The organism is Nocardia araoensis NBRC 100135 (assembly GCF_000308435.1).
In the GTDB taxonomy this organism is placed as follows: domain Bacteria; phylum Actinomycetota; class Actinomycetes; order Mycobacteriales; family Mycobacteriaceae; genus Nocardia; species Nocardia araoensis.
The window spans coordinates 1-57671 of record NZ_BAFR01000218.1 but is presented as its reverse complement, the minus strand read 5'-3'; the positions used below and the strand labels follow the sequence as shown (position 1 = coordinate 57671).

53 protein-coding genes (1 of these 53 running past the window's edge) are annotated in these 57671 nt (G+C 67.7%); 23 read left to right on the top strand and 30 right to left on the bottom strand.

Annotated features, from left to right (window positions below; translation table 11 throughout):
* A protein-coding gene (locus ON21_RS29465) for an MBL fold metallo-hydrolase (protein WP_174372225.1) crosses the window boundary here: on the top strand, positions 1–350 show its final stretch. 622 nt of this gene lie to the left of the window's left edge; the window shows 350 of its 972 coding nt (coding positions 623–972); its start codon lies beyond the left edge, outside the window; its stop codon occupies positions 348–350.
* 6 nt (positions 351–356) lie between these two features.
* On the opposite strand, the gene ON21_RS29460 is transcribed toward ON21_RS29465, so the two are convergent.
* A complete protein-coding gene (locus ON21_RS29460; protein ID WP_174372224.1) occupies positions 357–1334 on the bottom strand; it encodes an NAD(P)H-dependent flavin oxidoreductase in 978 nt (325 codons plus the stop codon).
* 342 nt (positions 1335–1676) lie between these two features.
* Here ON21_RS29460 and fadD5 point away from each other — a divergent pair, with 342 nt between their 5' ends.
* Both fadD5 and ON21_RS29450 read left to right on the top strand, forming a co-directional pair.
* Positions 1677–3248 (top strand): fatty-acid--CoA ligase FadD5, encoded by a 1572-nt coding sequence (fadD5, locus tag ON21_RS29455; RefSeq protein WP_039803285.1) that lies wholly within the window; start codon positions 1677–1679, stop codon positions 3246–3248.
* Between the two features lie 68 nt (positions 3249–3316).
* Positions 3317–3919: a cysteine hydrolase family protein gene (locus tag ON21_RS29450; RefSeq protein WP_039803232.1), complete on the top strand. Its 603-nt coding sequence runs from the start codon at positions 3317–3319 to the stop codon at positions 3917–3919.
* A 46-nt stretch (positions 3920–3965) separates the two neighbouring features.
* Here the strand turns inward: ON21_RS29450 and ON21_RS36115 are convergent, their stop codons facing one another.
* Positions 3966–4541, bottom strand: coding sequence for a TetR/AcrR family transcriptional regulator (locus ON21_RS36115; RefSeq protein ID WP_063821151.1), 576 nt, complete (start codon positions 4539–4541; stop codon positions 3966–3968).
* A 98-nt stretch (positions 4542–4639) separates the two neighbouring features.
* Here ON21_RS36115 and ON21_RS36110 point away from each other — a divergent pair, with 98 nt between their 5' ends.
* On the top strand, positions 4640–5323 hold the full coding sequence (locus ON21_RS36110) for a class I SAM-dependent methyltransferase (RefSeq protein ID WP_051021464.1): 684 nt from the start codon (positions 4640–4642) through the stop codon (positions 5321–5323).
* Between the two features lie 16 nt (positions 5324–5339).
* Here the strand turns inward: ON21_RS36110 and ON21_RS29435 are convergent, their stop codons facing one another.
* Complete coding sequence (locus tag ON21_RS29435; protein WP_039803230.1) at positions 5340–7712, bottom strand: lysylphosphatidylglycerol synthase transmembrane domain-containing protein; 2373 nt, start codon at positions 7710–7712, stop codon at positions 5340–5342.
* Positions 7713–7965: 253 nt separating this feature from the next.
* Here ON21_RS29435 and ON21_RS29430 point away from each other — a divergent pair, with 253 nt between their 5' ends.
* Both ON21_RS29430 and ON21_RS29425 read left to right on the top strand, forming a co-directional pair.
* The gene (locus ON21_RS29430) at positions 7966–8865 is read left to right on the top strand and encodes a polysaccharide deacetylase family protein (protein ID WP_039803228.1); all 900 of its coding nucleotides are present in this window, start codon (positions 7966–7968) and stop codon (positions 8863–8865) included.
* 21 nt (positions 8866–8886) lie between these two features.
* Entirely contained in the window at positions 8887–9756 is an 870-nt protein-coding gene (locus ON21_RS29425) for an SDR family NAD(P)-dependent oxidoreductase (RefSeq protein WP_039803227.1), read from the top strand.
* 8 nt (positions 9757–9764) lie between these two features.
* Here the strand turns inward: ON21_RS29425 and ON21_RS36105 are convergent, their stop codons facing one another.
* Complete coding sequence (locus ON21_RS36105; protein WP_051021463.1) at positions 9765–10529, bottom strand: SDR family NAD(P)-dependent oxidoreductase; 765 nt, start codon at positions 10527–10529, stop codon at positions 9765–9767.
* On the bottom strand, positions 10516–11310 hold the full coding sequence (locus tag ON21_RS29415) for a 2OG-Fe(II) oxygenase family protein (protein WP_051021462.1): 795 nt from the start codon (positions 11308–11310) through the stop codon (positions 10516–10518). Before ON21_RS29415 ends, ON21_RS36105 begins: the two co-directional genes overlap by 14 nt.
* A gap of 85 nt (positions 11311–11395) precedes the next feature.
* Here ON21_RS29415 and ON21_RS29410 point away from each other — a divergent pair, with 85 nt between their 5' ends.
* Positions 11396–11998: a DUF459 domain-containing protein gene (locus tag ON21_RS29410; RefSeq protein ID WP_039803225.1), complete on the top strand. Its 603-nt coding sequence runs from the start codon at positions 11396–11398 to the stop codon at positions 11996–11998.
* Between the two features lie 94 nt (positions 11999–12092).
* Here the strand turns inward: ON21_RS29410 and ON21_RS29405 are convergent, their stop codons facing one another.
* On the bottom strand, positions 12093–13583 hold the full coding sequence (locus tag ON21_RS29405) for an ABC1 kinase family protein (RefSeq protein ID WP_245562783.1): 1491 nt from the start codon (positions 13581–13583) through the stop codon (positions 12093–12095).
* Positions 13584–13688: 105 nt separating this feature from the next.
* Here ON21_RS29405 and ON21_RS29400 point away from each other — a divergent pair, with 105 nt between their 5' ends.
* The gene (locus ON21_RS29400; protein WP_039803223.1) at positions 13689–14465 is read left to right on the top strand and encodes a GntR family transcriptional regulator; all 777 of its coding nucleotides are present in this window, start codon (positions 13689–13691) and stop codon (positions 14463–14465) included.
* A gap of 379 nt (positions 14466–14844) precedes the next feature.
* On the opposite strand, the gene ON21_RS29395 is transcribed toward ON21_RS29400, so the two are convergent.
* From ON21_RS29395 to ON21_RS29380, 4 genes are all read right to left on the bottom strand, one after another.
* Positions 14845–15969: an NAD(P)H-dependent flavin oxidoreductase gene (locus tag ON21_RS29395; protein ID WP_039803221.1), complete on the bottom strand. Its 1125-nt coding sequence runs from the start codon at positions 15967–15969 to the stop codon at positions 14845–14847.
* 219 nt (positions 15970–16188) lie between these two features.
* A complete protein-coding gene (locus ON21_RS29390; RefSeq protein ID WP_039803219.1) occupies positions 16189–17532 on the bottom strand; it encodes a WS/DGAT/MGAT family O-acyltransferase in 1344 nt (447 codons plus the stop codon).
* A 134-nt stretch (positions 17533–17666) separates the two neighbouring features.
* Positions 17667–18332 (bottom strand): class I SAM-dependent DNA methyltransferase, encoded by a 666-nt coding sequence (locus ON21_RS29385; RefSeq protein ID WP_245562782.1) that lies wholly within the window; start codon positions 18330–18332, stop codon positions 17667–17669.
* A gap of 199 nt (positions 18333–18531) precedes the next feature.
* Positions 18532–19446, bottom strand: a complete 915-nt coding sequence (locus ON21_RS29380; protein ID WP_039803218.1) for a DMT family transporter — start codon at positions 19444–19446, stop codon at positions 18532–18534.
* Between the two features lie 232 nt (positions 19447–19678).
* Between ON21_RS29380 and ON21_RS29375 the strand changes: the two genes are divergently transcribed.
* Positions 19679–20899, top strand: coding sequence for a phthiocerol/phthiodiolone dimycocerosyl transferase family protein (locus ON21_RS29375; RefSeq protein WP_051021461.1), 1221 nt, complete (start codon positions 19679–19681; stop codon positions 20897–20899).
* A gap of 128 nt (positions 20900–21027) precedes the next feature.
* On the opposite strand, the gene ON21_RS29370 is transcribed toward ON21_RS29375, so the two are convergent.
* Entirely contained in the window at positions 21028–22704 is a 1677-nt protein-coding gene (locus tag ON21_RS29370) for a cutinase family protein (RefSeq protein WP_039803216.1), read from the bottom strand.
* Positions 22705–23054: 350 nt separating this feature from the next.
* Here ON21_RS29370 and sigJ point away from each other — a divergent pair, with 350 nt between their 5' ends.
* Both sigJ and ON21_RS29360 read left to right on the top strand, forming a co-directional pair.
* Positions 23055–23999, top strand: coding sequence for an RNA polymerase sigma factor SigJ (gene sigJ, locus ON21_RS29365; protein WP_039803214.1), 945 nt, complete (start codon positions 23055–23057; stop codon positions 23997–23999).
* A gap of 82 nt (positions 24000–24081) precedes the next feature.
* On the top strand, positions 24082–25260 hold the full coding sequence (locus tag ON21_RS29360) for an NAD(P)/FAD-dependent oxidoreductase (RefSeq protein ID WP_039803212.1): 1179 nt from the start codon (positions 24082–24084) through the stop codon (positions 25258–25260).
* A gap of 61 nt (positions 25261–25321) precedes the next feature.
* Here ON21_RS29360 and ON21_RS29355 read toward each other — a convergent pair whose 3' ends face one another.
* The 5 genes from ON21_RS29355 to rpsF form a co-directional block, all read right to left on the bottom strand.
* Positions 25322–29191: a replicative DNA helicase gene (locus tag ON21_RS29355; protein WP_039803210.1), complete on the bottom strand. Its 3870-nt coding sequence runs from the start codon at positions 29189–29191 to the stop codon at positions 25322–25324.
* Between the two features lie 628 nt (positions 29192–29819).
* Positions 29820–30272, bottom strand: coding sequence for a 50S ribosomal protein L9 (gene rplI / locus ON21_RS29350; protein ID WP_039803208.1), 453 nt, complete (start codon positions 30270–30272; stop codon positions 29820–29822).
* A 17-nt stretch (positions 30273–30289) separates the two neighbouring features.
* Entirely contained in the window at positions 30290–30541 is a 252-nt protein-coding gene (gene rpsR, locus ON21_RS29345) for a 30S ribosomal protein S18 (RefSeq protein WP_039803271.1), read from the bottom strand.
* 58 nt (positions 30542–30599) lie between these two features.
* Positions 30600–31136: a single-stranded DNA-binding protein gene (locus ON21_RS29340; RefSeq protein ID WP_039803206.1), complete on the bottom strand. Its 537-nt coding sequence runs from the start codon at positions 31134–31136 to the stop codon at positions 30600–30602.
* A gap of 88 nt (positions 31137–31224) precedes the next feature.
* Positions 31225–31512 carry a 30S ribosomal protein S6 gene (gene rpsF, locus ON21_RS29335; RefSeq protein WP_039803204.1) on the bottom strand — a complete coding sequence of 96 codons (288 nt, stop codon included), beginning with the start codon at positions 31510–31512 and terminating at the stop codon, positions 31225–31227.
* A 203-nt stretch (positions 31513–31715) separates the two neighbouring features.
* Here rpsF and ON21_RS29330 point away from each other — a divergent pair, with 203 nt between their 5' ends.
* Positions 31716–33107, top strand: a complete 1392-nt coding sequence (locus ON21_RS29330; RefSeq protein WP_051021460.1) for a glycosyltransferase family protein — start codon at positions 31716–31718, stop codon at positions 33105–33107.
* On the opposite strand, the gene ON21_RS29325 is transcribed toward ON21_RS29330, so the two are convergent.
* Entirely contained in the window at positions 33104–33637 is a 534-nt protein-coding gene (locus tag ON21_RS29325; RefSeq protein WP_051021459.1) for a CGNR zinc finger domain-containing protein, read from the bottom strand. The two genes, ON21_RS29330 and ON21_RS29325, sit on opposite strands and share 4 nt — an antisense overlap.
* Before the next feature lie 84 nt (positions 33638–33721).
* Here ON21_RS29325 and ON21_RS29320 point away from each other — a divergent pair, with 84 nt between their 5' ends.
* Positions 33722–34624 (top strand): DMT family transporter, encoded by a 903-nt coding sequence (locus ON21_RS29320; RefSeq protein WP_245562781.1) that lies wholly within the window; start codon positions 33722–33724, stop codon positions 34622–34624.
* A 1-nt stretch (position 34625) separates the two neighbouring features.
* Here ON21_RS29320 and ON21_RS29315 read toward each other — a convergent pair whose 3' ends face one another.
* The 3 genes from ON21_RS29315 to ON21_RS29305 form a co-directional block, all read right to left on the bottom strand.
* Positions 34626–35249 (bottom strand): TerD family protein, encoded by a 624-nt coding sequence (locus ON21_RS29315; protein WP_039803202.1) that lies wholly within the window; start codon positions 35247–35249, stop codon positions 34626–34628.
* Positions 35250–35343: 94 nt separating this feature from the next.
* Positions 35344–36441 (bottom strand): DUF475 domain-containing protein, encoded by a 1098-nt coding sequence (locus tag ON21_RS29310; protein ID WP_039803200.1) that lies wholly within the window; start codon positions 36439–36441, stop codon positions 35344–35346.
* 159 nt (positions 36442–36600) lie between these two features.
* The gene (locus ON21_RS29305) at positions 36601–37176 is read right to left on the bottom strand and encodes a TerD family protein (RefSeq protein WP_039803198.1); all 576 of its coding nucleotides are present in this window, start codon (positions 37174–37176) and stop codon (positions 36601–36603) included.
* A gap of 144 nt (positions 37177–37320) precedes the next feature.
* Here ON21_RS29305 and ON21_RS29300 point away from each other — a divergent pair, with 144 nt between their 5' ends.
* From ON21_RS29300 to ON21_RS29280, 5 genes are read left to right on the top strand one after another with little or no spacing between them, the layout of a single operon-like run.
* Positions 37321–38538: a hypothetical protein gene (locus ON21_RS29300; RefSeq protein WP_083880955.1), complete on the top strand. Its 1218-nt coding sequence runs from the start codon at positions 37321–37323 to the stop codon at positions 38536–38538.
* A 13-nt stretch (positions 38539–38551) separates the two neighbouring features.
* Positions 38552–39766: an HpcH/HpaI aldolase/citrate lyase family protein gene (locus ON21_RS29295; protein WP_174372223.1), complete on the top strand. Its 1215-nt coding sequence runs from the start codon at positions 38552–38554 to the stop codon at positions 39764–39766.
* The gene (locus ON21_RS29290; protein WP_051021458.1) at positions 39763–41217 is read left to right on the top strand and encodes a phosphoribosyltransferase domain-containing protein; all 1455 of its coding nucleotides are present in this window, start codon (positions 39763–39765) and stop codon (positions 41215–41217) included. Before ON21_RS29295 ends, ON21_RS29290 begins: the two co-directional genes overlap by 4 nt.
* Positions 41214–42353 (top strand): cysteine protease StiP family protein, encoded by a 1140-nt coding sequence (locus ON21_RS29285; RefSeq protein ID WP_051021457.1) that lies wholly within the window; start codon positions 41214–41216, stop codon positions 42351–42353. Before ON21_RS29290 ends, ON21_RS29285 begins: the two co-directional genes overlap by 4 nt.
* A gap of 59 nt (positions 42354–42412) precedes the next feature.
* Positions 42413–43201: an HAD family hydrolase gene (locus ON21_RS29280; protein ID WP_051021467.1), complete on the top strand. Its 789-nt coding sequence runs from the start codon at positions 42413–42415 to the stop codon at positions 43199–43201.
* Here ON21_RS29280 and ON21_RS29275 read toward each other — a convergent pair.
* Positions 43173–43742, bottom strand: coding sequence for a class IV adenylate cyclase (locus ON21_RS29275; protein WP_039803196.1), 570 nt, complete (start codon positions 43740–43742; stop codon positions 43173–43175). The two genes, ON21_RS29280 and ON21_RS29275, sit on opposite strands and share 29 nt — an antisense overlap.
* Positions 43739–44584, bottom strand: a complete 846-nt coding sequence (locus ON21_RS29270) for a hypothetical protein (protein WP_039803194.1) — start codon at positions 44582–44584, stop codon at positions 43739–43741. The genes ON21_RS29275 and ON21_RS29270 overlap by 4 nt, the downstream gene beginning before the upstream one ends.
* A gap of 149 nt (positions 44585–44733) precedes the next feature.
* Here ON21_RS29270 and ON21_RS38755 point away from each other — a divergent pair, with 149 nt between their 5' ends.
* Both ON21_RS38755 and ON21_RS29265 read left to right on the top strand, forming a co-directional pair.
* Entirely contained in the window at positions 44734–44901 is a 168-nt protein-coding gene (locus ON21_RS38755; protein WP_157171005.1) for a hypothetical protein, read from the top strand.
* A complete protein-coding gene (locus ON21_RS29265) occupies positions 44898–45080 on the top strand; it encodes a hypothetical protein (RefSeq protein WP_039803192.1) in 183 nt (60 codons plus the stop codon). Before ON21_RS38755 ends, ON21_RS29265 begins: the two co-directional genes overlap by 4 nt.
* 197 nt (positions 45081–45277) lie before the next feature.
* Here ON21_RS29265 and ON21_RS29260 read toward each other — a convergent pair whose 3' ends face one another.
* Positions 45278–45679: a MerR family transcriptional regulator gene (locus ON21_RS29260; protein WP_039803190.1), complete on the bottom strand. Its 402-nt coding sequence runs from the start codon at positions 45677–45679 to the stop codon at positions 45278–45280.
* 47 nt (positions 45680–45726) lie between these two features.
* On the opposite strand from ON21_RS29260, the gene ON21_RS29255 reads away from it, so the two are divergent.
* Positions 45727–46524, top strand: coding sequence for an MBL fold metallo-hydrolase (locus tag ON21_RS29255; RefSeq protein ID WP_039803188.1), 798 nt, complete (start codon positions 45727–45729; stop codon positions 46522–46524).
* A 4-nt stretch (positions 46525–46528) separates the two neighbouring features.
* On the opposite strand, the gene ON21_RS29250 is transcribed toward ON21_RS29255, so the two are convergent.
* From ON21_RS29250 to ON21_RS29230, 5 genes are all read right to left on the bottom strand, one after another.
* Positions 46529–47374, bottom strand: a complete 846-nt coding sequence (locus tag ON21_RS29250) for a hypothetical protein (protein WP_039803187.1) — start codon at positions 47372–47374, stop codon at positions 46529–46531.
* A 137-nt stretch (positions 47375–47511) separates the two neighbouring features.
* A complete protein-coding gene (locus tag ON21_RS29245; protein WP_039803185.1) occupies positions 47512–47901 on the bottom strand; it encodes a hypothetical protein in 390 nt (129 codons plus the stop codon).
* A 58-nt stretch (positions 47902–47959) separates the two neighbouring features.
* The gene (locus tag ON21_RS29240; protein ID WP_039803183.1) at positions 47960–48724 is read right to left on the bottom strand and encodes an AIM24 family protein; all 765 of its coding nucleotides are present in this window, start codon (positions 48722–48724) and stop codon (positions 47960–47962) included.
* A 2-nt stretch (positions 48725–48726) separates the two neighbouring features.
* Entirely contained in the window at positions 48727–49422 is a 696-nt protein-coding gene (locus tag ON21_RS29235) for an AIM24 family protein (protein WP_039803181.1), read from the bottom strand.
* A gap of 6 nt (positions 49423–49428) precedes the next feature.
* Entirely contained in the window at positions 49429–50052 is a 624-nt protein-coding gene (locus tag ON21_RS29230) for an AIM24 family protein (protein ID WP_039803249.1), read from the bottom strand.
* A 181-nt stretch (positions 50053–50233) separates the two neighbouring features.
* Here ON21_RS29230 and ON21_RS29225 point away from each other — a divergent pair, with 181 nt between their 5' ends.
* On the top strand, positions 50234–51634 hold the full coding sequence (locus ON21_RS29225; protein ID WP_039803179.1) for a TerD family protein: 1401 nt from the start codon (positions 50234–50236) through the stop codon (positions 51632–51634).
* A 27-nt stretch (positions 51635–51661) separates the two neighbouring features.
* Positions 51662–53236, top strand: coding sequence for a TerD family protein (locus tag ON21_RS29220; protein WP_039803177.1), 1575 nt, complete (start codon positions 51662–51664; stop codon positions 53234–53236).
* A gap of 22 nt (positions 53237–53258) precedes the next feature.
* Here ON21_RS29220 and ON21_RS29215 read toward each other — a convergent pair whose 3' ends face one another.
* A complete protein-coding gene (locus ON21_RS29215; protein ID WP_039803175.1) occupies positions 53259–54929 on the bottom strand; it encodes a glycosyltransferase family 87 protein in 1671 nt (556 codons plus the stop codon).
* 227 nt (positions 54930–55156) lie between these two features.
* On the bottom strand, positions 55157–57671 hold a 2515-nt coding region (locus ON21_RS29210; RefSeq protein WP_051021456.1), incomplete at its 5' end, for a transglycosylase domain-containing protein.

Here is a 57671-nt window from a genome sequence, read left to right as displayed (position 1 = left end):
TCGACCGCTTCGAGCTGGACGGACCGCCGGTGCTGACCTTCCCGCGCAGCAAAGACCTCTTCGGCGACGGCTCCGTGCTGCTGGTCGATCTCGCGGGCCACACGCCGGGCAGCATCGGCGTGCTGCTCGCGGTGGACGACGGCAGCCGCGTACTTTTCGCGGGCGACGCCGTCTGGAGCAAGTTGCAGGTGGAGCTGCTGCGGGAGAAGGCGCCGATGCCCGGCAAGCTGTTCGACGCCGACCGGGACGCCGCCTTCACCACGATCCACCGCCTGCACGCGCTGCCCGACGGCATCGAACTCGTCGCGAGCCACGACTACGCGGCCGTCACCGCCCGCGCGGCCAAGTAGCCCGGATCAGCCGACCACGACGGTTTCGGCCAGCCGGGCCGTGATCAGCTGCTCGGCCTCGGTGACCATCCGGCCGATCAACTCGGCGCAGGTCGGGATGTCGTGGATGAGGCCCTGGCACAGTCCGACCGACCAGATGCCCGCGTCCAGATCGCCTTCCTCGAACACCCGGCGGCCGCGCGCGCCCGCCACCAGATCCCGCACGTCGTCGAAGGTGCCGCCGGCCTTCTCGATCTCGACGACCTTGCGGCTGATCTCGTTGTCCGCAACCCGCGCCGTATTGCGCATGGTGCGGAAGATGAGCTGGGTGTCGCGCTCGGAGTTCGCGACGATCTTCTCCTTGACCTTCTGATCGATCGAGGACTCTCGCGTGCACAGGAACCGGGTGCCCATGTTGACGCCGTCCGCGCCGAGGGCCAGCGCGGCGACCAAGCCGCGCGCGTCGGCGATGCCGCCGGAGGCGATCATCGGGATGCTGAGTTCGCGTGCCGCGGCCGGGATGAGAACCAGGCCAGGAACGTCGTCCTCACCGGGATGGCCCGCGCATTCGAAGCCGTCGATGCTCACCCCGTCGACGCCGATCCGCTCGGCCTTCAGCGCATGCCGCACGCTGGTGCACTTGTGCAGCACCTTGATGCCCGCGTCCTTGTAGTAGGGCAGGAAGGGCTCCGGGTTGCTGCCCGCCGTTTCGACGATCTCGACGCCGCTGTCGATGATCGCCTGCACGTATTCCGCGTACGGCGGCGGGTTGATCGACGGCAGGATGGTGACGTTCACGCCGAACGGCTTGTCGGTGAGCTCCCTGGTGCGCGCGATCTCGCGGCGCAGGTCGTCCGGGGTCGGCTGGGTCAGGGCCGTGATGAAGCCGAGCCCGCCCGCGTTGGCGACGGCGGCGACGAGCTCGGCCCGCCCGACCCACATCATGCCGCCCTGCACGATCGGGTGCTCCACCCCGAACTTCTCGGTGAACCTGGTCCGCAGCATTGCGCTTCTCCTGTATCTCGCGCGGGCGTGCCGGTTCGCCCGTTGGGGTCGATGGTGACACGAGAATCGCCCTGCCTTCAACTCACAAGTGAGCCGAGGTTCGCATGTTCGACGATCTTCTTCGATCCCGTTTCCGCAGTCGCTCAGGTCGGTGCGAGATCAAATAGCCAGCTAGAAGACTTCCGAGCGGCCAAGGGGGCTGACCGGGACTGATTAACCCGGATTCATTCCGCAATCTCTTGCCGGGCATTTAAGTTAGTTGCTATTCTGCACGCGATTCAGCCCGTCGCCGCCGTCGGACAACCCGGCGGGCCGATGGCGGTCCGAGAGGAGTTCGTGGCAATGACCACCGGGGCAGCAGCGCTCGACGAGCCGATCAGGTCGCGGCGCAATCACTGGAACAACCAGATCGCCGTGCACGCGCAGATGCGCCCGGACGCGGTCGCGATCCGGTTCCGCGGCGTGGACACGACCTGGCGGCAGTTGCACGAGCGCTCGCTGAAGTTCGCCGACGGACTGGCGCGGCGGGGCGTCGGCTTCGGCGACCGGGTGTTGATCCTGGCGCTGAACTACCCGGAATACCTCGAGGCCGTGTTCGGCATCAACGCGCTGGGCGCGATCGCGGTCCCGGTCAACTTCCGGCTCACGCCGCCGGAGGTCGCCTACATCGTCGGTGACAGCGGAGCCAAGGCGGTCGTCACCGACACCGTGCTGCAGCCGCTGGCCGCCGCCGTGCGGGCGCAGGCGCCGGCCCTGGAGACCCTCGTCGTGATCGGCGGCGCGTCGGCCGACGGCGCGGTTGGCTACGACGACCTGATCGCCGAAACAGGCGAGCCGCACACCCCGCTCGACATCCCCGAGGACACCCCCAGCCTCATCATGTACACCTCGGGCACCACCGGCAGCCCGAAGGGCGCGGTCCTGACCTACGCGAACATGAACGCTCAGGCGCTGACCTGCATCCGGGCGCTGGCGCTTGAACCGGACTCGATCGGACTGTGCACCTCGCCCCTGTTCCACATCGCCGGCCTCGGCAGCCTCGCACCGGCCTTCATGCTCGGCTCGAAGACGGTGCTGCATCCGCTCGGCGCCTTCGACGCCGGTGAGTTCCTGGACGCGCTGGAGGCCGAGCAGGCGACCTCTGCGTTCTGCGTGCCCGCGCAGTGGCAGCTGGTGTGCGACCACCCGACGGTGAAGGATCGCAAGCTCGCGCTGGAGGTACTCAGCTGGGGCGCCGCGCCCGCCTCCGACACCGTGCTGCGCGCGATGGCCGAGTGCTTCCCGAATTCCTTCAACGTCGCGGTGTTCGGGCAGACGGAGATGTCGCCGATCACCTGCGTGCTGGAAGGCAAGGACGCCATCCGCAAGCTCGGCTCGGTCGGCAAGGTGATCCCCACCATCCAGGCGCGCATCGTCGACGACGAGATGAACGACGTCGCGCCCGGCGAGGTGGGCGAGATCGTCTATCGCGGCCCGACGCTCATGCAGGGCTACTGGAACAAGCCGGAGGCCACCGCTGAGGCGTTCGCGGGCGGCTGGTTCCACTCCGGCGACCTGGTCCGCCAGGACGAAGAGGGCTTCATCTACGTGGTAGACCGCAAGAAGGACATGATCATCTCCGGCGGCGAGAACATCTACTGCGCCGAGGTGGAGAACGTCCTGTTCGCGCACCCGAAGATCCGGGAGGCCGCGGTGGTGGGTCGCGCTCACGAGAAGTGGGGCGAGGTGCCGGTCGCGGTGGTCGCCCTGCACAACGCGGACGACGAATTGACCTTGGAAGAGCTGGAACCGTTCCTCAACGAGAACCTGGCGCGCTACAAGCACCCCAAGGAGCTGGTGCTGCTGCCCGAGCTGCCGCGCAACGCGAGCGGCAAGGTGGTCAAAGTCCAGTTGCGCAAGGATTATTCGTCCTGAGCGCACGGTGCGTTCGGTTTCACGTGAATCGGACAATGCACGCGCGCGTGGATGCGTAAGGTCGTCGCATGGCGATCCGACGCATCCGCGCCGCCGTGCTGGCGCTGCACTGGCAAGTGAATGTCATTCGGCCGGAGGGCTTCTTCGGTCCCATGCTGGCCGAACCGGTGGCAGCTTCGGGCGTGGTGGCGCGGGCGACCGAGTTCCACGCCGCGGCACTCGCGGCACGACTGCCGGTGGTCTTCACCCGGTTCACCATTCCGCTCGGCGAGGGGGAGCTGGTGCGCAACACCGGATTCATGCGTTCGGTCGGCGCGGCGCAGACCGAGTTCCGGCCGGATGCACCAGGCGCCGCGCTCATTCCGGAGATGGCGGCACAGCCGACGGAAGTCTTCGACAACCAGAAACTCTCCGGCCTGGCGGGCAGCAAGCTGCCGGAGTGGTTGGCCGATCAAGGGATCGAGACGCTCTTCCTCACGGGCGTCGCCACCAATCTGACCGTCGAGCAGACCGCACGGCACGGCACGGATCTCGGTTTCACCGTGCACCCGGTAGCCGACTGCGTGGCCGCCGCCATTCAGGAAGCGCACGAGGCCGCGCTGGCCAACCTCGAACTCGTCACGGCGGGCAGCGTGCGCGCCGCGGATGCGCTGGAACTGATCAGCGGCTGACCGCCCTTCGCCGGAGAATCGCCAACGCACCGGCCGGCTCGGAGAGTCAGTCGCGCGCCCGTCCGGTCAACCCGGGACCGATCAAGCGGATCACCTGCTGGTACGCCGCTTCGGCCGAGAGCGGTGGATGTCCTTCGGCGATCGCGCCGAGCAGGCCGACGACGCCCCAGGACAGGAAGGTCACGGTGGTCGCGAACTCGTCCTCCGGCATCGTCAGCCGGGCGCGCAGCCGCTCGGCCAGGATCTGCGCGACCATCACCCGCGTGGTGCGCAGCAGCACGGTGCCGCTCTTGCGGCCGAGCAGGGCGCGGTAGATCTCGGGGTGACCGGCGGCCAGCTCGAACAGCGTGCGCACCGGCGCGAGCGGTTCGGCAGCGTGAGCCTCCGTCTCCGCCGCGGCCATGGCCGCGCGCAGGTAGTCGGTGCTACTGCGCAGCAGCAGATCGTCTTTGTCCCGGTAGTGCGCGTAGAACGTCGACCGCCCGACGTCCGCCCGATCCAGGATGTCGCGGACGGTGATCCGGTCGTAGACGCCTTCGACCATGAGCTCGATCAGCGCCCGGTGCAGCGCTGCCCTGGTGCGCCGGACCCGGCGATCGGCGTTGTCCTGTTCTTCCGGCACGGTGCCTCCCGGACAAATGTCTCGTACGCGTCCGGTTACGGACGGTTTCCGTGACATTGATCCTGGTCGGCTCGGCCATGTGAGCAGATGCTGAACTCATGTCCGGAAACGAACACCAGTCTGCCACCAATTCGCACAGCGAGGTCGGCGTGCTGCTCACCCAGCCGCGCCGTTACCGAGCCATCAAAGCCGCGCTGCTGCTCGGCCGGGGAAATCGTCTGAACGCCCGGCTCGCCGGGCTGGCCGAGCCGGGTTCCGGCGCCGAGGTCGTCGATATCGGATGTGGTCCCGGCGACCTCGCTCGCGTGCTGGCCCGCCGCGCCGCCCGGGTCACCGGCGTCGACCCCTCGCCGCAGATGATCGACTACGCGACGGCGCGCTCACGTGACCTGCCCAACTGCCGGTTCGAAATCGGTACGGCCCAGGCGCTCCCGTTCCCTGACGCCTCTGCCGATCTGGTGACCTCGACGTTCGCGATGCATCACATCCCCGCTGCGCACCGTGCCGACGCCATCGCACAGATGTTCCGAGTGCTGCGTCCCGGCGGCAGGCTGCTGCTCGCCGACACCCTGCCGACCGATCCGGTGCTCTCCACCGTGGTACGAGTCATGGCGCGGTTCGCCGCGCACCGCACGCACGATGCCGGTCACGACCACGGTGATCCACTGGCGGGCATTGATATCCGCCGATATCGAGACGACCTGCGTGCACAGGGATTCGGAGACGTCGAGTTCGTCGTCGTGCGTCCCGCGACCGCTGTCCTACTGGCGACCAAGCCGTGAAGGGCGCGGCAGTCGCCTAGATCAGGTCCTTCTTCGCCAGCCAGCGCATGGCGCCCCAGCCGCAGAACACCGGAAGCCAGCAGGTGAGCACGCGGTAGAGCAGCACCGAGGGCACCGCGATGCTCGCGGGCAGGCCGAAGGCGGCCAGACCACCGATCAACGCCGCCTCCACCGCGCCGACACCGCCAGGGGTCGGCGCGGCGGCGGCCAGGGTGCCGCCGATCATGGTGACGATCGTGACGGTGATGAAGGTGGTGCCGCCGCCGAACGCCTGCACGCTGGACCACAGCGCCCCCGCCATGCCGATGGTGAGCGCGGCGCATCCGCCGATGATCACCGCGGACCGTCTGGGATCACGAGCCAGTGTGGCGAGTTCGCCGACGACTTCCTGCAACTGCGGCCGCACCGCGTTGTTCAGCCAGCGGCGCAGTTTCGGCACGAACATGAACGCGCCGACGATTCCGACGCCGACGCCGGCCAGGAGATACAGCACCGTGGCAGCCGGGACGAAATGCGACAGGTCCGCCGAGGTGCCCGCGAGGATGCTGAACGCGAGCAGCAGGCCGACATGGGTGATCACCTGCACCGCCTGTTGCAGCGCCACCGCGGCCGTGGCGCGCACCGTGCCGATGCCGGACTTCTGCAGGAACCGCACGCTCAACGCGAGTCCGCCGACGCCCGCGGGCGTGGTGGTGGCCGCGAACGTATTGGCGACCTGCATGATGAGCAGATTCCGGATGTTCACCGCGCCGAACGCGCAGGCCCACAGCGCCGCCGCCGCGCCGACGTAGGTCAGGGCCGAGACCAGCAGCCCGAGCAGCGCCCACCACCAGTTCGCCGTGCGCAGCTGAGTGAAGAAGGTGGGCACGGCGCTGATGAACGGGTAGGCGACGTACACCAGCCCGCCCAGTAGCACCAGTTGGATGATCTGGTTGCGGGAGAACCGGGTGATCTGCTCGGCTTCGATCCGGTCCTGCCCCGTCTGTTTGCGCACTTCGTCGCGGGCGTCCGACAGTGCGGCCTTCCATTCCGGGACCGCTTTGCGGATGCCGGTCGGTATGGCGGACTTGGCCAGCCTGCTCGCCGCGGCGAGCACCCGCGCTTCGCCCAGCGTGTCGATCGCCGCGCGCACCGCGGGCTCTTTGCCGAACGTCGCGGTGGTCGTCACCAGCAGCTGGGCGATGTCGGATTGCAGTTGCGCGTCCGACGCTCCGTACTCGGCGTTGCCGAAGCCGCCGAACAGTGTGACGCCGTCGGCGACGCGGATGTCGATCGGCCGCAGGTCGCCGTGCGAGATCTGCTTCTGCTGCAAGGTGTTCAGCGCTTGCCACACGCCGGGCAGCACTTCGGGCGGCTGCTCGGTGATCGCCGTGCCGCAGGGCCTGGTGCGCGCGTACAACATCCAGCCACGCGACAGCGCGGCGACCGCGACGGGCGTACAGCTGGCGAGCCCCAGGTCGGCGACGGCGATCGCCATGAGCGCGCGATGCTCGACCGCGCGGTGCATGGAACCGTGCATGGCCGCGGTTTCGCTGGACCGGAAGGTCAGCCAGCGCCACAGCTGGCGCAGCGCGCCGAAGCTGCGCTGGTTCTTGCCGAACATCTCGACGACGAGTTCGCGTTCCGGCCCTTCGATGGCGGCGGCGAGCACCAACGGCCCGCGGCCCGCGGGATGCATCACGGTGAATCCGGTGACCGTGTGCCCGCGTTTGGCGAGCACCCGGACGGCCGCGTCGAGCGGGACCTCCAGCGCGGGCGTGCCCACGACGAGCACGATCACCGCGCCCACCAGCCAGCCGACCGCCAACCCGAACATGGCCCGCGCGGGCACCACGGTGCTGACCACGAGGTGGATCGGCGCGAACGCCAGCAGCAGGAACCACAACCAGCGCCGCGGCCGGGTGGGCAGCCACGGGCTGGCCACGGTCAGCATCGCGGCGATCATCGCGATCCAGCGCGGATCATCGAGGAACTGGGACAGGAAGGTGTCCAACCGATCCGGCACCTGTAGATGCCATTTCGGCGCGGAGAGACCGGTGCCGGTGATGGACAACAGCAATCCCGCTACGGCCCCCGCCGCGGCGTAGCCGGCCAGCAGCTTCCACTGCCTGCCGATGATCAGCTCGATCAGGATCGCGAACGGCAGCGCGAGAATCGCCATGCCGTAGACCAGATAGACCAGGTTCGACTGGTCGGGATTGAGGAAACCGACGATATTGGAGACCGAGCGTTCCAGCGCCAGCCATTCCGGGCGGGTGATCAGCGAGGCCGCGATCACGACCGCTACCCACAGCGTTGCGAGGACGACCCGGACGATGTCGCTGGTGCGCCGGATCAGAGGCTGTAGCAGGCTGCCCGTGACCGGGATCTCCCGCCCGTCCACTCGCATGCTGGTCCGCCTCTCCGGGTATTCAGGCCGTACTGGTTGGGTGGCGCGGAAGCTGCTCCCCTTCTGGGCGTACCCGGTGAGTCACCCATGTGCGTACGAAATCGGTTGTTGCGTTCGCTGCACGATACCGGCCGGGGTACACGTCTAGGCTCGCGGAACCCAGCCGCCGGCTCCGGTCCACGGCGCCGTGTGCCACACGTCACTCCTCGCCGAGGTTGATCCTCACATTAGTGTCAAGTTCGAGCATGAGGGCATGGACAACGAACTCTTCGAGTACAGCCCGATCGTCGATCGTCCGCCGCTGCGGTGGCCCGGAGGCGCCAGGGTGGCGTTCTATGTCGGGCTCAATGTCGAGCACTATCAGGTTGACCGGCCGTCGACGAGCATTTTTCCCGGCACTGCCGGGCTGGCACCGGACCCGCTGAACTACGGCTGGCGCGACTACGGACCGCGGGTGGGCATCTGGCGGATCATCGAGGTGCTCGACCGGCACGGCATCCGGGCCAGCGCGCTGCTGAATTCGGATGTCGTCGAGCACAATCCCCAGATCGTGGCGGCGGGGGTGCGACGGAACTGGGCGTGGCTCGCGCACGGGAAGAACAACTCGATCTTCCAGCCGGACGTGCCGGCGGACGAGGAGCGCGCCTACCTCGCCGACGTGGTCGCGACCATCGAACGCGCGACCGGACGCAGGCCGCGCGGCTGGATGGGACCTGCCCTCACCGAGTCCTTCCGCACCCCGTCGCTGCTGGCCGAACTCGGCCTCGGCTACGTCCTCGACTGGACCAACGACGACCAGCCCTATCCCCTGTCGGTACCCGGCCTGCTCAGTGTCCCTTACTCGGTGGAACTCAACGACAACACGCTGTTCCTCGGCAAAGCGACCAGCGGACCGGACTTCGTGCGGATCGTGCGCGATCAGCTCGACCAGCTCTACGCCGAATCGGCCGACAGCGGGCGGGTCATGGCGCTGGCCCTGCACCCGTTCGTGATCGGGCAGGCGTTCCGGATCAAATACCTGGACGAAGCGCTCGAGTACGTCGCGGGCCACCCGGGTGTGTGGCTGACCACCAGCGACGAGATCGCCGAGCACTACTCGAGCGCGCCCGCACTTGCCGAACCCGCGCGCGCCGAAGACGATCGGGTCACCTAATCCGATCTGCGAGAGGCAGCGATGGCAGCGCAGGAACAGACACAGAACCAGGACCTCACCGGAAAGACGGTGGTGGTGACCGGCGCGAGCTCGGGCATCGGCGCCGCGGCGGCGCTGCGGCTCGCGGCTCGCGGCGCTGCCGTCGCCGTCGTCGGCCGATCCCCGGAGCGGACCGCCGAGGTGGCGGCGAAGGTGGGCGCGCAGCCGTTCGTCGCCGACTTCGCCCGGCTCGACGACGTGCGCAAGCTGGCCGAACAACTGCTCGACCGGTATCCGACGATCGACGTGCTGGCGAACAACGCGGGCGGGGCGTGGCCCAAGCGGACGGTCACCGACGACGGCAACGAACTCACCTTTCAGGTCAATCACCTGTCTCCGTTCCTGCTGACCAATTTGCTGCTGGAGCGCCTGACCCAGTCGCGAGCCAGGGTGGTGAACACCGCGAGCACGACCTACCGAATGGCGAAGCTGAACCTGGACACGGCCAACGCGGCGACGGGCCCGTTCAACCAGCTCGGCGCGTACGGCGCGTCCAAGCTGGCGAACATCTTGTTCACCAGGGAGCTGGCCCGCCGCACCGAGGGCACCGGCATCACCACCGCGGCCTTCCACCCCGGTGTGGTCGCAACGCACGTCTACGACAACGCGCCGCTCGGCCTCGGCTGGTTCGTCCGGTCTCCGCTGGCGCGCCCGTTCTTCATCCGGCCGGACAAAGGCGCCGAGCCGCTGGTGCACCTCGCCACCACCGCCGACGGCGCGGCGATCAACGGCCAGTACTTCCATCGTTTCGTCCTGGAGCCGCCGCGCAACAAGCAGGCGTTGGACGCCGATCTCGCGCGCAGGCTCTGGTCGCTGTCCGAGCAGGCCACCGGGCTCGCGCCGCGCGAGTAGTCAGCCGGTCACGGTGCGGCGAGCCGTAGCGAGGATCCGTCCATTCGCTCCGGCTCGACTCCCACCCCGTACACCCCACCGGACACCGCGCTCGCGTCCAGCTCGACGATCGCCCGCGCGACTTGTTCGGTGGGGACCAGCACCGGAAAGGTGGTCGGGGCGATGGCGTTCGCGCGCACACCGAACTCGGCGAACTCGGCGGCGATATTGCGGGTCAGTTGGTTGAGCGCGGCTTTCGACGCGGAGTACAGCGTCTGTCCTGGGTAGACCTCCGAGCCGGAAATGCTCGAGACGTTGACGATGTTGCGATTGCGCGCACGATTCTCCGGGCCCGTGTGCATCCAGCATCGTTGCGCCAGCCGCGCCGATAGTCGCAGTGGCACCGCGACGTTCAGCGCGAAGTGCGGATCGAAGTCGTCCAGCGCGGCGTCGCCGTCGATGATGCCGCCAGGGTGTAGCCGGATGTGCGCCGCGTTGTTCACCAGCAGGTCGACTCCGCCGAACCGGGCCAGCGCCAGGTCGACCACCCGTTCCACTTCGCCCGGCTGGGTGAGATCGGACCGCACCACGAACAGGCGGGAAGCGTTCTCCGGCACGGCCGCGTCCGGCGCCAGCGGATCGACGTACCACTCCAGCTGTGACGGCACCGCGGGTGTGCGGGTGCGGCATACGGCGACGATGTCGTAGTCGCGGTAGTAGGCCTGGCAGAAGGCGTCGCCCAGCGTGCCGCTCGCGCCGGTGAACAGACAGACGCGGCGTTCACCAGTGGACAATCTTGTCTCCTCCCCAGCGCCCTTCGGCGTCCGCCTTGGCGCGATGCACCCACATCACCACGCTGTTGCGGTCTTTGACGTTGTTGCCCGCGAACGTGTGCCAGGTGCGCGGAGTGACCTCGAACAGCAGCAGCGAATTGTCCAGCGGCGGCACGAGGGTCACCGACGGGAGCGCGGCTCCGTCGGCGACGTGGTCGTACAGCGCGGTCTCGCCGCCGTCGCCCGGCTGCCACCCCGGATTGCCCACGTAGAACAGCACCGCGACGGCGCGCACGGTCTCGCGGGCGACGATGCCGGGCGCGCGTGCACCGGTCTTGGTGTGGACGGTGGCGTCGGGCAGTCGCACTTCGCCGGGACCGGGCGGCGGGCCAGGGAACCAGGCCGGGTTGAGGTCGTTGTGCGGCCAGCCGAACGGGCTGCCCGGCCCGTGGTGGTGCACCGATCCTTCGACGTCGCCGGTCGCGTCGACGCCCCAGAGCCGGGCGACCAAGTCGTGCCACTCACGCGAGGTGAACACCGCGAGCGGACCGTCGCGCAGGTCGGCCAGCCGAATCCCGTCGGCGCTGTAGCCGTCGGCGACCGGGACGAACAGGTCGGGACGTTCCTTGCGAACCCGCTCCAGTTGCTCGGCCAGTCGCTGATAGAACTCGGGAACGAACACGTCGCGGGCGTACACGTGCGGAAAGGGTCTGCTGCGCCGGATCCAGCGTCGATGGGCGAACAACTCTGCGAACCACTGCGGAACCGGCGGTGTCGCGAGTTCCGGCTCGGTTGTCACCATTAGTCCCTCCCGGTCGAACCTCCGTGATCATATTGCCCGTACCCGGAACGCGCGGGCCGGTCTCGGCCCTGGGAGGATCACGCGGGTGAGGCGTGATCTGCGTGTGTGTTTCGTCGGGGATTCGTTCGTCGCAGGTGTCGGCGACCCGGGTTTTCTGGGGTGGGCGGGCAGGCTCGTGTCCGCGGCGCATGCGGAAGGGATCCCCCTGACCGCCTACAACCTCGGGGTACGCAGACAGACCTCGGCCGATATCGTGCGGCGCTTCCGGGCCGAATGCACACCCCGGCTGCCGGAGGGCGTGGACGCGCGGGTCGTCCTGTCGTTCGGCGTCAACGACGCCATGCACGAGAACGGCGGTCCGCGGGTGGCACCCGAGCAGTCGGTCGCCAACCTCGGCGAGCTGCTCGCGCAGGCGGCCGCGCGGGAATGGCCGGTGCTGATGGTCGCTCCGCCGCCGATCGCCGACGACGAGCACAATGCCCGCACCGCCGCGCTGGACGAGCGATTCGCGCAGGTCTGTGCCGCTTCGGAGGTGCCGTACGTGCGCGTGCACCAGCCGCTGCGCGAGAACGCGGTGTGGGCCGCCGAGGTACGCGCGGGCGACGGTGCGCACCCCGGCGCGGCGGGCTACGAAGAGATCGCCGCGCTCATCGATCCGCAGTGGCGGGCGTGGCTGTCGCAAGAATAGGCCACCTGTCCCAGACAATTGTGGCGAACTGCTGAATCGAGGACCTCCTACGCGGCGGAGCGCCGAATACGCCTGCGTCTCAGAGTAACCGGAACTATCCGATCGGCATGTTCCGCTTACCGGCCTCGGCTCGCCTTCTCCGCGCGTCGGCCAGGTCCACCGCCGGCGCAGCGGCCTCCGACGCTTCGTCCGGGACGAACGCTTCGCTCAATTCCGGTACCCATCGCACGATTTCGTCGCGGTACGGTCCTTCGGCCTCCAGCTGGCCGAGCACGCCGACCAGGGTGAGGAACGAGCGGGCGAACGGCGTGAAGTAGGCGGGCATGGTCATCTGCCGCACCACATTGGTCAATCGAGGGTTGGTGGTGCGCAACACTTGTCGGCGCAACCAGCGGGTGGTCAGGCGGTAGGTCTCGTGCCGTAAGGGCTCACCGCACGGTGTGATCGCGGCGTAGAGCGCATCGCTGTCGAGGGCCTGTCCGTTCTCCACGAAACCGTGCCTGCGCGTGGCGTCCGCCAGATCGCCAGGGCCGCCGCGGAATATCGCTTTGCAGCAGTCGAGCGTCAGTTCGCCGAAACCCGCGGGCGGCCACGCGCAGCACGCGCCGAAATCCATGACGCCGAGCCGGCCGTCCGGCAGCACGCGGAAGTTGCCCGGATGCGGATCGGCGTACAGCAAACCGTGGCGAGCCCAGCCGGAGGTCACGAAGCGGACCATGAGCATGCCCACCCGGTCCCGCTCGGCCTGCGTGCCGGAGGCCACGATGCGCGGTACGGGCGTGCCGTCGATCCATTCACTGATCAGCACGTCGCCTTGCTGTGCAACCACATTCGGCACATGGAAGTCCCGATCACCGGCATAAGCCGCGGCGAAGGCGCGCTGATGATCGGCTTCCGCCGCATAATCGAGCTCTCCGGCGACCGACGCGCAGATCGCTTCGGTCACCGACTCGACGTCCGCGCCCGGCAGGAAAACAGCGGCGAGATAGGAGATCCGGCGCAGATGGTCCAGATCGCGCGCCACCGCCTGCCTGCCGCCGGGATACATCACCTTGACCGCGACCGGTCTGCCGTCGTGCCAGATCGCGCGGTGCACCTGCCCGAGCGAGGCGGCGGCGGCGCGTCGATCGTCGAATTCGCGGAAGTACGAACGCCATTGCGCGCCCATACTTTCGGCCATGGCGGCGTGGACGGTGTGCGGCAGCATCGCGGGCGCCGCGTCTTGCAGCCTGCTGAGTGCGATCCGGTACGGCTCGGCCAACTCCCGCGGCAGCGCAAGCTCGTAGATGGCCAGCAGTTGCCCCAGCTTCGCGGCACAGCCCTTCAGCTCACCGAGCACTTCGAAGATGTGCTGCGCGGTGCGGAGCTGAATGTCGCGATTGACTTCTTCGGCCGATCTGCCGAGTGCCCGCTTGCCGAGACCCGCGGCCTGCCGTCCGGCGAACGCCATCGGCAGCGCGGCGAACTTGGCGCCGCGAACAGCGCCGTGAACAGGCGGTTTACCATGGGCGCGCGACGCGAAGAGCCGGGATCGCTTGCCCGCGGTCCCCGGCTCGGGGCGCTCTCCGATGGGCCGGATGGTCATGACTCACCTCACAGTCGCGGGCCCAAGTGTGACATACGTGCAGTACCCGACAGTAGGGCTTAGACTGTCTGGGACGTATTCGAAAGTAGTCGAAAGGTGACTTCGATGGGATCCCAGACGGTGGTCGCCGACGTTGCCGACGAGCTGGCGCGCCGGGTTGCCGCGGGGGAATATCAGCCGGGGGATCTCATGCCGTCGGTGCGTCAGGTCGCCGAGGAATTCGAGATGAACCGCGCGACCGCGCAGCTGACACTGGGCAGGCTGGAGTCGTACGGTTTCGTCGAAGCCCGGCGCGGCAAGGGATTCACGATCCGTGACGTCCGGGAGGCGGGCGGGGTGGACGTGTACCGCCAGCTGTTCCGATTCTCGATTCCCATGCCGGACATCGCGATGGAGATGTTCCGCGACATCGTCGACGTCGAGCGCAATCTCGTGCTGGAGGCGCTGCTCGCCTACACCGGTGGCGAACATCGGATCGATTCGGCCGAACTGAAATCCACCATCGACGAACTCGAATCCCTGGCGCGTCAGCAGGTTCCGGACTTGCGGCAGATGCTGGCGCTGGAGGTCGCGCTGGTGCGCGGGCTGCTGACCGCGCTCGGGCTGCCCATGCAGCGCGCGATCTTGAACTCGATCGGTGAGACGGTGCTCGAGGTGCCGGAGGCGATCGAGGCGTACTTCGCGGGCGCGCCGGATCTGCACGTCCTGGTCTGGCGGGCGCTGGCCGCGGTGTGGGACTCCGGGTCGGGGCCGAGCGAGGCTCAGCTGGCGCTGTTCGAGGATCTTTTCGGCATGTACCACGAGAAGGTCATCGCGCGCTTCGGGGAATTGGTGGTCGGCGTGGCGGAAAGCGCAGACGAGAACCAGGCCGCCACCGCCTAGCTGTTTCGTACACCGCACACTCCGTCTGGGACGATTTTCCCGACCTCGCGCATCCGCCCCGCTCATCGCGTCGAAATCGACGCGACCGCCTGGTTCTGCGAGTTCTTCTGTCCCAGACGATATCCGGGCGAATGGGATGAATTGGTCCCGACTCCGCAAGGGTGGTCGGACTGCCGGGAGCGATGACGAACGAGACGAAACCGTCTCCCCGGCCAGGACTTTCAGGGGCGTGAGTCCTTCTGTGCCGATCGAGTTCGGCCCGGGGTCGCACCGGCGTGAGGGTGGCCGCCTCGACGCCGGTGCGATCTCCCGGACTCGTCCGGACGGATGCCGCGCGGCCCCACCGCGCGGCAGCATCGTCTCGAATCGGTGCCCGGACTCAGGCCCCGCCGTTGAGCTTGTTGAGGCGCTCGCACGCCTCGACGTACTCCTGGATCAGGCGGTTGACCACGTCCGCGGAACGCTCGACCCGGTTCATCATGCCGACGATCTGGCCGACGGGGTTGAAGTTGACGTCCTTGGCGGCCTCCGGATAGCGGTGTCCGCGCTTCACGCCCTCCAGCGCGACCATCATCTGCAGCGGCATCGGCAGCGGGTCGGGCGTATCGGCCCGCTCCCACGCCTCGGTCCAGTCGTTGCGCAGCATGCGGGCGGGTTTGCCGGTCCATGCGCGCGAACGCACGGTGTCGTGGCTGGTGGCGTCGATGTAGGTCTGCATCTGGGCGGGCGGCACGTTGGCTTCCTCGACGGTGAGCCAGACCGAGCCGGTCCACGCGCCCGCGGCGCCCATCGCCATCGCGGCCGCCACCTGCCTGCCGTTGCCGATGCCGCCCGCGGCCAGCACCGGCAGGTCGCCGACGGCATCGATGACTTGCGGCCACAGCACCATCGATGACACCTCGCCGCAATGGCCGCCGCCCTCGGTGCCCTGGCAGACCACGAAGTCGAGGCCGGCGCGTTTGTGGTTGAGCGCGTGCTTGACCGAACCGCAGAGCGCGCCGATCAAACGGCCGGAATCCTGCACCTGCTTGATCACGTCCTCCGGCGGGGTGCCGAGGGCGTTGGCGACCAGCTTCGCCTTCGGATGCCGGAGAATCACCTCCACCTGCGGTCCCGCGGTGGTCGCGGTCCAGCCGAGCAGCTGGTTGTGGTGCTCGCCTTCGGGCAGCTTGGGCACGCCGTGGTCGGCGAGGATCTTCTCGGCGAAGTCGCGGTGGCCCTGGGGAACCAGTTCGGCCAGCTTGGCTTCGAGTTCCTCCGGGCTCAATCCATCGATGCCCTTGCCCTCGTACTTGGACGGAATCACCAGATCGACGCCGTATACGCCCTGCACGTGCTCGTCCAGCCAGGTCAGCTCGACCTCGAGCTGCTCGGCGGTGAAGCCGACGGCGCCGAGCACGCCGAGCCCGCCCGCGTTGCTGACCGCGGCCGCCACGTCGCGGCAGTGGGTGAAGGCGAAGATGGGGAATTCGATCCCGAGCCGTTCGCAGATTTCGGTACGCATGGCGTGCTGGTCTCCCTAACTGCTCCGCCGCGAACGGCGCGGCGCAGATGTACTAGAACGAGTTACATAAGTGCTGCTCGGTTCGGCCCGGTCGCCGCACGTCGAGTCCACCGCGAGCCGCTGATATCGCCATGAAGCGGCTGCGGCGTCCCCGACTGGCCGATGCACCATGCCTCGACAGTAACACGTTCTAGTTTTCTGGGGAATGCGCGGTCGCGGTCAGCCGGTGGCGCGCTCCAGTTCGGCCAGCGACTCCGCCAAGTGATCGAGCAGTCGCGGCAATTGCGGCACACTGCGGCGGCAGCCGACCAGGCCGAAGTCGAGATTGCCCGCGTTGGAGGTGAGCGTGATGTTCACCGCTTGGCCGTCGAACGGGATGGACAGCGGATAGCTCGCGTCGAGACGCGCTCCGTTCCAATACATCGGCTCGCGCGGCCCCGGCACGTTCGAGATGACGATGTTGAAGGTGGGATTGGTCCACGGGATCAGCGCGGGCACGAGATTGAGGGCCAGCGGGCTGAGCATCAGCGCCGACAGCGCCATCGTCTGGTTGCACGACAGCGTGCGGTACATGTCCTTGCCGTCGCGCATCGACGCGGCGACCACCTGGAGGCGTTCCAGCGGATCGGCGATGTCGGTGCCGAGGTTGCACAGCACCGCGCCGACCTTCACCCCGTTGGTCTCGTCGTCGTCCTCGGCGCGCAGCGACATGGGCACCATCGCGATCAACGGCTTGTCCGGCAGAGCATTTCGTTCCAGCAGGTACCGTCGCAGCGCGCCCGCCGACATGGTGAGTATCACGTCGTTGAGCGTCGAGCCGGTCGCCTTCTTCACTTGCTGCAACCGCTCCAACGGCCAGGACCGCACCACCGCACGGCGCGCGCCGCCGATCGGGACGTTGAACATGGTGCGCGGGGCCGCGAACGGCAGGGTCAGCTGTTGGCGTGCCAGCGCGGTGCGCGCCGCACGCAGCATCGATGCGCCGGACGTCGCGGCGGACAGCAGGTTTCGTGCCGCACCACCCGCACCGGATGGCGTCCGGCGCCTGCCCCGAGGCAGGTGCCACGGCACGCGCGTGGCGCTGGAGGACGGATCGCCGGTCAGCGTGCGGCGCAGGAGGCGCTGGGCGGAAACGCCGTCGATCAACGCGTGATGCATCTTCGAATACAGCGCGAACCTGCCGTCGGCGAGGCCCTCGATCAGATGGAACTCCCACAGCGGGCGGTGCCGGTCGAGCAGACTGCTGTGCAGCCCGGAGGCCAGCTCCACGAGCTGGTCCATCCGTCCCGGTCCGGGCACGGCCAGCCGCCGCACGTGATAGTCGAGTTCCACGTCCTCGGCATACGTCCACGCCATCTGTGGGGATCCGAAGATCGTCGCGGGATGTTTGCGAAAGGCCGGATCGACGTCGGTACTGCGTAACAGCTTGTCGTGCACCTGCGCGGCGAAGTCCGCTCCGGCGTCCTCCGGCGGCTCGAACAGTTGCAGCGCTCCCACGTGCATCGGCTGTTCCCGGGATTCGGCGAGCAAGAAGACGGCATCGACCGGCGCGATGAATTCCATGATGAGTCGCCCCCTGACGACATGGTGAAGATGTTCGGAGTTCGAATCGACCACGTTGTCGGCGGGCCCGCGCAGCCATGAAACCGCCGCGACACGACAAACCTACCCGGGCGCGACGGACCGCGTTCGGTGAATCACCGAACCTTCGAGGCCAGTAGGTAGGCCTGCCCGAACCGCTCCTCCGGCTCCGGCTCGCGCACCATGCGACCGATCATGGTGAACCCGGCGTCGCCGAGCAGGCGCGCGAGACGTTTCGGCGCCCACCGGTAGGCGCGAGTCACCTTGTGGTCGAAGGCTTCCACCGCATCCGGCTGGTCGGCCGTTTGGAAAGCCAGCAACACGTGCCCTTTGTCTGCGAGTACCCGATGGAACTCGCTCAACACGTGCGGCACGCGATCCGGCGGAAGATGAATCAACGAGTACCACGCCACTACACCGCCGAGCGCCTCGTCGCCTATGGGTAGCTGTTCGACGGAACCCTGGGTGAAAAGCAGCTGTGGATGTTCCACGCGGGCCAGCTCCACCATGCGCGGCGAGAGATCGACGCCGAACACCTGAGCCCCCAACGACGCGAGATGGCCGGTGATCCGCCCCGGCCCGCAGCCGAGATCGGCGATCGGACCGGAACCGTTGGCGGCCACCGATTCCACGAACGCGCCGAGCATCGCCCGATCGAGCACCGCGCCGGCGAGGTGGTGCCGGAAGAGCTCGGTGTAGAGCTCGGCGACGTCGTCGTAGGCGGCGCGGGTGACGGCGACGTCGGGGTGGTCGTCTGCGAAGTCTGCGGTCGAATTCAGCACCCCGAGCAGCGTATTACCTACTCCCCCGGATCGAATGCCCGGGCGACGGCGAGACTGTGGAAGGGATTCGCCGCAACAAACTCTTCGACCACCGCTCGAGTGGCGGACACGGTGACCGACACGAGAGGTCCTCTCGAAACGACGCCACCCGTTCGAGCGGTGCGTACCCGATACTCGGCGGACCCGCGCCCCGTGGCGATTACGTCTCGGGTAATGGGACGGCCGCCTCCGGCGTCGCGGGCGCGGCCAAGTCCGTCCGCGCCTCGTCGCGCCCGCGCGCGGTACCGAGCACCGAACCCAGGATCACCAGCGGGAACCCGATCGCCATGCCCGCGGTCAGCGGCTCGCCGAGCGCCGTGACGCCGAGCAGGATCGCCACCGCGGGGTTGATATAGGTGATCACGGTCGCACGGGCCGGGCCGACCTCGGCGATCAGCGCGAAGAAGAACAGGAACGCTACCGCCGTGCAGATCACCGCGAGGCCGAGCACCGACCAGGCCGCGTCGGCGGTAACGCGCGCGGGCCACCGCCAACCCGCGAACGGCGCGTAGATCGTCGCCGCCAGCAGCAGCGATGCGGTCACCACACCGAGCGGGGGCAGATCGGCCAGCGCGCGATCGATGACGATCGGACCGACCGCGTAACCGACCGTCGTCAGCCCGATCGCGGCGATCGCCGCCGGATTCCCCAGGTCGACGTCCAAGCCGACGAGCGCGGCGACACCGCCGAACCCGACGAGCAGGCCGAGCACCCGGCGCGCGTCGAACCGGTCGTGGCCGAGCACGGTCACGATCACCACCGCGATCAGCGGCACCGCCGCGATCAGCAGGCCGACGGTCGAGCTGTGCAGCGTGGTCTCGGCGTACCCGATCAGCAACCACGGCCCGGTGATCTCCACCAGGGTGTACAGCAGCAGCGGCCGCCACCGCCGGAACACCGGCGTGAGCGCGTTCGCGTAGAACGCGACCGGCAGGAGCAGCAGTCCGCCGATCAGTGTGCGGCCGAAGGCGACCACGATCGGGTCGAGATCCGCCACCGCGACGCGGATCATCGCGTACGGCACGCCCCAGATCACGCCCATTGCCGAGAAGAGCGCCCACCCGCGGCGGGTCATCGCACGACCGCCGTGCGCGGACGAACGGTATTCGACTCGGTGACGGGGATTGGCAACATGCTCCGCTCGCTTTCGACCACCGGGAGCTTATCGAGGTGATCCGATCATCCGACACATCCAGTTCCCGGCTCCGGCAAGGGTTCATGTCCCGTTCGTCCTATTTGAGCGAATGATGCGCGAGTGCAACGGTGTTCGGGCTAGTCTTCGCCCGGAGCGAAGGAAAGGCATCATCGTGGTCGACGTGATCCGCCGGCTTGCCCCGAGCGAGGAGATGTTCGCCGCGGGCGAGGTCTTCATCGGTTACGTGGCACGGGTATCCGGGCGGTTGGACCTGCCCGCGTTGACGACCGCCTTCGAGGCCGTCGCCAGGGCGCATCCGATCCTGCGCGCCCGCATCGAGTTGTCCGCGGACGGCGGTCGCGTCTTCACCGCGACGGATGCCGCACCGCCGATCTTCGTCGCCGACGGCAACCCCGAATCCCCTCTCGCCGCAGGAAAATTCGACCAGCGCACAGGCGTCTGCGGGCTGTGCGTGGTGCGCGACGGCGATACCGCGAGCGTCACCCTCGTGATCCATCACAGCATCGCGGACGCGTTCCACGCGTTCGTCATCGTCACCGAATTCTGGACCGGGTATCGGGACGCGGTCGGCGCGGGTACGCCCGAGCCGCCGGCGCACGGATTCCCCGAACCGGTCGAGCAGCTGCTCGCGGCGCGAGGCATCGAGAAGATGGCGCTGCCCGGCGCCGCGCCCGCAGCCGCCGCGCCGCAGGCCCCGCCGCCGCGCGACGACGACTACCCGGCGCTGCGCACCACTCGATGCCTGCTCACCCGGGAGGAGACCGCGGCCCTGGTCGCCCTCGGACATCGCGAGAACGTCACGGTGCACGGTCTGGTGTCGGCGGCGCTGTTGCGCACCGAAGCCGAGATCCGCGAGCTACCGCTCACCGGACTGCTCTACCTGTACTCCGTCGACCTGCGGACCAGGGTGAGTCCGGAGATCGACGCCACCGAAGGGACGAACGTCCTTGGCTTCGCCAACTACCTCTCCCCCGCATCCGACGTGACGCTGGTGGAATCGGCCCGCGGCATCAGCGAGGCGCTGCATGCGGGCCTGGCCGCGGGCATCGTGCAGCGCACGCCGCTGAGCATCCCCGACATGGCGGCGGCGCCGCGACCGGCCTTGCCCGGCGTGGTCATCGCGACCAACTGGGGCACCATCCCGCCGCTACCCGAGCAGGACGAGTTGCGCATCGACGACTTCCACTCCACCATGCTCGCGAAGCCTGACCTGACCGGCCGCCGTCCACAGCAACCGGGCGGCGGCACCTGCGTCATCAGCACTTTCGCCGGGCGACTGAGTGTGGAGATCCATCATCCCGAGGAATTCACGCAACTCCAGCGGCATCGCGTCGAAGTGCTGGCCCGCAACCTCCGCGCCGTGCACTACTGACGACTCCGCGGCCGACACGGCCACTGGGTCAACGGCCAGACCATTCGCGCCAACGGCGGCTTGCTCTGAGCGAAGACACCGCAGGCCGCGATCACGCCTCGCGGCGGTGATCGCGGCCTGCGGGTCGGTCAGTTCGACGCTTTCGCGGTCGCGGTGGTGGTCGGCGCCGCGGACGTCGTCGTCGTGGTCGAGGGGGTGGTGGTCGATTCGGTGGTGGTCGGCTTGGTCGTCTCGACCGGCGCCGCGACCGCGGACGGAGCGGGCGGCGTGGTGGCCACCGGCGCCGCGGTGGTGCTCGAGGTCGGCGCCGCCGTCGTCGGCCGGTTCGTGGTGCCGGTCGTCGTGGGAGCGGCGCTGGTCGGCTGCGGCGACGTGGTCGAACCCTTGGCGGGTTCGGTCGTCGGAGCCGCCGAGCTGGTCTCCACCGCCTTGTACACGGCGGCCAGGTCCGCCTCCTGCGGCTTGGACGAGGGGTCGACCTGCTTACCGGCCTGCGCCTGCTTCGCCAGATGGGTGAGCCAGGCGGCCGCGTACTCCGCCGAGGTCATCGGCTTGCCCGCGGCGGGGTCGGCGTCGTCCCAGTAGTCGAAGTGGTGACCGGTGTGGTTGGGCCCGAGGGTGAGGTTGTACGGGTCGCTCAGGACGACCGGAATCGTGTTCTGGTTCGTCACGATGAGCCCGACGATCTCGTTGAGCACCTTCTGCGGCAGGTAGGCCAGCGGGGACATGTCGTTCGTGGAAATCGAGTCCGCCTGCGCGGGCGCGTTCTTCTCACCCGGCTTGTACGCCGGATCCGACACCCGCAGCAGTACCTGCAGGAAGGTCTCGTCGCTCCGCATCCAGTTCGGCTGCGACTGGATGTCCGCGAACGCCGCCATCGCGATCCGGCCGAGGACCACAGCGACGTCCTGCCCGGTCGCGGGGGTGAGCCCGTCGCGCTCGAGCGCGTCGACGTTCAGCTGCCTGCCGACATTGACGACCAACTGCAGCAAGGAGATGTTCTGCGGCGCCGCGCAGGTGAGATCGCCGTCGGAGCAGAACGACGCGATCTTGCCGTTCAGCGCGCCGAAGTCACCGCTGGTGCCGCGCACCGCGCCCTGCCCGGGAACCGGGTTCGCGCCGCTCTGATATTGCTGGTCGAAGCCGTCCGGGTTGCTGAACGGATCCTTCGATCCGGGGAACGGCCCGTCGCCCGCCGAGCGGCCCGCGTCGGCCAGGATGACGACACCGACGACGTCGTCCGGATCCACGATCCCGTACGCGCCGTCCTGGCCGGGTTCCTGATGGCCGATCTGCATCGCGACGCGGCGAACGACGTCGGCGCCCTCGCTGTAGCCGACGATCGAGAACTTGGTGTCGGGGCAGGCCTGGGCGATCTCCCGCATCACCCGTTCGGTGTTCGCGACACCGGCGTTGACGGCGTCCTCGTACGTGGACATATTCGCCGGATAGGCGATGTAGACCGCGGCGTACGCGTCCGGATCGACGTCATCGGCCGGTGCGTTGACGACCGGATCGACCCACTCACTGCTGTGGTCACCCGACAGCGCGGCGGGCAGTGGGTTGCCATTGGCGTCCACCAGCATCCTGGTGGTCCCCTCCACCGGAGTGTCGTTGCGACCGGCCACCGAGATGGTGACCATGTCGCGGCATTCCGTGACCGACGTCGTGAGCTGCGTATCCCTGGTTTCCGGCGTCGACGTCAGCGCCAACGAGGTGGCGACGATCGCCGCCACGCCTAGAACCGCCGGAGCGGCGACCGCCGAAGCGATACGATGCCGCGCGAAGAACTCGCGAAGAGCCATGTCCTGATTTCCATTCCATACACCGACAAAGTGGACGGACAAGCCCCCCGACGGGCCATACGTCACCGAGGACGTCGCGGTAGGACCCCGGAGCGTTACTTGATGCCGAATGGAAGGGTTCGAACCAGGAAGCGTCTCCTCGCCCCGCACCGCGCGTCAGAGGGCCGGCCAGTGATGTCGGCCACTGCCACCGACTTCGGTGGAGTCCGGTTCGGTCATAAAGTTCGCTTGGTCGGCGCCACATGGGATGACAATCCCTTGCTGTGACGTGCGACACATACTGGTGCGCGCCGTACGGGCGGCGGCATAACGGGTTCGCGGCAGTGGCCGACAGCGGCTAACTTCGAGCCATGTCGGCCGGTGTGCGTGAGGTTGAGCTTTTCGAGAACTCCAGGGCGCGATTGGAGGCGATCGCGTACCGTCTGCTCGGCTCGGCGAGCGATGCCGAGGACGCGGTCCAGGATACGTTCCTGCGCTGGCACGCCGCCGATCACGAATTCGTCGAGACGCCCGAAGCGTGGCTGACGAAGGTGCTCACCAACATCTGCCTCAACCAGCTCACATCGGCACGGGTGCGGCGCGTGGCGTATGTGGGCCAGTGGCTGCCCGAGCCGATCTTCGCCGGGGACCGTATGTCCGGCCCGGCCGACACCGTCGAGCAGCGCGAATCGGTGTCGATCGCGATGCTCACCCTGATGGAACGGCTCTCGGCCAAGGAACGCGTCGTGTACGTGCTACGCGAGGCATTCGGCTACCCACACGGCGAGATCGCCGAAATGCTGGATCTCACCGAATCCAACTGCGCTCAGATCTACCGGCGCGCGAAACAGCATATGGCCAGCGACCGGACCCGCGTGGAAGTCGATGAGGCCGCCGCCCGCAAGATCGTCGAAGAGTTCCTCGCCGCCGCGCTCAGCGGCAACACCGATTCGCTGGTGCGGATGCTGACCGACGATACGATCAGCGCGGGTGACGGTGGCGGCGTGGTCTTCTCGCTGCCGGAGCCGATCACGGGCGCGCTGCGGGTCGCGAGATTCCTGCGCCGCCTGTTCGAACCCACTGCGGAGAAGTGGGCGATGATCGGCGGTCGTGCCGACCTGTTCGCCGCGGTGGTCAACGGCGTGCCCGCACTGGTGATCGTGGTCGGCGATCGGGTCGTCGGCGTCATCACCCTGGAGGTGACCACCGACGGCATCGCGGCGGTTCACACCCAGGCCAACCCGAGCAAGCTCGAGCGCGCCACGCGCCACTGGGCCGCATCCGAGCACGCTGAGCCACTCTTCGAAGGCTGGTGAGCTAGATCACAGTCCACTCCTGTCAGGTTTCGCGCCGCTGTCCGGTTCAGGAAGCGAACACCACCCAGACAGGAGTGAGACTATGACCCACCGCATCGTCGTTCTCGGCGCCGGATACGCCGGAGCCAACGCCGCCGGTCGCCTCGCCAAGCGGCTGCACCCCCACGATGTCGAGATCACCCTCGTCAACGCCGATCCGGAATTCGTCGAGCGGGTCCGCATGCACCAGCTTGCGGCAGGTCAGGAACTGAAGAGCCGCGTGCTGACCGACGTCTTCGCGGACACGGGCGTGCGGGTGCGGCTGGCGCGGGTGACCGCGGTCGACGCCGACCGCAAGACGGTCGAGATCGTCGCCGCCGACGGTTCTCGCGAGATCGCCTACGACACTCTCGTGTACGCCCTCGGCAGCGCAGCCGCCGACCAGGGTGTGCCCGGTGTGGGCGAGCACGCCTACGACATCGCGAGCAAGCAGTCCGCGCTGCGGGTGCGCGAGCGACTGGCGAGCCTGGGCGCGGGTGCGACCGTACTGATCGTCGGCGGTGGCCTCACCAGCATCGAAGCCGCCACCGAGATCGCCGAAGCCCGGCCGGATCTCCAGGTCGCCCTCGTTGCTCGCGGCGGCCTCGGCGACTGGCTCGGCGACAAGGCACAACAGCACCTGCGCAAGGCCTTCGACCGGCTCGGCATCAGTGTGTACGAGAACACCGAGATCACCCGCGTCCAGCCGGCCGGCGCGGTCACCGCCGACGACCGCACGATCCCGGCCCAAATGACCATATGGACAGCCGGTTTCGCCGTGCACCCGATCGCAGCGGCCACTACCCTGCAAGTGTCGGCGACCGGGCAGATCGTCGTCGACGAGACGATGCGGTCGGTCTCACACCCCGACGTCTACGCCGTCGGCGACGCCGCGTTCGCCCCTGGGGCGAACGGCGATCCGCTGCGCATGTCCTGCGCCTCGGGAGTCCCTACGGCCTACCAGGCCGCCGACGCCATCGCCGCACGGCTGACCGGCCGTAAGCTCCCCCGCAATTCGATCGGCTACACCGCCCAGTGCATCAGCCTGGGCCGCCGCGACGCCATCGTGCAGTGGGTCACCCCCGACGATCAGCCCAAGCCCTCCGCTCTCACCGGTCAGGCGGCGGCGCGAGTCAAGGAGTTCATCTGCAAGAGCGCGGCCTGGAGTATCTCGCACCCGACAGCGATGCTCCCGTCCCGTCGCCGCCACATCACCACAGCCGAGTACGCCCCTACCGCGTGACGCCGCGCCCGCTGCGGGCCGTGCCGGACGATCCCGACACGGCCCGCCCTACTTCCCGGACTCAGCCGCGCGCCATGTCCACGAACCGCGACAAATGCAATTGGTGGGCAACGGTGATCGTCGCGGTGGGGCCGTTACGGTGTTTGCCGAGAATCAGATCGGCCTCACCGCCGCGCGGGTCGTCGCGCTCGAAAGCATCGGGACGATGCAGCAGGATGACCATATCCGCATCCTGCTCGAGAGAATTGTGAGCGGAAATGCCCTGCGCGACGAAATTGTGCGTGCCCGGCACGGTGCCGTCGTAGACGTCCTGCTCACCAACGCTCGCAATTTCGACGATCGTATCCCAGAAGACATCGTTGGTGGCGAACATTTCGATCTCCGCGTCTTCCAGCACAGCTGCCACCCGCGCCAGCCGGGATCGACTGGTCGAATGCCTCCACATCGCCGAACCGCAGAAACGGGAGCCCATCGCCGCCGAGAATTCGCGGTGGGTCATGCTTTTGGCGGAAAGGAGAGTGCGAACCTTCGACCAGACCTCGCGAGGGACCGTGTCTACGTTGGTGTTGCGTGCAATCGGCTCCAACTCGGCCAGGGCCGTCCGCGCGGACTGCCCACGCGCGCCGTGCACTCCGATGTCACGCAGGAAGATGGTCTGATTTTCCGCGCCGTCGATGGTGAGATGCCAGCAATCGCGGTAGCCCGCCTTCGAAACTCTCTTGATACGGCCGTGCACACCCAGGCGAAGCAGTAGTTGGACTACATCATCGATCAGGCGGCGGCTCGTGGACGCGTAGTAGATCCTCGCCTGACGTCCCTTCACATCCCAGCGCACAGAGCCATCCGTTGCCCAGAGATGATGCAGGAACAACGCGATCTGATCATTGGGAAGCGCGAAGACGCGCTTGGGTACGAACTTCTCATAGCTGCGCAGACCGAACAAGCCGAGTTCATCCAGCCACGCGGCAATCGGATTGCGTTTGCCGTGCGTAAGTCGGTTCGGAGCGCGCAGCCGAAGCGTGGTGACCCTCGCTGCCGCATAGTCGTCACGAGCGACGGTGACGCCGAAATGCGTCGCCGCTTCGGTGACCGCCGCCAGATTCTCCTCATCGACGCTGGCATAGCGCAGCGGCTGCCGCTTCACGCACGAGCCATCGCCGATCATATGGGCGAGCAGGATCACCTCGGCATCGGGCATCCGCGACGTGTGCACCGGTTCCGGTACCCGACGAGGAGTGGCGAGCCGGTCGCCGACCGTCAGCTTGTCGAGTGGAATCCAGCCATCCAAGGTCAAGAAAGGATGGTTCCCCGTCGCTTCCACTTCGCGGCCGGATGCCAGGCGCAGACGGAACACTTCTTTGCGCCCGCTGGGAAACACCTTCACCATCGGCCGCGCAACCATCCGCATCCGTTCATCGAGCGACCACACCAACGGCTGCTCCCCACTCGACAGCAAGTCGCCGAGCGTGGTTTCGTCGCCGGTATCGGCGCGGAGGATACGGGTGCCGGCAGGCATGCAGCCCGATTCGCGGAGATCGGACACCATGGGACGCTTGTCGGTTCGCTGTTCGGGACCGCGGTTGAGCTGGCTGATCGCCACCACCGGCACTTCGAGTTCTTTGGCCAGCAGTTTCAAATTACGGGAGAAGTCCGAGACTTCCTGCTGACGGGATTCCACCTTTTTGCCGGACGTCATCAGCTGGAGGTAATCCACGACCACGAGTTTCAAATCGTGGCGCTGCTTGAGACGCCGCGCTTTGGCGCGGATCTCCATCATCGTCAGGTTGGGCGAATCGTCCACGAACAGCGGCGCCTCGCTGATCTCACTCATCCGCCGGGCCAGCTTGGTCCAGTCGTCGTCGCTCATCCGCCCGGACCGCATATCGCCGAGCTTGATCTTCGCCTCCGCCGACAACAACCGCATGACGATCTCGGTGCGACTCATCTCCAACGAGAAGATGACGCTCGCCAAGCCATGCTTGATCGAGCAACTGCGCATGAAATCCATTCCCAGGGTGGAATTGTGCGTAGGGATCATCGAGCGTCCGGCCAGGTACAAGTGGTCAGCGTTATCCACTTCGACGCAGCGCACCGGCACGCTGTCGATCCGGCGAACGTCGACGATGAATCGCGAGTTCGATCGCACGCTGCTGCGGCTCGCGCGCCGCTCCTTCTGCAGTACGGCCTTCCGGTACAGGCCGAACACCTCGTCGTCGGTGGCGAACGTCAGGGTATACGCGGTGGACGATTCTTCGGAACGGCCCGCGACTCGTTTGGTCGAGAGCTGGCATCGGTAACCGAGGCTGACGATCAGTTCATGTACGTCGCGGACGAGCCTGGCGTTCGTAGCGCAAAACTGTACGGAGCCGCCGCCGGTCACGGTGCCGTCGGTATCCAGCAAACCCGCAAGGAGGGAACGGCGCTGCCATTCGGATGCCCGCAAGTAGTCGATGGGAATGTGCTTGTCACCGAGGACACCGAGCGTTCGAAGACGCGCCTGTACGCTCCCGACCGTGTTCCGGCATTCCTGGCACAGGCGCAGACCGATCGAACGCTCGCCACAATTCGGGCAGCGAGGCGGAGGCACGGGAGCCGAATGGAACCGTGCCTTTCCGCCGCAAGACCGCCCGCAGGTGCGGACCTCGCTGGTGAAAGGAACGAATTCCTTCCCACACACGACGCACTGGCGTGCGGTGATCGGCTCGTCGGCAGGCAAACGCAGCTGATAACGCAGTCGAGCCGAACGCGACGGCACGGCAACGATCCCCTCCGCTTCGATGCGCGCGATGATCTCCGGATCGGCGCAGGTGAGCTGCGCGGCGGCGGAAGTCCCGTCGCCCAGCCAAGCACCCAGCGTGTAGGGCGGCACGGTCAAGGCGCGCTCAGGCAGCTGTAGCGGATCGGTGTTGACGACCGAGTGGTTCAGTCTGCGATCTGCGGTGTCGCACCGCAGCGTTCTCGCGATCTCGGCGGTCGTGCGCACCTCGGCAGCTGCCCGGTTCGACCGGCGAGACGCCCTCGTTTCCGTGAGCCATTGATGTTGTTCATCCGCGACGAGCACGGAGCCGTCGGAGAACTCCACTTCGTAGCAGGGACGTCCGAGCAGAACTTCGGTCGCCGCTACGACGCGGGTCGGACGACCTTCCGCGTCCAGCAATTCGTCCCCGACCTGGACATCACCCATGGTGGTCCATCCAGTGGGTGTCGGAAGCGGAGTGTCCAGGGCCAGCGCCTTACCCACACCGGGCCTGGCGGCGACGATGATCATCTGACCCGGGTGCAGACCATTGGTGATCTCGTCGAGTTCGGTGAAACCGGTGGGGACGCCGAGGGATATGCCGCCGCGGCTGGCGATGGAGTCGATCTCGTCCATCGTCGGCTGGAGCAATTCTTCGAGGGGGAGGAAGTCTTCGCTGGTGCGGCGTTCGGTGACCTCGTAGACCTCGGCTTGGGCGCGGTCGACGACCTCGGCGACGTCCTGGCCGTCGGCGCCCGCGTAGCCGTACTGGACGATGCGGGTGCCCGCCTCGACCAAGCGGCGCAAAATGGCCTTCTCGGCGACGATTTCGGCGTAATAGCCGGCGTTGGCCGCGGTCGGCACGGTCTGGGTGAGCGTGACCAGATAGGGGGCGCCGCCGATGCGCTTGAGCTCGCCGCGGCGGTCCAGGCCCGCGGCGACGGTCACCGGGTCGGCGGGTTCGCCGCGCCCGTAGAGGTCCAGGATGGTGTCGTAGATGGCCTGGTGGGCGGGGCGGTAGAAATCGCCGGGCCGAATTACCTCGACGACGTCGGCGATGGCGTCCTTGCTCAACAGCATGCCGCCGAGCACCGATTGCTCGGCCGCCATATCGTGCGGAGGCTGGCGGCCGAAGTCTTCGCCGGGAGGTTCGGGCGGGAAGTCCGTGTGCCCGCGGTCATCGGTGGTTGTCACCAGACTCGACCGTCCTCTCTACCCCACGACCGGGATGCACCCTGTCGACTCGTTTTACTCCCGGGCACCGACACCTTCGTGAAAGCCGTTGACCAGGGCTCCAGCTACCGCTGCGGCACCGGTCCGTGCGCGCGCTCGGGAGCGGTCCGCGCGCAGCGATGCGACGAACCTAGGCGACCCGCTGTGTATGCACCAAACCGCGCTGTGCACACAACTGTGGATAACTTGGGGAGAGTTCACCCAACCGTGTGCACCCCCTGTGTACAACTTGGGGAAAACCCAGGTCGACAAGGTCGAATACGCAGATAGACATGGACTTCCGCGTTCTTCCAGGTGTGGATTAATGAAGTACCGGCGTGTCGGCCAAGTTGAACAGCCGGGCGTGTTGGGTTAACAGCACATGAGCTACGTATGACCTGAATCACATTGTGGACGGTCGGTTCGATCAGTAATCCACAGGCTGGATAAACAAGGCGTCAGTGGGTGTGCTCCGGCGCCCAGATTGTCCCGAATGACACTTTGCATCATTCAGCAAATAATTAGTTACTAAGAGGCGCGCGGCAACAGGGCACGACCGAGGACCACTCCCGTGAACAGACGGGAGTGGTCCTCGACGCAGTGCCTGGAATCAGGCGGCGGTGACCGTGAGGTCGAACTTCGCCGCCACGTCCGGGTGCAGATGCACCACGATCGCGTGCTTGCCGGTCGTCTTGATGTGCGCCTTCGGCAGCTCGATGCTGCGCTTGTCGACGACGGGGCCACCCGCCGCCTTGACGGCCGCCGCGACGTCCGACTGGGTCACCGAGCCGAACAGCTTGCCGGTGCCCGCGGTCTTCACCGCCAGCGAGACCGACTCCAGGCCCTCGATGGCCTGCTTCAGCTCGTTGGCGTGGTCCAGGTCGCGGACCCGGCGGGCTTCCTGCGCCCGGCGAATGCCCTCGACCTGCTTCTGCGCGCCACGGCTGGCCACGATCGCCAGGCCGCGCGGCAGCAGGTAGTTGCGGCCGTATCCGTCCTTGACCTCAACGGTGTCGCCGGGAGCACCGAGGTTGTCCACATCAGCGGTAAGAATCAACTTCATTGGCGTGCCTCCCTTTCTCAGCGAGCCGTCGACACGTAAGGCAGCAGCGCGACCTCACGCGAGTTCTTGACCGCAACCGCGATATCGCGCTGGTGCTGCACGCAGTTGCCGGTGACGCGGCGGGCGCGGATCTTGCCGCGGTCGCTGACGTACTTGCGCAGCAACGCCGTGTCCTTGTAATCGATCGTGACGGTTCCGGTCTTGCTCTCCTTGCAGAACGAGCAAGCCTTCTTCTTCAGCACCTTTTCGCGCGCGGGCGCTTTAGGCATGGTCTTGTACTCCGTAATCAGTGATGGCCCGAATTCGTGCGGGCCGTTGTGGCCGTTCTCAGAACGGCGGTTCGTCATCCATGCGGCTGTTGCCCCCGAAGGAGCCTGCCGCGGGCGCACTGCCCCACGGGTCGTCCTCGGCACCGCCGGAACGCCCACCGCCACCACCGGAGGAGGCGTAGCCGCCACCGCCGCCGGACCCGGACCCGAAGCCGCCGCCACCGCTGCCGCGGCTGGTCTTGTTGACCTTCGCAGTGGCGTAGCGCAGCGAGGGACCGACCTCGTCGACCTCGAGCTCGACGACCGTGCGCTTCTCACCCTCGCGGGTTTCGTAGGAGCGCTGCTTGAGCCGTCCGCTCACGATGACACGGGAACCCCTGGTCAGGCTTTCGGCGACATTCTCCGCGGCCTCGCGCCAGATATTGCAGCGCAGGAACAGCGCTTCGCCGTCTTTCCATTCGTTCGAATTACGGTCGAACACACGGGGAGTCGACGCGACGGTGAAATTCGCCACCGCCTGTCCCGCCGGTGTGAATCGAAGCTCCGGGTCGGCCGTCAGATTTCCGATGACGGTGATGACCGTGTCGCCTGCCATGTGGTTCCTCCTGCTCGGTGTGCAGTCCGCGTCTCGCTGTTGCGCTAGAGCCTAGGCACAGGCTCCGACGCAAACGAGGGTTGCCGGACTACTTGTCGTGGCGCAGAACCTTGGTGCGCAGCACCGACTCGTTCAGGCCGAGCTGGCGGTCGAGCTCGCTCACGGTGGCGGGCTCGGCGGTCAGATCGACCACGGCGTAGATGCCCTCGGCGTGCTTGGCGATCTCGTAGGCGAGCCGGCGACGGCCCCAGATGTCGACCTTGTCGATCTTGCCGCCCTCGGTGCGAACGACACTGAGCAGGTTGTCCAGCGACGGACCAACAGTGCGCTCGTCCAGGCTCGGATCGAGGATGACCATCACTTCGTAATGACGCACGGACCAATCACCTCCTGTGGACTAGGAAACGGCCACGGACGGTCCGTGGCAGGAGGGTCGTTGCGTCAGCAACCCGAACAGGCTACATGAGCGGCGTCTGAGCACTGAAATCGCCCCGACGAGCCGCCCCGGCGCGCTCGGCGTTCGCATCGGTAGGAAGGGGAATGGCGGCACGGCCAGGACCGTCCGCTTAGGGTGGATCCATGTCGACCGGACTCGTCGCCAGCGACCTGCCCGCGGGTGGCGTGCGACGCCGTGCGGCGTTCGCCGTGGTGGTGGTACTGCTCTGCGGTGTCGTGCTCGCGCTGGCGTACGCGAACAAGGCGCGCTGCGCGGGTGCGCCGTTCGACCGGGACGGGCGCAGCACGGTCTTCGATGTGATCAAGGATTCCGACGTCTGCTATTCGGACATCCAATTCCTCTGGCTCGGCAGGGACATCAACGAGCACGTCTTTCCCTATGTGACGGGGGGCATCACCGACGACGGGGCGTTGGTCGGGGGCGCGGTGGAATATCCGGTGCTCAGCGGCGTGCTGATGTGGCTCGGCGCGGTCGGCGCGCACAACGACGCCGATTTCCTGCGGTACTCGGCGCTGCTGCTGGCGCCCTTCGCGCTGCTGACCGCGTGGATGCTGGCCCGCTTGGCCGGGCGCGCGGCCTTGCTGTGGGCGGCCGGACCGCCGCTGGTGCTCTACGCCTTCCACAACTGGGAGCTTCCGGTGGTGTGCACGGCGGTGGCGGCCGTCTATGTGATGGCGGCGCTCACCCGCTACTCCCTGCGTACCAGGGGCATCCTGGCCGCGGTGCTGCTCGGGCTCGGGTTCTGCCTCAAGCTCTATCCGGGAATCTTCGTGTTGCCCTTGCTGGCGTACGTGCTGACCGGCGGTGGCGAGCGCGACGCGGAAGGCGGCGATCGCAGACCGGATGTCCGTGGCGCTCTGCTCACCGCGGCCGCGGCGATCGCCACCGTGGTCGTGGTGAACCTGCCGTTCGCGGTGGTGGGCTACGAGGGCTGGCGCGCGTCCATCACCTTCCAGCAATTGCGGCAGGCCGATATCACCACGAATTCGATCTGGTACTGGGGACTTCGGCCGCTGTTCGGCGCCGACGCGCGCAGCGAGGCGGCGTTCCAGCAGGCGGTCTCGGTCGCCTCCCCCTTGCTGGTGCTCGCGGCATTCGCGCTGGCCATGTGGCTCGGCTGGCGGCGCTATGCGACGACCGGCGTGTTCCCATGGGTCGGTGTGAGCGGTGCGATGCTGTGTGGATTCCTGTTGTTCCACAAGGTGCATTCCCCGCAGTACACCCTTTGGCTGGTGCCGTTCCTGGTTCTGCTCGAGATCCCCTGGTGGCTGATCGGTAGCTATCTCGTCGCCGACGCGGCGATCGGGATCGGGGTGTTCCGGTACTTCTACTCGATGGGTACCGGTACCTCGGTCGAGCTGATGGAGCGCATCGTCCAATTCGGTGTGTGGGGGCGCGCGAGCCTGCTGATCGTGTTCTTCTTCGTATTCCTGTGGGCGGCGCCGCGCGGAAGTCGTTCGATGCCGCCGCGTGTGTCGCAATCCGACCCCCGCAAGCTGGTCCCGGCCGTTTAGGACCCACCGTGCCGGGCCCGGAAGGCGGCGTTTTTGGCGCGGTTGCCGCACAGGGTCATGTCGCACCAACGGCGTGATCCGCCGCGGGAAGTGTCCACGTAGAGCCGCGTGCATGCGGCGCGCCCGCATTCTTTGACGAGCGCCCCGCCGCCGATCAGTTCGATCGCGGATCGAGCGATGGCGGTCAAGACCGCGTCGGCGTCGCCGGAGCGGACGACCATACCGTCGCCGCGCAGGCTGATCGAGGGCGGGGTGCCCCCGGCGAACTCGTTGACCGTCACTCGGTCGTCGTCGTCGAAGGCTTTTCCGCTGGCGGTGGCCAGTGCCATGCGGTAGGCCGCCTCGCGCAGGCGCACCGCCCGCTCGAGGGTGTCCGCGTCGCTGGACGGGGGGCTCTCGAGCAGGCCGGCGGCGACGATCCAGTCGTCCAGGATCGCGGGGCTGGTGAGGACGTCTTCGAACGTGGTCGAGCGCGCCTTGACGGTGCCGGCGAAATCCAAGGCGAGGTTGCCGCTCACGAAGGTGAACACCAGCTCATGGTAACCGCCTTGACAGGTTAGTGGGCTGGATGCCACCGTGATAACCACCCAAGGTGGTTAGTCGAGGAGGGTCCCGTGCAGAGCCGATTCGCGATGGTGGCCGCGCAGCCGCTGTTCGTCGTGTTGTGGAGCAGTGCGTTCATCGCCGGTGTGATCGGGGTCGGCGCCGCGCCGCCGCTATTGGTGCTGTTCGTGCGCTTCGCTGTCGCGGGAGTGCTGCTCACGGCCTACGCTCTGATCGCGCGGGTCACCTGGCCGCGGGGCGGCCGACTGCGTCACGTGCTCGTCGCCGGGTTGCTCATGCAGATGGTCCAGTTCGGCGCGTTCTACACGGCGATGGCAGAACATGTCTCGGCGGCGGTGATCGCGCTGGTGCAGGGCTTGAATCCGGTGGTCATCGCGTTGTGCGCCGGACTGATCGGCGAAGTCGTCACGATGCGGCAGTGGTTCGGCTTCGGCATCGGCGGCGTCGGAGTAGCGCTCGCCGTGTTCGACCAATCCCACTTCTCCCTGGTCGGACTGCTGCTGTGCGTGGCGGGACTTCTCGGGCTGAGCATCGGCACCGTGTATCAGAAGCGGTTCACGCCCGCCGTCGATCCGAGGGCCGCCACGGCGCTGCACGTGGCGGTCAGCGCGCCGATCGCCGGGGCGCTGACCTGGCTGTCGGGCCAAGTGCACGTGTCGGACGCGGGCCGGTTCGCCGGGTCGCTCGTCTGGATGGTGCTGGTGAACTCCATGGCCGCGTTCCTGCTGCTCAACGCCATGCTGCGCCGATGGGACGCGACCAGGGTCGGCAAGTTGTTCTTCGCGACCCCCGCCGTGACCGCGATCCTGGCCTGGCTGCTGATCGATCAGCCGTTGCGGCCGTTGACGGTCGCGGGCCTGGCCATCGGCCTGGTGGGCTTGGTGTTCGCGGCTCGCAAGCCGACGACGTCGTCGGCGGGCGTCGCGCGAGAGCCGGTGCCCGTGCCGCGTTGACCTACTTGCGCCCGGCCTGCCACTGCATGCCCCACTGGTATGCCTGGTCGAGTTCGCGCTGGGCGCCGTTGACGTAGTGCACTTCCCGGTGCACGGTGATCCCGGCGCCCTGGTTCTGCAACAGGGCGATGGCGCAGGAACGAGCGCCGTCCACCGGAGAATCGAGGCGCACCTCGATCTGCGGACCGGCTGTGGGGTAGAGCGTCACCACGCCGTCGGCGGCGGCCCAGTTCGGTACGCCCTCGTAGATGAACGCGAAGATCAGGATGCGCCGGAACAACTCGGGCCGGGCGAGGTCGATGTGCAAGTTCTCGCCAGCGGCGGCCGAACCGCTGCGATCGTCGCCGTCGAGCCGGATGTAGGGCTCGGCCTCCAGCGTGCCGAAGTTGTTGCCGATCGCCTGCACGACACCCTTGGCGCCATTGGACAGTTCGTAGAGGCAGCCGAGGTCCAGATCGATGGGCTTGGAGCGGCGGAAGAATCCCCTGGGTCCGCTCGACCAGTTCAGGTTGACCCGCATGGTGCCCTGCTGCTCACCCGGCTTGGTCAGATTGATGCTCGGTGTCGCCTTCGACAGGGTCACCCTGGACAGGTTGACGCCGCCGGGGTTGTCGTTGATCGCCATGGCGCGATCCCCCCTCCGTGCAAACGAGAACGGCAGCGGCCATCCCTCGGGATGGGGCCGCTGCCGCAACGGGTCTTCGGCTGCTTGCCGGGAATCAGCCTACCGGCGTCGGTTCCCGTTCGCTGTCCAGTTCCTCTTCGTCCGCTCGGCCGTTGCGGACGATGCTGGTGACGAACGCCGCGCCGATGAACGCGACGCCGACCAGGCCGGTGACGACCTCGTTGATGTGCACGCCGATGGAGACCAGCAGGATCGCCGCGAGCGCGCCGATCGCCCAGTGCGCGCCGTGCTCCAGGTAGACGTATTCCGACAGCGTGCCCTTGCGGACCAGGTACACCGTGATCGACCGGACGAACATGGCGCCGATCAGGCCGAGGCCGAGCGCGATGATGATCGGGTCGGAGGTGATGGCGAACGCGCCGATCACGCCGTCGAAGGAGAACGACGCGTCGAGCACCTCCAGGTAGAGGAACAGGAAGAAGCCCGCCTTACCGGTGGCCTTGACCAGCTCCGACGGCCCTTCGCTCTGCTCCTCGGTGTGGAACATGGAGCCGAGCCCGTCCACCGCGATGTAAGTGATCATGCCGAGCAGACCCGCGACCAGCACGGTCGATCGGTCCGCCTCGTCGGCGATGAACTCCGCGGTGAGGATCAGGCCCGTGCCCGCGACCACGACGGAGAGCATGTCCAGCTTGCCCGCCTTGGCCAGCGGCCGCTCCAGCCAGCTCAGCCAGGTGATCTCGCGTTCCTCGAAGATGAAGTTGAGGAACAGCAGGGCCAGGAACATGCCGCCGAACGCCGCGATCTGCGGATGCGCGTCGGTGAGCAATTTCTCGTAGCTGGGGCTGCCGTCGGGGAAGGTCAGGGCGCCGTCCGGGGGCGGGTTGAGAGCCAGGTCGAAGGCCCGCACCGGGTCCAGCCCCGCGGTGATCCACACGATCGCCAGCGGGAAGACCAGCCGCATGCCGAACACGGCGATCAGCACGCCGACGGTGAGGAAGATCCGCTGCCAGAACGCGCTCATCCGTTCCAGGACGGTGGCGTTGATCACGGCGTTGTCGAACGAGAGCGACACCTCGAGGATGCCGAGGATCGCGGCGAGCGCGAGGGCGGTCGGTCCGCCGTACACGACCGCGACGACGAGCGAGACCACCGTGACGACGAGGGACATGCCGAATATGCGCAGGACCACGCTGGGACCTTTCGTGAGTGAAAAACGAGGCGGCGACGGTTGCTACCAGCGTGGCTGCTGGATCGCCGGTTGTCCAACGTTGCTCCCAGGGCGCCGGCATGCCTGGTCGCACGACGAGGGGGCCCGTCGCCGGGCCCCCTGTGAGCAGCGAAGTGCTCCTTAGACGTTCACGCCGTAGTCACGGGCGATGCCCGCCAGGCCGGAGGCGTAGCCCTGGCCGATCGCGCGGAACTTCCACTCCGCGCCGTTGCGGTACAGCTCGCCGAAGACCATGGCGGTCTCGGTCGAGGCGTCCTCGGTGAGGTCGTAGCGCGCCAGCTCCTCGCCGTTGCTGCGGTCCACGACGCGGATGTAGGCGTTGCGGACCTGGCCGAAGGACTGCGAACGGGAGTCGGCGTCGTAGATCGAGACCGGGAAGAAGATGCTCTCGATCGTGGGCGGGGTGTTCGCCAGGTCGACGTTGATGACCTCGTCGTCGCCCTCACCCTCGCCGGTCCGGTTGTCGCCCGCGTGCTCGATCGAGCCCTCGGGGGAACGCAGGTTGTTGAAGAAGACGAAGTGCTGGTCGGACAGGACCTTCTTGTCCGCGCCCGTCGCGATCGCGCTGGCGTCGAGGTCGAAGTCGGTGCCGGTGGTGGTCCGCACATCCCACCCCAGGCCGACCGAGACAGCAGTGAGGTTAGGCGCCGCCTTGGTCAGCGAGACATTGCCGCCCTTGGACAAACTGACACCCATGCGGGATTCCCTTTCAATAGTCCGTCATTGGTTCCCAGCATGTCCGAATCGCCGGGGACGCCATCGACAGTAGTAGGTTTCCGCGAACTTGCGTAGGAACCCGCGTAACCCCCGGCGAACAGGAAGATCTCCTACCATCGGGGCGTGGCAGGCCGGATGCGTGGATGGTTCCGTTCGTCGGGAAACGACGAGTGGATCGAACATGCCCGCGCGACGCTGGCGACGGCGTTCCTCGACATGGACCGGCGCCAGAGCGCGGCCGAGGCGGCGGTGGACGCCGCCGATCAGATCTTTCCGGAACGACGCACGGGCGCGCGCTGGGAACCGGTGCGGCACAGGTGCTATGGCGCCGCGGAAGTCTATCTGACGCTGAGCGAGGAACTCGAGGCCGCGCAGCAGGGCGGCCCGCAGGTGCCGCAGGGTCGGGAACGCGTCGACGCCGCGGTGCGGCAACTGACCGACGCGGCGCGCGCGGTCGACGAGTTCTATCGCGGCGACCAGAGCAAGCTGGAAGAGGCGGTGGCCGTACTCGGCGCGGTGCCGCGGTTGGTTCAGCAGGTGAAGGTCGACGCGGCCGGTGTGCGCGGCCGGGCGGCCGAATCGGAGTTCGCGGACTATCCCTCGGTGCGCAGGCACGCGGCGGCGGTCGATGAGGCGCTGGTCACACTGGAGGCGGCGGGTTCGGGCGCGGCCTCGGGCGCTGTGCGGGAAGCCGCGAACCGCCTGCAGGCGGCCACCAAGGAGCTTGCGGAAGCTTTGGCGCAAGCGCCATCTCGGGCCGCGGCGGCGAACACCGCGATATCGTCGGTGACAACCCGCATTGCCGCCGCCCGGACCAGGGCCGAAGGCGTTCCACAGGCGTTCTCGGCGCTGCTGCGCGAGTTCAATGCTGCGAGTTCGGCCGATCTGGCTAACAATGAGCGGGAAAGTCAGCGAGCCATCGAGGCCGCGGACGCGGCCCTGGGCAGGGCGCGTGCGGCGGCGGCAGAGAACAATCCGGAGTTTGCACTTGATCTGACCACATCCGCGCGCGGGTTCCTCACCGAGGCCGAGCAGCGAGTCGACGCCGTCACCAAGCGGCTCGCCCTGCTGCGTGCGATTCGGTCCGACCCGCAAGAACAGGCCAAGGCCGTACGATTCCGGCTGCGGGACGCGCAGATGCTCGCGGTGAGCCGCGGGCTCGTCGCCGAATGGGGCTCGGTGCTCGACGCGCAAGCGGCACGAATCGACCGAATCAGCGAAACACTGTCGGGGCGCCACCCCGACTACTGGGCCTATGTGACGGAACTGGATGCCGTCACCGAATTCATAGCCGGGGTAGTGGATCGAATGAGAAAACAAGCAGGACCACGACGAGAATGAGGATGGGGCAACGATGACCGCAGGCATCGCCGTCCAGCAGGAGGTTTCCCTGCGGAAGCGAATGCCGCTGCGCCACTTCCGGCAGTTGCACGGCCCAGAGGCGAGGCGTCTTTTCCACCGGCAGCCCGAACCGTTCGGCGACGACAACACCGACCGCGAATTACTCGCGATCGGTCTCGGCGCGACGCTGTACGCGCCCGCGACCAGGCCCGATCTCGCGTTGACGATCGGCAGGCGGGCCGGGCGCGGCGTGTGTTCGATGGTGATCGACCTCGAGGACGCCGTGGCCGATCACGAGGTGGAATACGCCAAGCGACAGACCGTCGCCACGCTGGATCTGCTGGCGGGCAGCCACGACGCGAATCCGCTGCTGTTCGTGCGGGTGCGCGACGCGGACACGATCACCGAGATCGTCGAGCAACTCGGGCCGGGCGCGAAGGTGCTGACCGGGTTCGTGTTCCCCAAGTTCGACAGCGTGACCGGCCCGAAATACCTCAACGCGCTGAACGTGGCGGCCCAGCGGGTGGACCGGCCGCTGTACGGGATGCCGGTGCTGGAGTCGCCGGGTTTGGTGCACCGGGAGACCCGCGATTACGAGCTCACCCAGATCGCGGCGCTGCTGGCCGCGCACCGGGACCGGGTGCTGGCGGTGCGGGTCGGCGCGACCGACATGTGCTCGACCTTCGGCATCCGGCGCGACCGCGACCTGACCATCTATGACGTACGCGTGGTCGCCGACGTCATCGCCGACATCGTGAACTACCTGGGGCGCGCGGACGGAACCGGTTTCGTCATCACGGGGCCGGTGTGGGAATACTTCGCCGATCACGAACGGATGTTCCGGCCATTGCTGCGGACCGCGCCGTTCGAGGAATCCGACGCGGTGCCGTTCCGCCAGTACCTGGTCAGCCGTGATCTGGACGGCTTGCTGCGGGAGATCACGCTGGATCGGGCCAACGGCATCCAGGGCAAGACCGTGATCCATCCGTCCCACGTCGCGGCCGTGCACGCGCTGTCGGTGGTGACGCACGAGGAGTACTCGGACGCGCTGGACATCCTGCGCGACGACGTCGGCGGCGTGGCGGCCTCCGGCTACCGGAACAAGATGAACGAGATGCGGCCGCATCGCAGCTGGGCGCGGCAGACTCTGTTGCGCGCGCGGGTGTTCGGGGTGGCGAACAAGGGAGTGTCGTTCGTGGATCTGCTGACGGCGTTGGTCACCGTATGAGCCGGAGCGCGACCGATCTCGGCGACAACGAAACACCCTGGGCAACAAGAGTTCTCGGTATCGGACTACATCACGATGCGGTGCGCGATCGGGACCGGCTGCGCACGGCGCGGCTGCCCATCACGACCCTGGTGCAGCCGGGGGTGCGTCACAACAATCGGCGCAGGGCGCACCTGCTGGTCTCCACCGTGCTCGGCAAGCACCTGCCGACCGATCCGCGGGTGGTGCTCGGCGCGGGCGATCACCTGGGCGATCTGGTCCGCGCGGTACTCGGTGAGCGCGAAGCTGTCGTGCTCGGTTTCGCCGAAACGGCAACCGGTCTCGGCCACTGCGTGGCGGCGCGAATCGGTGCGAGTTGCTACCTGCATTCGACTCGGCGCGCGGTGCCGCACGCGCCGACGCTCGCCGGATTCGAGGAGGGTCACTCGCACGCCACCTCGCACCTGCTGCAACCGGCGCCTGCCGACATCTTCGTCAACGATCTGCCGCTGGTGCTGGTGGACGACGAGATCTCCACCGGCGCCACCGCGATCGACGCGGTGCGGGCGCTGCACGCCTTCGCGCCGCGCGCGCACTATGTGCTCGCGTCGCTGGTCGATCTGCGCACCGATGCCGACCGGGCCGAATTCGACGCCACCGCAGCCGAACTCGGGGCACGCATCGACACGGTGTGTCTGGCCACCGGCCGCGCGTCGCTGCCCGACGGGCTGGTGGACGCGGTCGGCGCCCTTCCCGAACCGCGGCTGAACCCGACCGCGGGGCACAGCGGTTCGTTCGGGCGCGTCGAACTCCCCTGGCCGAGCGCCGTGCCGGAGGGCGGCAGGCACGGCATCCTCGCCTCCGATACCGAGGCCTTCGAGGCCGCGCTGCTGGACGCGGGCCGGGTGCTCACCGCTCGGCTCGATGCGGATTTCCCGGGTCGGCCCGTCATCGTGCTGGGGCACGAGGAGTTGATGTACCTGCCCCTGCGGTTGGCGGCGCTGCTCGCCGAGTCGGGAACGCCCACGCGTTACCAGACCACCACGCGATCGCCCGCGTACGTGCTCGACGAGCCGGGGTACCCGTTGCGGCGGGGGTTCCGGTTCGTCGCGCCCGAGCCGGGGGATACCGCGCCGCGTTACCTGTACAACGCGCAGTGGCCCGCGACCTCGCTGGACCTGTTCGAGGCCGACCTGGCGGGGCTGGTCGCCGATCCGGCGCGCCGCGCTGCCGCCGTGACGATCACCGACGACGGTGTCGACAGCGGCGGGGAGGGCGACGGCCCGGCCGCCGATCCGGTGCTCGTCGTCGTGGTCGACTCGCCCGCCGACACGGTGGAGTTGACCGCCGCGCACGGGCTGATCGATGTGCTGACCGCTTCCGGGGCCGACGTGCTGCTCGCGGTGCTGCCGGAGGCGGACCCGCGGCGGCTGCACGCCGAACGCGCGGAGTCGAACGGGAGCCGGGTATGACGAGTACCAGGGTGGGCGCGCTACCCATGCCGCTGCACGGACCGGAGTTCGGCTCCTACGCGGCCGACGAGGTCTCCTGGCTGCTGAAGGACCTGTCGGAAGTCGACCTGGAGGCCGACATCGCCGAGCGCGAACGGCGCATCCAGGCCGGGAAAGCGCACTACGCGGAGTCGCTGCCGATCGAGTATCAGCCCGACGCGTCGTACCGCGCGCTGTTCGACGAGGTGCTCGCGGCCAGCGCCGAGCGGCTCGCGCTGGCCGTGGCCACCGTGTCGGAGCTGGTCGTCGCCGAACGCGGCGAGGACATCGTCCTGGTGTCGCTGGCGCGTGCGGGCACGCCGGTCGGCATTCTGATGCGCCGTTGGCTGCTTGCGCGGCGCCCCGGCCTGGAGGTGCCGCACTACGCGGTGTCGATCGTGCGGGATCGCGGGATCGACGCGGTGGCGCTGGACTACCTGGCCGAGCATCACGATCCGTCCTCGGTCGTCTTCCTGGACGGATGGACCGGCAAAGGCGCGATCACCCGTGAGCTGACCGAAGCGCTGGACGCCTATCGCGCGGCCGGCGGTCCGCGGTTCGACGACGAATTGGCGGTGCTGGCCGATCCGGGGCACTGCGTGCGCACCTACGGCACCCGCGACGACTTCCTGATCGCGTCGGCCTGCTTGAATTCGACTGTCTCCGGCTTGGTTTCACGCACGGTCCTGAACGACACGCTGATCGGGCCCGGCGATTTCCACGGCGCCAAGTTCTACCGCGAACTGGCCGGTGACGATGTGTCCGGGCGTCTGCTGGACACCGTGAGCGGCGCCTTCGCCGCGGTCCGCGATCGGGTGCCCGCCGAGGTGGCCGCCATCCGCGCGAGCGACCGGACGCCCACCTGGACCGGTTGGGCGTCGGTGGAGCAGGTGCGGGAGCGATACGGCATCACCAGCGTGAACTTCGTGAAGCCGGGTGTCGGCGAGACCACGCGGGTGCTGCTGCGGCGCGTCCCGTGGCGGGTGCTGGTGCGGGAGCCCGACGCGCCGGAGCACGCGCACATCCGGATGCTCGCCGCGGCCAGGGGTGTTCCCGTCGAAGTCGTCGCCGACCTGGCATATTCGTGCATGGGACTGATCAAGGACGTGCAGCAGTGAACCTATCCGCGCCGACCCACCGAAGACGTGCGCTGATCGCGACCGACCTGGACCGGACGATGATCTACTCGCGTAACGCCTTCAGCACCACCGCCGACGTGCCGACGGTCTGCGTGGAGCATCTGGAAGGGGCGCCGCTGTCGTTCATGACCACCACCGCGGCGCTGCGGATGCAGACCCTGACCGAACCCGCCGCCGTCGTTCCCACCACCACCCGCACCATCAAACAGTTCGACCGCATCCGCCTGCCCGGAGCGCCGTGGCGCTACGCGATCACCAGCAACGGCGGGAACATCCTGGTCGACGGCGTGCCCGATCTGAGCTGGCGCATCGGCATCGACGCCCAGGTTCGCGCGGGGGGCGCCACCCTGTCCGAGGTGAGCAAGGAACTGCACACCCGCATCGATGACTCGTGGGTCACCAAGTTCCGCGTGGCCGATCATCTGTTCTGCTACCTGGTGGTGAAGCCCAAGGACGTTCCCGAGGGGTTCTTGGCGGAGTGGGACGACTGGTGCCGTCCGCGCGGCTGGTCCGCGTCCCAGCAGGGCCGCAAGATCTACACCATGCCGCAGGCCGTCTGCAAGAGCCGCGCGGTGGACGAGGTGCGCAAGCGTCTCTGGGAAAGCGGCGAACTCGCCGACGACGCCCGAACTCTCGCGGCAGGCGACGGCGCCCTCGACGCCGAAATGCTGCGCGCGGCGGACTCCGCCATCCGCCCCCGCCACGGCGAACTCGAACAACTCAACTGGACCCACCCCAACCTCACCGTCACCAGAGCCACCGGCATCCTCGCGGGCGAGGAAATCATCAACTGGTTCATCAAGGCAGCCCCGACGCCTTCCGCGTAGCGAGCACGGCATCCGTGTACTGCTCGGTGGTGAGATCGCCGTCCGCGATGCCGAGCTGTCGGAGCGTGGTCCGTACGACCTCCATCGCTTCCGCCAGCTCCGATTCGGGCACGATGGTCTCCAGCTCGATGAACGTGCCGTCCAGTTCGGGGACGGTCACCAGCGTGGCCAGCAGCTCGCGTCCTTCAGACACGAATCTATAATTGATGCAATGCTTTTCGAAGCCGACCAGGACTTTCAGATCGAGACCGCGTAGCAAGGAGTCGATCACCGAAGGGTCGCCCACCTCGGTCTCGTATTCCGGCTTCGATCCACTGGCCGTGTCGATCGTGGGTTCCTTGTAGGTCAGCAGGGATCGCCGACCATTGTCCGTAGTGATTGTCCGCAACCGCAGTTCACGGCCCTCGGAAGACAATCGGTCGTCCGCCAGGTCATAGTAGGTGTCCTGATATTTCGAGCGCTGACCTGCGCTCCGCGCCGCCAGTGCAGCTTTCACCGACTCGACGTCACGGACTCGAGCCTTGAGTTCCGCCTCGATCATGTGACCGATCCTCCCTCGATCGTCCGGGCTTGGAGCCACATCTGCTCGAACTGCCGTAGGAATCCGGCATGCAGGACTCCGTTGGTGGCCGCCGTGAGCTTGTACATCCCTGAGCGATGTCCCTCGGCGGACGCGCCGAAAGCAGACAGATACAAAGTCTGGTCGAAAACCAGCATCCGCCAGGTCGGCAGCGAGTCGTAGACAGCGACTTGCAGTTCGACAAAGGGATGCCCGTGAAACTCGGATATCCGTGCCAGGGCGAGCTCGATGCCCGCAGCGAAAGACTGTCTCGATTCGCCGATTTCTGCTGCGCGGATACCTGTGGCCTTCGAATTCGGATCCAAGAGCAGAGCTCGAACAGCGACGCTTTCGGTCCGTTGCAGCAGTGGGCCACGCAGCAAAGACTCGTTCAGCGCGAGCAGCCCCAGACCGCGTACAGCCAACAGGTCGATTCGATCTGCGCTCACCGCTTGTCGGCGCAGTTCGGCATCGGCCTCCGACTGGACGGTGAATGCTTGCGCGATCTCGGCGTGGCCGGTGAGTGTATGCGCGTGACGTGGAGCGAGGCCGAACAAGACGCGCGCGTGGTCCGGCATCAAGATGCCATCCGCGATCCGCTCGAACACGTCGAAGCGTGTGACAGTTCTTCTGCTGTTGATGATCTCGTTGACTCGGCCTTGGCCCAGCCCTACCGCCGCTGCGATGCGTGCTTGGCTCGCTCCGGTGTACCGCTGAACTGAGCGGAGTAGCGCCGACACATCGCGTCGCCGCAAGAGCGCGCCCACTTCGGGCTTGTGCCAAACCGCCGCAGGGACCTCGATTCCCCCGTACTTGGTCTCCATTGCGCCGAGCTTATATCTCACGATGAGATACCCGCTGCGTTATCGAGCGAAGGGCATCGCCGGAGCCAGAATCTCTCCGTAATCGCCGCTCTGCCTGCAGTTATGGCGAGTTGGCGGCAACTATCGAGTCCGTCGAGAGGTTGTGTGTAATGCCCGCCGATCTCGTTACCACGAGTGTCGTTGTCGTCGCAGTCCTGTTCGTGCTGTGGATTGTTTGGTTCGTGCTGCCGTGGCTCATCGATCGCGAGGACGAAACCGATGAATCGGTCGATGCGTACGACATCATCCACCGCGTCGAGCAGGAGACGGATCGATGAGCATCTCGCTCGCCGACGCCGAGCAGTGGCGCAGGATGCACCGAAACTGCGCGATGGATGGTTCCTTCCGATCGCTGGAGCAAGCGCGGTTCGTGGCGAATGTCCACTGCGGTCACGGCCCCGGCTGCAAGCAGTACCTGTCCGCCGCGGCCTACAGCTTTGGATTGTCGGAGGATTAGCCGTGGGCAGGCAGGGGAGGAACGAGCAAGACGGTCCTGCCGCCTGGATGGAGCACGCCGATGGCACGTGGTCGGTCGTAGACGAGTACGGATTCGTCGGCGAGCCTTTCGTAGTCATAGACGGGAAGGCATTCCCGATCGATCCGACCAGCGAATAGGCGTGCCCGCCCTTCGGCTGATCGGGATGGGTTGCCTACTTACACAGCGCTGGAGGTCGGGTCGAAGGTGGATTTGAAATCCGGGCATTCGACCAGCGGGTCGTGGGTGCAGGTGGCGGCGTGGCGGAGGCTGTCGCGCATGCGGATGAGGCGGGTTATGTCCTCGTCGAGTTGGCTTGCTTTTTCCGCCATGCGGGCGCGAAGTTCCGCGTCGGAGGGGGTGGCGCGGAGGAAGCGGGCGATTTCGGCGAGGGTGAAACCGGCGCCTCGGGCGCAGGAGATGAGGGCCAGGCGGTTCAGGATGTCGGGGTGGTAGGTGCGGCGCAGGCCGTTGCGGCCGGTCGCGGCGATGAGACCGCGTTTCTCGTAGAAACGCAGGGCGGAGGGGGCGAGGCCGGTTTGTTCGCCGACCTCGGCGATATCGAGCAGGACGTCGGTCATCTCGTCTCCTTGACTTGAACCGCGCTTCAAGTCACAGACTAGCTCGTATGACAATCCATCACCTCAATTGCGGATCGGTTCGGCAGATCGAAGCCACCTACGACGGGCCCGCGCCCGCTCATGCGGTGAATCACTGCCTGCTGGTGGAGACGGCATCCGACGGTCTGGTCCTGATCGAGACGGGCATCGGGCTGGACGACGTGCGCGACCCGGCGGGCACCCTCGGGGCGGAATGGGTGGCGATGGCCCAGCCCGTCCTCGCCGAGGACGAGACCGCGATCCGGCAGGTCGAGCAGCTCGGCTACGACCCCGCCGACGTCCGGCACATCATCCTCACTCACCTCGACGTGGACCATTGCGGCGGACTGCCCGACTTCCCGGATGCGCGGGTGCACGTGCTCGCCGACGAACTGGCGGCGGCGCAGGCGGAAGCGCCCAGTTTCCGCTACCGCTCCGCACACTGGGCGCACGAGCCGAACTGGGTGACCTATCCGTCGGAACCGACCGCGAAGTGGTTCGGTTTCAACGCGATCCAACCGAAGGACCTGTCCGATGACTTCCAATTGATTCCGCTGGGCGGGCACACCGCAGGCCACACCGGTATCGCTGTGCGCGATGGCGACCGTTGGCTGCTGCATTGCGGTGACGCGTACTACTACCACCGCGAACTCGACCTGGCACCGCAGCCGCACCCGGTGCTCGATATCGTGCAGACCAGTTCCGAGGTCCACCACGACCTGCGGCTGGGCACCCAGGCGCGGCTGCGCGAACTACACCGCGATCACGGCGACGAGGTCACTCTGATCAGCGCCCACGACCCGTGGGAATTCCAACGCGCGAGCTGACCCCTCACCGGCGCTGCCAGCACTGCGCCCGGTCGCCGAGATTCCACCAGGAGACGTAGTCGGGGTCCTGGTCGAGCAGGGTCCATCCGGCCTCGAGCGTGTCGAAGAACGCGCTGTCGGCCGTGCGCCCGCCGCGTGCTTCGCCGATGTAGATCAGCAACGAGCCGCCCGCCTCCTGGTAGGCGGCGAGAAGGGTGGAGGCCATCGGGTTCTCCCAGCCGGGCGGCCAGCAGAGGAACAGCGCGTGGTCGGCGTGCGCGGCGACCAGATCGGCCGTGGAAGACGGTGGCGTGGCGGTGGGGTGCCAGGTCGCGGTCTGCCCCGGCGCGGCGGGAAAGGCCGTGTTGGTCGCTCGGTCCGGCGGGTGGGAGTCGAAAGCGCTGATGGACAGGCCGATTCGGGTGAGTTGATGCGCCCAGTATCCGCGCCCGGAGCCGACCTCCAGCACCGGCCTGCCCTGGGCGACGTCCGCTACCCAGCGCAGTGTGGCAGGCGAGGGAATTGCGTAGGCGTAAGCGGCTTGCAGCACGATCTGCGCATACGCCAAGCGCGCACTGCCTTTCGGGTTCCCGCCGTTCACCTCGGCGCGATTGGCGCGTTCCGTCGGCCCCGGCGACACCGCGGCAGCGACGATGTCCCAATACGGATTCGTGCTGGCACCGCCGGTCATGTAGTGCAGTAGGTGTAGGTCGAATGTGGCGTCGGCGATGTCGTCACCGGTGCCGGGCAACCGGCCCGCGGTGGACCAGTAGTCCGCGACCCGCGGATACGCTGTCGCGAAGGAGGATTCGTCTTGGACCAGGTGCGTCAGCGCCGTGCGACGCTGCGGCGAAAGCGCCAAGTCAGCCATCTTTCGATTCTCCGCTGACCGTCACCGGCCCTGGGGGACATCAAGACGAGTTCACCGAGCTGTCGCGAAACCTTCGCTCTCCGTCCGTGATACGCCCATGCGCCTGTTCTACTCTGACGCGGTTCGCGCGCCTCGGCTCACCCGCCGTCGCGCATGGACACCAGTCCGCCGAGTGTGCCGAGGTAGGCCGCTCTATCGGGGCCGAGTGCGATTCCGGCGTAGTTGTTGTTGAAGCCGAGGCCGGTGCCGGAGAGCTGTTTCCACACCGTTGCGCCGGTGCGGTAGTCGAGGGCGGTCCAGTACCAGGGATCGCTCGGGTCGGCGCTCTTCGTGTAGGTGTAGATCAGACCGGTGGCCAGAGACAGCTTCGGCACCACCGTCGGCGCGGCTTCGACCGAGTTCCCGTCGGGCAGGACGGTGGGTGTGGTGCCGGTTCCGTCGTCCACTTGGCCCGGCTTGCGCTGGTTGCTGAACGGTATCCGGATCCCCTCGGCCGCGAATCCCCCACGCGAGTGATTGCGCGGCACGGCCGCAACCGGTTTTCGCGGTGCGACCAGGGGCGGCCGATCGGACCACCGCCGTGGGTCAGTACTGCTGGTGCCCGGCCAGCTGCTGCGCGATGAGCCCTTGCAATCGTTGCAGGCCGCCGACGGTGATGCCGCTCTGAATCTGTCCCTCGATGGTGCGCACCAGCATGGAGTCGCTGAGCACCTTCTCGCTGGACTGGATCAGCACGGTCCCCGCACCGGTGAAATCGAACTGGCGCTCCTCACCGGAGTTCACGCCGAAGCGCGCCGCACCCGCGGCCAGGAAACCCGAGATCCAGCGTTCGTCGTAGTGGTGGCTCGGGGACGGGCAATCCGCCCAGCCGACCAGCGATTCCGGATCGACGCGCAGCGGCGGCTCGGCGAACATCACCGGCCCGTTGGACGAAGCGAGGAACTTGCCGGTGCCGATCAAGGTGAGGAAACCGGGCACGATGGACTGGTTGAGCGACAGGCCCGGCTCGAAGGCCAGCAGGTTCGCCGCCCGGATGGTCAGGTTGCCGTTGTCCTCGAGATCGTAGGAATTGATGTCGTAGCCGCGGTCGCCGATGATCAGCTTGCCGTGCCCCTCCGCGACGACGTAGTCGCCGGTGAACAGCGGCGCCGAGAACTGCTGGGACACCATGTGCAGCAGGCCGCCCTGCAACCCGTGGCTGAGCGCCTGGAATCGGATGTCGCCGTAGTAGGCGATCATCGCGCCCTTGCGCATGAACCAGGGCTTGGTCAGGTCGATGCAGTAGGCGTAGTTGTTTCCCGGGATGTTGTCGCTCTCACCGAGATTCATGGGGTTGAGGATCTGGGACATGTTCACAACTTCTCTTCGGAGGCCTGCACGTAGACGACGCCCTGCCCGACGCAATGCAACTGCATCGCCTCGCCGGAACCGCGCCCGACGGCGTCGCGCCAGCTCAGCGCCGCCTTGAGCTCGGTCTGCACATTGCCGTAGGCGGCGACGAAGGCCTGCGGATCGACCACGATGGGGTTCGGGCCGCCCACTTGCAGTTCCAGGAACCCGCCGTGCGCGAGCAGCACCGCGGCGCCGTGCCCGGACAACTGGGTGGTGAACATGCCCTGCCCGGTCAACGCGCCCGAAGCGGCGCCGCGCAGCGCGCCCATCAGGCCGCCACCGCCTCCGCCGCCCGAACTCATCACGGACACCACCGAACTCTGCAGTCCGGCCGTGTTGGCGAGCAGCCGCGAAGCCTCGACGCGCAGCGTCGCACCCGGCTGCATCTGCACCACGTGCACCTCCAGGCCGGCGAATCCGTAATGGACCTCGCCATTGCCCTGCGCGAGCATGGTGCGCTCGTGCTCGCCCGCCATCGCCCGGCCCGCGATACCCATCAGCCCGCCCATGCCGCCCATCCCTTGCGCCCCCGGAATCTGGTGCGGGGCAAAGGAGACATCGCCGGTATAGAACAGCATCGCGCCGCTGCGAGCGACCACACCGCCCGCCATCCCGACGTCGACCTTGACGACTTTGCCGTTGACCTTCTCGAACATCCGCCTCTACCGTTCCGCCGGTTGGATCAACACCACGCCGTGGCCGTCCCAGCGCAGCGAGAACGCCTCGCCCGCGTCCTGACCGACGAAACTGCGCCAGGAAACGTCGGTGACGAAGGACTGGTTGAGGTTTCCGCGCGCCGCGACGAACGCGTCCGGATCCACGATCAACGGATACTGCGGGGAAACCTCCAGGTGGATGAGCGGCCCACCGGCCGAGAGCAGCGCGACCTGACCCTGGCCGGAGACGGTCGTGGTGAACAGGCCCTGCCCGGTGGAGGCGCCGCGCAACCCGGCGAAACGCACATCGGTGCGCAGATTTCCGGCGAACGCGAGCAGTTGCTGCGATTCCACTTGCAGCGTCTCGTTGTTCAAGTTCACGACGGTGACGTGCTGTCCGTTGACCGCGAAGAACACCCGTCCGTGACCGGCGCACTCCATCAGCGAGAGCTTCTCGCCGGTGGCCCGGCGCTTCAACCCGGCGAGCACGCCGTCGCCCCCGCCGAAGCCCGCCGCCTTGAACTGCACGTTCCCCTCGTAGGCGATCATCGAACCGGAGATCGCGCGGAGACTGGTGCCGGCCAGATGGGCCTCGATCACCTTCTTCGATTGCTCGAACAGTTGCGCCATGGAATGTTTGCCTGCTGTCTCGATCGGGAACACGGTGTGATCGCCGTACTCCATCTGCGTGCCGTCACCCTAACCGATGGTTTCCTGGGTGTCGGAGCAGCGCGGCCGTTCGATTCCAGCGGGGCGCAGCGCGTTTCTCGTAGAGTGTCAGGCGAACGCACCGACAAGCGAAGGGTCGAACTTGTCCGCAACACTCGCCAAGGGCCAGAACGGTCCGCTGGCCGCCAACGACGTGGTGATCTCCGTCCAGCTCACGGCGCCGGCGGATCTGTCGGCGCTCCTGGTCACGGAGCGGGGCAAGGTCCGTTCCGATGCCGATTTCGTCTTCTTCAACCAGCCCAGCGGCCCCGGTGTCAATCTGCAGCCCGCGCCCACGGGCCAGCCCGCGTCGCTGGCGGTGTCGCTGAACGCGGTGCCCGCCGACATCGACCAGATCCGTGCCGTGATCACGCTCGACGACGCGAACAGCAATTTCGGCATGTTCCCCGCCCCGACCGCGATCGTGTCGGACGCGGCAGGTAACCGGTTGTACGAGTATCGAATCGACGGGCTGAACACCGAGTCGATCGTGATCGCGCTCGAGCTGTACCGCCGCCAGGGCGCGTGGAAGGTCCGTGCGGTCGGGCAGGGCTACGCGGGTGGTTTCGCCGCGCTGGTCACCGATCACGGTGTGACGGTCGATGATGCTCCCGCCCAGCCCGCGCAAGCTCCGCAGGCACCGCCGCCTCCGCAGCAGCCGGTTCAGCAGCCGCCGAACTACCCGCCGCCGACCACCCCGGCGTACCCGACTCAGCAGCAGGCGCCGCAGTATGCGCCGACCGGCGGTTATCCGCCGCCCGGACCCGGTTACCCGCCGCCGCCCGGCCCGGGCCAGCCGCCGCAGGGCGGACCCGGTTACCCGCCCCCGGGCCCGGGATATCCGCCGCCGCCCGCCCCCGGTTACCCGCCGGCCGGCCAGCCGCAACCGCCGCAGCAGCCCGCCGAGGTCAGCCTGAGCAAGGACCGCCCGGTCAGCCTGGTGAAGGGCCAGCGGGTCACGCTGCGCAAGGAAGGCGCCGCGCTGACCTTCGTGAAGATGGGTCTCGGCTGGGATCCGGTGCGCAGCCGCGGCATGTTCGGCAACCGCACGGTCGACATCGACCTGGACGCGTCGGTCATCATGTTCGCCGACATGAACCCGGTGGACGTCGCCTACTACGGACAGCTGACCTCCAAAGACGGTTCCATCCGTCATCAGGGCGACAACCTCACCGGCGAGGGCGAGGGCGACGACGAGGTGATCCTGGTCGACCTGACCCGGGTCCCCGCGCACATCACCACGCTGCTGTTCATCGTGACCTCCTACAAGGGCCACACCTTCGAGCAGGTGCAGAACGCGTTCTGCCGCTTGGTCGACGGGACGAACAACGGCGAGCTGGCCAGGTACACCCTCGCCGGTGGCATGCCGTTCACCGCGATGGCGATGTCCAAGCTGTACCGGGTGGGCAACGACTGGAAACTGCAGGCGCTCGGCGAGGGCTTCCAGGCCAAGCATCCGGGCGAGGCGGTGCCGCAACTCGGCCGGTTCCTCGTCAACGGTTGACCGGGGCGGGACAGCAGGGCGGACACGGTGATTCAACTGCAGGCCGGTCAGAACATTCCGTTGACCGGTGAGGTCGTTCGTTTCAGCGCGAAAGCCGAGGCTGCCCTCGACGTCTCCGCGCTGGTGGTCGCCGAGAACCTGAAGGTGTTCTCCAGCGACGATTTCGTCTTCTACAACCAGCCCGCGACGGCGGGGGTCGCCTTGGCGGCCGACGGGGTCACCATCACGCTCACCGAGGTCCGTGCGGACGCGAAGGCCGTACTGCTGGTGGTCAGCGCCGACCCGGCGGCCCCCGCGCGGGCCGACGGGCTCGGGACGGTCACCGCCACCCTGTCCGAGAACGACAGCGCGATCGCGCAATTCGCGATCACCCCGTCGTCCGGCGAGACCGCGCTGATCTGCCTGGAGCTGTACCGGCGCGGTCCGGCCTGGAAACTGCGGGCGGTGGGCCAGGGCTACGCGGGCGGGCTGGCCGTGCTGCTCACCGCGCACGGCGTCGAGGTCGACGGTGCGGCGCCGGAGGAGCAGGCCGCCCAACCCGGCACGCACACCATGGCCGGTCCGCTGGCGGGTGACGCGCAGATCGCCGCCGCCGGAGCGCCGCTGGAAGTCGGTCACGGCCTGGAACGGCTGTGGATGGTGTTCGAGGACGCCGCGCGGTCGGCGGCCGCCTTGGTATCGGCGCGGGAGTACGCGGCCAAGCGATTGGATCACGAACTGTCGCTGGCGGTCTCCGATCCCGCGACCAGGAACACTCCGGCGGCCGAGCAGGCGCGTCGCGCCGCGCAGCAACGGCACGACGAACTCGTCGATACCGCCGAGCGCAACCATCAGCGCGACGCCGAACAGCTGATGGGCGAACTCGCCGAGGCCGACCGGGTGCTGCCGCCCGCGCTGGCGTCCTGGGACTCGCCCGCATGGGACAAGCCGTCCGCGCCGAGCGACGGTATCCGGCTCGGGGAGCTGTACGCGCTCGACCGGGGACCGCTGCGCATTCCGTACTGCGTTCCGGTGCCGCTGAATCGGCCGCTGTGGATCGAAGCCGAGTCCACGCGTGCGGTCGCGCCCGTCGTTGGCGCGTTGCTGGCACGACTGCTCGCCACGGCGCCGCAGCGGCGGACCCTGGTCGACATCATCGACCTCACCGACGCGTTCGGCGGCTTCACCGGCCTGCTCGCTCCTGTGCTGAACGGCCCGCCGATCACCGACCACGCCGATATCTCGGCGCGGCTGCAAGCGCTGGTGGACGCGGCCGATCTGGCCGAATTGGCTTACGCCAGCGGCGCTTTCACACCACTCGAGGAGCATCGGGTCCTGTTGGCCGCGGACTTCCCGCACGGCTACCAGAGTTCGGACGCACAGCGCATCGGCGCGCTGATCACGCGCGGCGAGCTGATCGGACTGTCCATCGTGATCGTCGGCGCGAACGAATCCGATTCGGCCGACACCACCGTGGCGATGCTGTCGCAGTCGTGCCGCCACCTGCCCACCGTCGGCGGCACGCCGCTGTTCGATCCGTGGACCGGCAGCGCGTGGCAACTCGACCTGGACCTGTTGCCGCAGGAACCGGAACGGCAGGCACGCTTCCTGCGCACGAAGTGAAGCCCTGAACCGGCGGCCGGAATCAGGCCGCTGCGACCGCCGTTCGCGGCCGCAGCGGCTCCGGCAGCCAGGGCAACAGCGGATCCGGCACGCGATCGACGACGCCGCCGACGGGGTCGTCGACGAAATCGCGACGCACCAAGTCCTCCTCCGTGCGGTAGATCTGGCGCACGATCAGGGCGCATAGCCCCACCACCGCCAAGTCGCGCAGCGCGACGGTGCCGGTGAACCATTGTTCGGGCAAACCTTTGCGGTCCAAGCCGAGGTAATAGAACATTCGCGGCACCCAGACCAGCGCGTCGATGGTCATCCAGGTCAGCAGGATGCGCCGGTGCGGCAGCGCCAGGACGGCGAGCGGCACCAACCACAGCGAATACTGCGGACTCCACACCTTGTTCGTCAGCAGGAACGCCGCGACCACGAGGAAGCACAGTTGCGCCAGCCGCGGCCGTCGCGGCGCGGTGAGACCGATGTAGGCGATCACCGCGCAGGCCGCGACGAACGCCAGCAGCGAGACGGCGTTCAGGATCGTTGGCTGCTCCCCGTACTTCAGCACGCCGTCGAAGCCGGGCCAGCCGGTGAACGAGGAGATCACGTTGTAGATCGAGTCCGGGTCGGCGTGCCGGGTGGTGTTGAGCCGGAAGAATTCCTGCCAGCCGTTCGGGAACAGCACGGCGATCGGCAGGTTCACCGCCAGCCATGTGGTCAGTGCGGCGCACACCGTGACGGACGCTGCGCCGATCGGACGGGCGCTGAGGAACTCGATGCGGTAGGGCGTCTCTCGCACCCACGCCACGAAGGTCGGCCAGCTGTCGATGTCGCGCATCCGCAGGCCGAGGTGTGTGCGCAGCGTGCGTTGCATCGTCTCGGTGCGCAGGCACAGCACGAGGATGGGCCCCAGCAGCAACAGGGGATACAGTTTGGCCGCGCCGCCCAGGCCGAGCAGCACTCCCGCCAGCACGGGTTTGCGCCGGGCCCAGGCGAGCAGGCCGGTCGCGGCGAAGGCTGTCGCGAGCGCGTCGAAATTGGTGAACGCGTGCACGATCACCAACGGCGAACAGGCGATCAGCGCGGCGTCCCAGATCCGGCGACCGGACAGCAACGCCGATGCCCAGACGGTGATCAGCCAGGCCATCGCGAGACCGAACGCGACGACGTTGAAGTAGATCACCACCTGTAGCGCGCCGGGCAGCGGCGAAGCGTCCCAACTCTTCGCGATCCGCATCGAAAAGTATTGGTACAGGCCGGAGAGCACGGGATATTCCATGTACCGTGTCTCGCGCCCGCCGTCGGGAGTCTGTTCGGTCCACTGCTTCTTGTATGGGAAGGCGCCTTCGTTCAGTCGTTCCGCCCCGTAGAGCGGCACGGTGTCCGAGTAGCACATCGCCACGTACTGGCGGCTGTTGTTCCAATCGAGCGTCGGACCGTCCGCGCCTGCGGTCTGCTGGATGCAGCCCGCCTTGCCGAACCAGCCGAATGCCAGGAACACCACGGCGAACGCCATCAGCACCCGCATGGGCGTCCAGAACCGCACCCGTCCGATCAGGGCATGATCGCCGACCGGCCCGCCGATCACCGTCGACAATTGCGCGGTGAGGGAATCGTTGCGACTCGGCCGGTCCCGCGCGTCCGCCGATCGCAGGTCAGAAGCGAGCGGAGCAGGAGCGGCGTAGTACGCCCCACCGGGCGCCATCTGGTCCGACAGCGGTGCCCTCCCATTCCTCCGTGGCTCCACCAGCTGCTGATCGGTCACGAAACCCGAGGCTACCCGGAGTGCGGCCCGCGGTCGGGATCGAGTCGGCTTCGGTCTTCCCCGCGTTGCCTTCCGCGCAGCGCGCGCCGACCTCTCGATTCGGCGCAAGTACGACAAAGGCCGGGACCGAACCTGTCGCGGTCGGCCCCGGCCTTCGTGATAGCGAACTACCGGCCCCGTGTCGGCGCGGTTCCGTTCGTGCCTTCGTTGTTGTTGGAGTTGCCGTTGTTGCCAGGTCTCGGTGAGCCCGTAGCCGTCGGTGCGGAACCGTCGGACGGTGCGACCGGCTGGCCGGGCAGCGGTCCGGAGTCCGGTTCCCGCTGCTGCTGCGGGCGCTGCTGCTGCGGCGCGGGTTGGACGCCGGGCACCGGGATCGTGATGCCGGGCAGGATCTCCACCTGGGTCGGCGCGACCACCACCGGCGGCAGCAGCGGGGAGTCGACGGTGGACGGCGGTGTGTAGGGCGCCGACCATTCGGGGACGCCGGCCTGGCCCTTGATCGGGGCGGGCTTCGGGAATGTCTCGTTACGGGTGCCCGAGAGCGCGCCGTCCATGGTCGCCTTCCAGATGTCGGAAGGCAGACCCGAACCGTAGATCATGCCGCCGCTGTAGTTGCGCAGCGGCGAGTTGTCGACGCTGCCGACCCACACCGCCGTGGACAGCGACGGGGTGTAGCCGACCATCCAGGCATCCTTGTTCTCACCGGTGTCGCCGAGCTGCGCGGTACCGGTCTTGGACGCCGATTCCCGCCCGTTGGCCAGCCCGTGGTTGCGGGAGTAGCCGGCGATCGGCTTCATCGCGGCGGTGACGTTGTCGGCGACAGCGGCGGAGACGCGCTGCTCACCGGCCACCTCGCCACGGTCGAGCAGGACCTGACCGTCGGCGGTCACGACCTTTGTCACGAAGTGCGGTGCGTGGTAGACGCCGGAGGCGGCAAGCGTCGCGTACATCGAGGCCATGTCGAGCGGCCGCGCCTGGTATTGGCCGAGCACGATGCCGTTGTTGGGCCCGGAGCCGTCCGACTCGGTGAGCGTCTTGCCGACTCCCGCGATGGTCTCCGGCATGCCGAGCTTGTACGCCATGTCGGCGATCTTGCGCGGGCCGTTCTGCATGTCCAGCTCCATCCGGTAGAAGCTGGTGTTCAGTGACCGTTTCAGCGCCTCGGCGATGGTGCACGTGCCGCACTGCTCGCCTTCGACATTGGAGATCTTGATGCCGTTCACGGTCAGCGGCGAGCTGTCGTACATCTGCGACAGCGGGATGCCCAGCTCGAGGTTGGCCGCGAGGCCGATCACCTTGAACGACGAACCCGTCTGCAGTCCGGCGTTGGCGAAGTCGTAACCCTGGCCGTCGCTGCCGCCGTAGTAGGCGCGCACGGCGCCGGTGTGCGGATCGATCGAGACCACCGCGGTACGCAGTTGCTCCGGCTCACCCTGCATCTTCGAGGTGGCCGCCTCGACGGCCGCCTGCTGGGCCTTCGGGTCGATCGTGGTGGTGATCTGCAGACCCGCGGTGTTCAGCTGCTGCTCGCTGATGCCCGCCGCGCCGAGTTCCTTGAGCACCTGCGTCTTGATCAGGCCCTCGGGGCCGGAGTCCTGCGCCTTGTCCCGGGTCGACGCGAGGGAGACGACCTGCGGGTACTGCAGGCCCTGTCGCTCGGCCGCGCTCAGGCTGCCGCCGGAGACCATGCCGTCGAGCACGTAGTTCCAGCGGGTCTTCGCGCCCTCGGGGTTCTTCTCGGGGTCCAGGCTGGACGGCAGCTGGATCGTGGCGGCGAGCACCGCGCCCTCGGCGACGGTCAGTTCCTGCACCGGCTTGCCGAAGTACGCCTTGGCCGCCGCGTCGATGCCGTACGCGCCGCGACCGAAGTAGATGGTGTTCAGGTACGCGGCGAGGATCTCGTCCTTGCTCCACTGCCGCGCCATCTTGGCGGAGATGACCAGCTCGTGCATCTTGCGGGTCAGCGAGTGTTCGTCACCGACCAGCGCGTTCTTGACGTACTGCTGGGTGATCGTCGAGCCACCGCCCGCGCTCTCCTTGCCGAGGACGTTGTCCCTGGCCGCGCGCGCGAAGCCGGAGATCGAGAAGCCGGGGTTGGTGTAGAAGTCGCGGTCCTCGGCGGCCATCACCGCGTTGCGCACGTGCGGCGGGATCTGGTCGATGGTGACCTCGGTCCGGTTGCCTTCCGGCGGAACGACTTTGCTGAGCACCGTGGTGCCGTCGGAGGCGAGGATGGTCGCCACCTGGTTGGTCTTCAGGTCGCCCGGCTGCGGCACCGACACCGTGGTGTACGCGGCCAGGAAGATGCCACTGGGCAACAGGATGGCCAACGCGATCAGGACGTAGAGGGTGCGGCGCACGATCCTCCAAGGGAACTTCTTCTGCTGCGCGGGCTGGCGCCTTCCCGGCCCGTCGGAGCCGCCGCTGCCGCCACGGCGCGGCGGCGGACCGCCGGGCGGACTGCCCGCGGCCTGCCTGCGTTCGCCGGTGGTCGGCCCGCTACCCGGTGCGCGACGTCCGTCGCGGTCCACCGCCGGACGTGCACCGGTGACCGGACGCGGGCCGGTGGCGGGGCCGCGCCGGTTGCGGTCGTTCACCGCCTCGCTCGGGGAACCCGGCCGCTGGATCCGCTGGGTCGACTGAGGAGCGGGAGCGGCGCCATTGGGCGCGCCGCGGTTCGGC

Bases quoted from the DNA above. Each gene is read 5' to 3' on its own strand.
- ON21_RS29460 (WP_174372224.1), bottom strand. From the start codon at position 1,334: ATGCTGCGGACCAGGTTCACCGAGAAGTTCGGGGTGGAGCACCCGATC.
- fadD5 (WP_039803285.1), top strand. From the start codon at position 1,677: ATGACCACCGGGGCAGCAGCGCTCGACGAGCCGATCAGGTCGCGGCGC.
- ON21_RS29450 (WP_039803232.1), top strand. From the start codon at position 3,317: ATGGCGATCCGACGCATCCGCGCCGCCGTGCTGGCGCTGCACTGGCAA.
- ON21_RS36110 (WP_051021464.1), top strand. From the start codon at position 4,640: ATGTCCGGAAACGAACACCAGTCTGCCACCAATTCGCACAGCGAGGTC.
- ON21_RS29435 (WP_039803230.1), bottom strand. From the start codon at position 7,712: ATGCGAGTGGACGGGCGGGAGATCCCGGTCACGGGCAGCCTGCTACAG.
- ON21_RS29430 (WP_039803228.1), top strand. From the start codon at position 7,966: ATGGACAACGAACTCTTCGAGTACAGCCCGATCGTCGATCGTCCGCCG.
- ON21_RS29425 (WP_039803227.1), top strand. From the start codon at position 8,887: ATGGCAGCGCAGGAACAGACACAGAACCAGGACCTCACCGGAAAGACG.
- ON21_RS29415 (WP_051021462.1), bottom strand. From the start codon at position 11,310: ATGGTGACAACCGAGCCGGAACTCGCGACACCGCCGGTTCCGCAGTGG.
- ON21_RS29405 (WP_245562783.1), bottom strand. From the start codon at position 13,583: ATGACCATCCGGCCCATCGGAGAGCGCCCCGAGCCGGGGACCGCGGGC.
- ON21_RS29400 (WP_039803223.1), top strand. From the start codon at position 13,689: ATGGGATCCCAGACGGTGGTCGCCGACGTTGCCGACGAGCTGGCGCGC.
- ON21_RS29395 (WP_039803221.1), bottom strand. From the start codon at position 15,969: ATGCGTACCGAAATCTGCGAACGGCTCGGGATCGAATTCCCCATCTTC.
- ON21_RS29390 (WP_039803219.1), bottom strand. From the start codon at position 17,532: ATGGAATTCATCGCGCCGGTCGATGCCGTCTTCTTGCTCGCCGAATCC.
- ON21_RS29380 (WP_039803218.1), bottom strand. From the start codon at position 19,446: ATGACCCGCCGCGGGTGGGCGCTCTTCTCGGCAATGGGCGTGATCTGG.
- ON21_RS29370 (WP_039803216.1), bottom strand. From the start codon at position 22,704: ATGGCTCTTCGCGAGTTCTTCGCGCGGCATCGTATCGCTTCGGCGGTC.
- sigJ (WP_039803214.1), top strand. From the start codon at position 23,055: ATGTCGGCCGGTGTGCGTGAGGTTGAGCTTTTCGAGAACTCCAGGGCG.
- ON21_RS29360 (WP_039803212.1), top strand. From the start codon at position 24,082: ATGACCCACCGCATCGTCGTTCTCGGCGCCGGATACGCCGGAGCCAAC.
- rplI (WP_039803208.1), bottom strand. From the start codon at position 30,272: ATGAAGTTGATTCTTACCGCTGATGTGGACAACCTCGGTGCTCCCGGC.
- rpsR (WP_039803271.1), bottom strand. From the start codon at position 30,541: ATGCCTAAAGCGCCCGCGCGCGAAAAGGTGCTGAAGAAGAAGGCTTGC.
- ON21_RS29340 (WP_039803206.1), bottom strand. From the start codon at position 31,136: ATGGCAGGCGACACGGTCATCACCGTCATCGGAAATCTGACGGCCGAC.
- ON21_RS29330 (WP_051021460.1), top strand. From the start codon at position 31,716: ATGTCGACCGGACTCGTCGCCAGCGACCTGCCCGCGGGTGGCGTGCGA.
- ON21_RS29315 (WP_039803202.1), bottom strand. From the start codon at position 35,249: ATGGCGATCAACGACAACCCCGGCGGCGTCAACCTGTCCAGGGTGACC.
- ON21_RS29305 (WP_039803198.1), bottom strand. From the start codon at position 37,176: ATGGGTGTCAGTTTGTCCAAGGGCGGCAATGTCTCGCTGACCAAGGCG.
- ON21_RS29295 (WP_174372223.1), top strand. From the start codon at position 38,552: ATGACCGCAGGCATCGCCGTCCAGCAGGAGGTTTCCCTGCGGAAGCGA.
- ON21_RS29290 (WP_051021458.1), top strand. From the start codon at position 39,763: ATGAGCCGGAGCGCGACCGATCTCGGCGACAACGAAACACCCTGGGCA.
- ON21_RS29285 (WP_051021457.1), top strand. From the start codon at position 41,214: ATGACGAGTACCAGGGTGGGCGCGCTACCCATGCCGCTGCACGGACCG.
- ON21_RS29280 (WP_051021467.1), top strand. From the start codon at position 42,413: ATGATCTACTCGCGTAACGCCTTCAGCACCACCGCCGACGTGCCGACG.
- ON21_RS29275 (WP_039803196.1), bottom strand. From the start codon at position 43,742: ATGATCGAGGCGGAACTCAAGGCTCGAGTCCGTGACGTCGAGTCGGTG.
- ON21_RS29270 (WP_039803194.1), bottom strand. From the start codon at position 44,584: ATGGAGACCAAGTACGGGGGAATCGAGGTCCCTGCGGCGGTTTGGCAC.
- ON21_RS38755 (WP_157171005.1), top strand. From the start codon at position 44,734: ATGCCCGCCGATCTCGTTACCACGAGTGTCGTTGTCGTCGCAGTCCTG.
- ON21_RS29265 (WP_039803192.1), top strand. From the start codon at position 44,898: ATGAGCATCTCGCTCGCCGACGCCGAGCAGTGGCGCAGGATGCACCGA.
- ON21_RS29260 (WP_039803190.1), bottom strand. From the start codon at position 45,679: ATGACCGACGTCCTGCTCGATATCGCCGAGGTCGGCGAACAAACCGGC.
- ON21_RS29255 (WP_039803188.1), top strand. From the start codon at position 45,727: ATGACAATCCATCACCTCAATTGCGGATCGGTTCGGCAGATCGAAGCC.
- ON21_RS29250 (WP_039803187.1), bottom strand. From the start codon at position 47,374: ATGGCTGACTTGGCGCTTTCGCCGCAGCGTCGCACGGCGCTGACGCAC.
- ON21_RS29240 (WP_039803183.1), bottom strand. From the start codon at position 48,724: ATGTCCCAGATCCTCAACCCCATGAATCTCGGTGAGAGCGACAACATC.
- ON21_RS29235 (WP_039803181.1), bottom strand. From the start codon at position 49,422: ATGTTCGAGAAGGTCAACGGCAAAGTCGTCAAGGTCGACGTCGGGATG.
- ON21_RS29230 (WP_039803249.1), bottom strand. From the start codon at position 50,052: ATGGCGCAACTGTTCGAGCAATCGAAGAAGGTGATCGAGGCCCATCTG.
- ON21_RS29215 (WP_039803175.1), bottom strand. From the start codon at position 54,929: ATGGCGCCCGGTGGGGCGTACTACGCCGCTCCTGCTCCGCTCGCTTCT.